66 protein-coding genes are annotated in these 55,368 nt (G+C 40.7%); 33 read left to right on the top strand and 33 right to left on the bottom strand.

Translation table 11 applies throughout. From position 1 onward, the window contains the following. Window positions 1–227: 227 nt before the first annotated feature. The gene (locus FWE37_00330) at window positions 228–1,727 is read left to right on the top strand and encodes an ABC transporter substrate-binding protein (GenBank protein ID MCL2519436.1); all 1,500 of its coding nucleotides are present in this window, start codon (window positions 228–230) and stop codon (window positions 1,725–1,727) included. Between the two features lie 81 nt (window positions 1,728–1,808). On the opposite strand, the gene FWE37_00325 is transcribed toward FWE37_00330, so the two are convergent. The 3 genes from FWE37_00325 to FWE37_00315 form a co-directional block, all read right to left on the bottom strand. Beyond that, window positions 1,809–2,267 (bottom strand): hypothetical protein, encoded by a 459-nt coding sequence (locus FWE37_00325; GenBank protein ID MCL2519435.1) that lies wholly within the window; start codon window positions 2,265–2,267, stop codon window positions 1,809–1,811. Further along, entirely contained in the window at window positions 2,260–2,592 is a 333-nt protein-coding gene (locus FWE37_00320) for a histidine triad nucleotide-binding protein (protein ID MCL2519434.1), read from the bottom strand. The genes FWE37_00325 and FWE37_00320 overlap by 8 nt, the downstream gene beginning before the upstream one ends. 68 nt (window positions 2,593–2,660) lie before the next feature. Further along, window positions 2,661–2,951, bottom strand: a complete 291-nt coding sequence (locus FWE37_00315) for a metalloregulator ArsR/SmtB family transcription factor (GenBank protein ID MCL2519433.1) — start codon at window positions 2,949–2,951, stop codon at window positions 2,661–2,663. A gap of 273 nt (window positions 2,952–3,224) precedes the next feature. On the opposite strand from FWE37_00315, the gene FWE37_00310 reads away from it, so the two are divergent. Further along, window positions 3,225–4,085 carry a flagellin gene (locus FWE37_00310; GenBank protein MCL2519432.1) on the top strand — a complete coding sequence of 287 codons (861 nt, stop codon included), beginning with the start codon at window positions 3,225–3,227 and terminating at the stop codon, window positions 4,083–4,085. 69 nt (window positions 4,086–4,154) lie between these two features. Here FWE37_00310 and FWE37_00305 read toward each other — a convergent pair whose 3' ends face one another. Genes FWE37_00305 through FWE37_00295 form a run of 3 tightly spaced genes read right to left on the bottom strand, consistent with a single transcriptional unit; the run spans window position 4,155 to window position 6,122 of the window. Next, window positions 4,155–4,481, bottom strand: a complete 327-nt coding sequence (locus tag FWE37_00305) for a cupin domain-containing protein (GenBank protein ID MCL2519431.1) — start codon at window positions 4,479–4,481, stop codon at window positions 4,155–4,157. Between the two features lie 34 nt (window positions 4,482–4,515). Further along, window positions 4,516–4,977, bottom strand: a complete 462-nt coding sequence (locus FWE37_00300; protein MCL2519430.1) for a peptidylprolyl isomerase — start codon at window positions 4,975–4,977, stop codon at window positions 4,516–4,518. Then, complete coding sequence (locus FWE37_00295) at window positions 4,974–6,122, bottom strand: AI-2E family transporter (protein ID MCL2519429.1); 1,149 nt, start codon at window positions 6,120–6,122, stop codon at window positions 4,974–4,976. The genes FWE37_00300 and FWE37_00295 overlap by 4 nt, the downstream gene beginning before the upstream one ends. Before the next feature lie 228 nt (window positions 6,123–6,350). Between FWE37_00295 and FWE37_00290 the strand changes: the two genes are divergently transcribed. Both FWE37_00290 and FWE37_00285 read left to right on the top strand, forming a co-directional pair. Further along, window positions 6,351–6,992, top strand: a complete 642-nt coding sequence (locus FWE37_00290; protein MCL2519428.1) for a hypothetical protein — start codon at window positions 6,351–6,353, stop codon at window positions 6,990–6,992. 80 nt (window positions 6,993–7,072) lie between these two features. Then, complete coding sequence (locus tag FWE37_00285) at window positions 7,073–7,870, top strand: 4Fe-4S binding protein (protein MCL2519427.1); 798 nt, start codon at window positions 7,073–7,075, stop codon at window positions 7,868–7,870. 5 nt (window positions 7,871–7,875) lie between these two features. On the opposite strand, the gene FWE37_00280 is transcribed toward FWE37_00285, so the two are convergent. The 4 genes from FWE37_00280 to FWE37_00265 form a co-directional block, all read right to left on the bottom strand. Continuing rightward, window positions 7,876–8,112 (bottom strand): hypothetical protein, encoded by a 237-nt coding sequence (locus FWE37_00280; protein MCL2519426.1) that lies wholly within the window; start codon window positions 8,110–8,112, stop codon window positions 7,876–7,878. A gap of 106 nt (window positions 8,113–8,218) precedes the next feature. Continuing rightward, entirely contained in the window at window positions 8,219–9,784 is a 1,566-nt protein-coding gene (gene hcp, locus FWE37_00275) for a hydroxylamine reductase (GenBank protein MCL2519425.1), read from the bottom strand. Window positions 9,785–9,846: 62 nt separating this feature from the next. Then, the gene (locus tag FWE37_00270; protein ID MCL2519424.1) at window positions 9,847–10,926 is read right to left on the bottom strand and encodes a CapA family protein; all 1,080 of its coding nucleotides are present in this window, start codon (window positions 10,924–10,926) and stop codon (window positions 9,847–9,849) included. Between the two features lie 73 nt (window positions 10,927–10,999). After that, window positions 11,000–11,608 carry a hypothetical protein gene (locus FWE37_00265; protein ID MCL2519423.1) on the bottom strand — a complete coding sequence of 203 codons (609 nt, stop codon included), beginning with the start codon at window positions 11,606–11,608 and terminating at the stop codon, window positions 11,000–11,002. Window positions 11,609–11,906: 298 nt separating this feature from the next. On the opposite strand from FWE37_00265, the gene FWE37_00260 reads away from it, so the two are divergent. The 8 genes from FWE37_00260 (at window position 11,907) to FWE37_00225 (ending at window position 20,272) form a co-directional block, all read left to right on the top strand. Then, a complete protein-coding gene (locus FWE37_00260; GenBank protein MCL2519422.1) occupies window positions 11,907–13,163 on the top strand; it encodes a Glu/Leu/Phe/Val dehydrogenase in 1,257 nt (418 codons plus the stop codon). 82 nt (window positions 13,164–13,245) lie between these two features. Beyond that, complete coding sequence (locus FWE37_00255) at window positions 13,246–14,520, top strand: SLC13 family permease (protein ID MCL2519421.1); 1,275 nt, start codon at window positions 13,246–13,248, stop codon at window positions 14,518–14,520. 45 nt (window positions 14,521–14,565) lie between these two features. Beyond that, the gene (locus tag FWE37_00250; protein MCL2519420.1) at window positions 14,566–14,919 is read left to right on the top strand and encodes a four helix bundle protein; all 354 of its coding nucleotides are present in this window, start codon (window positions 14,566–14,568) and stop codon (window positions 14,917–14,919) included. A 46-nt stretch (window positions 14,920–14,965) separates the two neighbouring features. Further along, window positions 14,966–16,705 carry a 2-oxoacid:acceptor oxidoreductase subunit alpha gene (locus FWE37_00245; GenBank protein ID MCL2519419.1) on the top strand — a complete coding sequence of 580 codons (1,740 nt, stop codon included), beginning with the start codon at window positions 14,966–14,968 and terminating at the stop codon, window positions 16,703–16,705. Then, entirely contained in the window at window positions 16,706–17,572 is an 867-nt protein-coding gene (locus FWE37_00240; protein MCL2519418.1) for a 2-oxoacid:ferredoxin oxidoreductase subunit beta, read from the top strand. Between the two features lie 92 nt (window positions 17,573–17,664). Next, window positions 17,665–18,834, top strand: a complete 1,170-nt coding sequence (gene sucC / locus FWE37_00235) for an ADP-forming succinate--CoA ligase subunit beta (protein ID MCL2519417.1) — start codon at window positions 17,665–17,667, stop codon at window positions 18,832–18,834. Continuing rightward, window positions 18,834–19,736 (top strand): succinate--CoA ligase subunit alpha, encoded by a 903-nt coding sequence (sucD, locus tag FWE37_00230; GenBank protein MCL2519416.1) that lies wholly within the window; start codon window positions 18,834–18,836, stop codon window positions 19,734–19,736. The genes sucC and sucD overlap by 1 nt, the downstream gene beginning before the upstream one ends. Before the next feature lie 95 nt (window positions 19,737–19,831). Further along, a complete protein-coding gene (locus FWE37_00225; protein MCL2519415.1) occupies window positions 19,832–20,272 on the top strand; it encodes a DUF192 domain-containing protein in 441 nt (146 codons plus the stop codon). Between the two features lie 57 nt (window positions 20,273–20,329). Here the strand turns inward: FWE37_00225 and FWE37_00220 are convergent, their stop codons facing one another. From FWE37_00220 to deoC, 3 genes are all read right to left on the bottom strand, one after another. Next, window positions 20,330–21,316 carry a peptidoglycan bridge formation glycyltransferase FemA/FemB family protein gene (locus FWE37_00220; protein ID MCL2519414.1) on the bottom strand — a complete coding sequence of 329 codons (987 nt, stop codon included), beginning with the start codon at window positions 21,314–21,316 and terminating at the stop codon, window positions 20,330–20,332. A 75-nt stretch (window positions 21,317–21,391) separates the two neighbouring features. Then, window positions 21,392–21,664 carry a hypothetical protein gene (locus FWE37_00215; protein MCL2519413.1) on the bottom strand — a complete coding sequence of 91 codons (273 nt, stop codon included), beginning with the start codon at window positions 21,662–21,664 and terminating at the stop codon, window positions 21,392–21,394. 2 nt (window positions 21,665–21,666) lie between these two features. Continuing rightward, a complete protein-coding gene (gene deoC / locus FWE37_00210) occupies window positions 21,667–22,335 on the bottom strand; it encodes a deoxyribose-phosphate aldolase (protein ID MCL2519412.1) in 669 nt (222 codons plus the stop codon). Between the two features lie 240 nt (window positions 22,336–22,575). Here deoC and FWE37_00205 point away from each other — a divergent pair, with 240 nt between their 5' ends. Beyond that, window positions 22,576–22,758: an immune inhibitor A gene (locus tag FWE37_00205; GenBank protein MCL2519411.1), complete on the top strand. Its 183-nt coding sequence runs from the start codon at window positions 22,576–22,578 to the stop codon at window positions 22,756–22,758. Window positions 22,759–23,064: 306 nt separating this feature from the next. Here the strand turns inward: FWE37_00205 and FWE37_00200 are convergent, their stop codons facing one another. The 3 genes from FWE37_00200 to FWE37_00190 form a co-directional block, all read right to left on the bottom strand. Beyond that, a complete protein-coding gene (locus FWE37_00200) occupies window positions 23,065–23,394 on the bottom strand; it encodes a HigA family addiction module antitoxin (protein MCL2519410.1) in 330 nt (109 codons plus the stop codon). 71 nt (window positions 23,395–23,465) lie between these two features. Then, window positions 23,466–23,747, bottom strand: a complete 282-nt coding sequence (locus tag FWE37_00195; protein MCL2519409.1) for a type II toxin-antitoxin system RelE/ParE family toxin — start codon at window positions 23,745–23,747, stop codon at window positions 23,466–23,468. A gap of 82 nt (window positions 23,748–23,829) precedes the next feature. Further along, on the bottom strand, window positions 23,830–24,351 hold the full coding sequence (locus FWE37_00190) for a hypothetical protein (protein MCL2519408.1): 522 nt from the start codon (window positions 24,349–24,351) through the stop codon (window positions 23,830–23,832). A 530-nt stretch (window positions 24,352–24,881) separates the two neighbouring features. Between FWE37_00190 and rpsB the strand changes: the two genes are divergently transcribed. From rpsB to FWE37_00145, 9 genes are all read left to right on the top strand, one after another. Beyond that, a complete protein-coding gene (gene rpsB / locus FWE37_00185; GenBank protein MCL2519407.1) occupies window positions 24,882–25,685 on the top strand; it encodes a 30S ribosomal protein S2 in 804 nt (267 codons plus the stop codon). Continuing rightward, window positions 25,685–26,521, top strand: coding sequence for a translation elongation factor Ts (gene tsf, locus FWE37_00180; GenBank protein ID MCL2519406.1), 837 nt, complete (start codon window positions 25,685–25,687; stop codon window positions 26,519–26,521). Before rpsB ends, tsf begins: the two co-directional genes overlap by 1 nt. A gap of 114 nt (window positions 26,522–26,635) precedes the next feature. Then, complete coding sequence (locus FWE37_00175; GenBank protein MCL2519405.1) at window positions 26,636–27,256, top strand: hypothetical protein; 621 nt, start codon at window positions 26,636–26,638, stop codon at window positions 27,254–27,256. A 53-nt stretch (window positions 27,257–27,309) separates the two neighbouring features. Continuing rightward, window positions 27,310–27,783 (top strand): GAF domain-containing protein, encoded by a 474-nt coding sequence (locus FWE37_00170; protein ID MCL2519404.1) that lies wholly within the window; start codon window positions 27,310–27,312, stop codon window positions 27,781–27,783. A 267-nt stretch (window positions 27,784–28,050) separates the two neighbouring features. Then, a complete protein-coding gene (locus FWE37_00165) occupies window positions 28,051–28,401 on the top strand; it encodes a NirD/YgiW/YdeI family stress tolerance protein (GenBank protein MCL2519403.1) in 351 nt (116 codons plus the stop codon). 213 nt (window positions 28,402–28,614) lie between these two features. After that, window positions 28,615–29,283, top strand: a complete 669-nt coding sequence (locus FWE37_00160) for a hypothetical protein (protein ID MCL2519402.1) — start codon at window positions 28,615–28,617, stop codon at window positions 29,281–29,283. Window positions 29,284–29,293: 10 nt separating this feature from the next. Then, complete coding sequence (locus tag FWE37_00155; protein ID MCL2519401.1) at window positions 29,294–30,736, top strand: DNA recombination protein RmuC; 1,443 nt, start codon at window positions 29,294–29,296, stop codon at window positions 30,734–30,736. 101 nt (window positions 30,737–30,837) lie between these two features. Then, window positions 30,838–32,517 (top strand): M3 family oligoendopeptidase, encoded by a 1,680-nt coding sequence (locus FWE37_00150; protein MCL2519400.1) that lies wholly within the window; start codon window positions 30,838–30,840, stop codon window positions 32,515–32,517. 8 nt (window positions 32,518–32,525) lie between these two features. Beyond that, window positions 32,526–32,957: a hypothetical protein gene (locus tag FWE37_00145; GenBank protein MCL2519399.1), complete on the top strand. Its 432-nt coding sequence runs from the start codon at window positions 32,526–32,528 to the stop codon at window positions 32,955–32,957. Window positions 32,958–33,006: 49 nt separating this feature from the next. Here FWE37_00145 and FWE37_00140 read toward each other — a convergent pair whose 3' ends face one another. Genes FWE37_00140 through FWE37_00130 form a run of 3 tightly spaced genes read right to left on the bottom strand, consistent with a single transcriptional unit; the run spans window position 33,007 to window position 34,648 of the window. After that, window positions 33,007–33,297 carry a hypothetical protein gene (locus FWE37_00140; GenBank protein ID MCL2519398.1) on the bottom strand — a complete coding sequence of 97 codons (291 nt, stop codon included), beginning with the start codon at window positions 33,295–33,297 and terminating at the stop codon, window positions 33,007–33,009. 51 nt (window positions 33,298–33,348) lie between these two features. Then, window positions 33,349–34,200: a 4-(cytidine 5'-diphospho)-2-C-methyl-D-erythritol kinase gene (gene ispE / locus FWE37_00135; GenBank protein MCL2519397.1), complete on the bottom strand. Its 852-nt coding sequence runs from the start codon at window positions 34,198–34,200 to the stop codon at window positions 33,349–33,351. Between the two features lie 22 nt (window positions 34,201–34,222). After that, a complete protein-coding gene (locus FWE37_00130; protein ID MCL2519396.1) occupies window positions 34,223–34,648 on the bottom strand; it encodes a hypothetical protein in 426 nt (141 codons plus the stop codon). A gap of 189 nt (window positions 34,649–34,837) precedes the next feature. Here FWE37_00130 and FWE37_00125 point away from each other — a divergent pair, with 189 nt between their 5' ends. From FWE37_00125 to FWE37_00100, 6 genes are all read left to right on the top strand, one after another. Further along, the gene (locus FWE37_00125; GenBank protein ID MCL2519395.1) at window positions 34,838–35,896 is read left to right on the top strand and encodes a hypothetical protein; all 1,059 of its coding nucleotides are present in this window, start codon (window positions 34,838–34,840) and stop codon (window positions 35,894–35,896) included. Window positions 35,897–35,917: 21 nt separating this feature from the next. After that, window positions 35,918–38,626: a transcription elongation factor GreA gene (greA, locus tag FWE37_00120; GenBank protein MCL2519394.1), complete on the top strand. Its 2,709-nt coding sequence runs from the start codon at window positions 35,918–35,920 to the stop codon at window positions 38,624–38,626. Window positions 38,627–38,701: 75 nt separating this feature from the next. Beyond that, window positions 38,702–39,949: an NAD(P)-dependent oxidoreductase gene (locus tag FWE37_00115; protein ID MCL2519393.1), complete on the top strand. Its 1,248-nt coding sequence runs from the start codon at window positions 38,702–38,704 to the stop codon at window positions 39,947–39,949. Window positions 39,950–39,955: 6 nt separating this feature from the next. After that, entirely contained in the window at window positions 39,956–40,951 is a 996-nt protein-coding gene (locus FWE37_00110) for a Dam family site-specific DNA-(adenine-N6)-methyltransferase (protein ID MCL2519392.1), read from the top strand. A 92-nt stretch (window positions 40,952–41,043) separates the two neighbouring features. Continuing rightward, window positions 41,044–41,670 carry a hypothetical protein gene (locus FWE37_00105; GenBank protein ID MCL2519391.1) on the top strand — a complete coding sequence of 209 codons (627 nt, stop codon included), beginning with the start codon at window positions 41,044–41,046 and terminating at the stop codon, window positions 41,668–41,670. Between the two features lie 125 nt (window positions 41,671–41,795). After that, window positions 41,796–42,167 (top strand): site-specific DNA-methyltransferase, encoded by a 372-nt coding sequence (locus FWE37_00100; protein MCL2519390.1) that lies wholly within the window; start codon window positions 41,796–41,798, stop codon window positions 42,165–42,167. A gap of 118 nt (window positions 42,168–42,285) precedes the next feature. Here FWE37_00100 and mltG read toward each other — a convergent pair whose 3' ends face one another. From mltG to FWE37_00085, 3 genes are read right to left on the bottom strand one after another with little or no spacing between them, the layout of a single operon-like run. Further along, window positions 42,286–43,338: an endolytic transglycosylase MltG gene (gene mltG / locus FWE37_00095; protein ID MCL2519389.1), complete on the bottom strand. Its 1,053-nt coding sequence runs from the start codon at window positions 43,336–43,338 to the stop codon at window positions 42,286–42,288. Window positions 43,339–43,340: 2 nt separating this feature from the next. Beyond that, window positions 43,341–43,508, bottom strand: coding sequence for a hypothetical protein (locus tag FWE37_00090; protein MCL2519388.1), 168 nt, complete (start codon window positions 43,506–43,508; stop codon window positions 43,341–43,343). Window positions 43,509–43,519: 11 nt separating this feature from the next. Next, entirely contained in the window at window positions 43,520–43,963 is a 444-nt protein-coding gene (locus FWE37_00085; GenBank protein MCL2519387.1) for a YkgJ family cysteine cluster protein, read from the bottom strand. 183 nt (window positions 43,964–44,146) lie between these two features. Between FWE37_00085 and FWE37_00080 the strand changes: the two genes are divergently transcribed. After that, entirely contained in the window at window positions 44,147–44,479 is a 333-nt protein-coding gene (locus tag FWE37_00080; protein ID MCL2519386.1) for a hypothetical protein, read from the top strand. Between the two features lie 55 nt (window positions 44,480–44,534). On the opposite strand, the gene FWE37_00075 is transcribed toward FWE37_00080, so the two are convergent. Next, entirely contained in the window at window positions 44,535–44,861 is a 327-nt protein-coding gene (locus tag FWE37_00075) for a cupin domain-containing protein (protein ID MCL2519385.1), read from the bottom strand. Between the two features lies 1 nt (window position 44,862). Further along, the gene (locus tag FWE37_00070; protein MCL2519384.1) at window positions 44,863–45,051 is read right to left on the bottom strand and encodes a hypothetical protein; all 189 of its coding nucleotides are present in this window, start codon (window positions 45,049–45,051) and stop codon (window positions 44,863–44,865) included. Between the two features lie 149 nt (window positions 45,052–45,200). Between FWE37_00070 and FWE37_00065 the strand changes: the two genes are divergently transcribed. Continuing rightward, window positions 45,201–45,347, top strand: a complete 147-nt coding sequence (locus tag FWE37_00065) for a hypothetical protein (protein MCL2519383.1) — start codon at window positions 45,201–45,203, stop codon at window positions 45,345–45,347. Here the strand turns inward: FWE37_00065 and coaD are convergent. After that, window positions 45,342–45,833, bottom strand: a complete 492-nt coding sequence (gene coaD / locus FWE37_00060; GenBank protein ID MCL2519382.1) for a pantetheine-phosphate adenylyltransferase — start codon at window positions 45,831–45,833, stop codon at window positions 45,342–45,344. The genes FWE37_00065 and coaD overlap by 6 nt on opposite strands. 94 nt (window positions 45,834–45,927) lie before the next feature. On the opposite strand from coaD, the gene FWE37_00055 reads away from it, so the two are divergent. Both FWE37_00055 and FWE37_00050 read left to right on the top strand, forming a co-directional pair. Next, on the top strand, window positions 45,928–46,101 hold the full coding sequence (locus FWE37_00055; GenBank protein ID MCL2519381.1) for a hypothetical protein: 174 nt from the start codon (window positions 45,928–45,930) through the stop codon (window positions 46,099–46,101). Continuing rightward, the gene (locus tag FWE37_00050; protein ID MCL2519380.1) at window positions 46,098–46,478 is read left to right on the top strand and encodes a Fic family protein; all 381 of its coding nucleotides are present in this window, start codon (window positions 46,098–46,100) and stop codon (window positions 46,476–46,478) included. The genes FWE37_00055 and FWE37_00050 overlap by 4 nt, the downstream gene beginning before the upstream one ends. Window positions 46,479–46,585: 107 nt before the next feature. On the opposite strand, the gene FWE37_00045 is transcribed toward FWE37_00050, so the two are convergent. Continuing rightward, a complete protein-coding gene (locus tag FWE37_00045; GenBank protein MCL2519379.1) occupies window positions 46,586–47,872 on the bottom strand; it encodes a hypothetical protein in 1,287 nt (428 codons plus the stop codon). A gap of 380 nt (window positions 47,873–48,252) precedes the next feature. Next, the gene (locus FWE37_00040) at window positions 48,253–49,023 is read right to left on the bottom strand and encodes a TatD family hydrolase (protein MCL2519378.1); all 771 of its coding nucleotides are present in this window, start codon (window positions 49,021–49,023) and stop codon (window positions 48,253–48,255) included. Window positions 49,024–49,147: 124 nt separating this feature from the next. On the opposite strand from FWE37_00040, the gene dnaJ reads away from it, so the two are divergent. After that, the gene (gene dnaJ, locus FWE37_00035; protein ID MCL2519377.1) at window positions 49,148–50,272 is read left to right on the top strand and encodes a molecular chaperone DnaJ; all 1,125 of its coding nucleotides are present in this window, start codon (window positions 49,148–49,150) and stop codon (window positions 50,270–50,272) included. A gap of 26 nt (window positions 50,273–50,298) precedes the next feature. On the opposite strand, the gene FWE37_00030 is transcribed toward dnaJ, so the two are convergent. The 6 genes from FWE37_00030 to FWE37_00005 all read right to left on the bottom strand — a co-directional run. Next, window positions 50,299–50,958, bottom strand: a complete 660-nt coding sequence (locus FWE37_00030; protein ID MCL2519376.1) for a hypothetical protein — start codon at window positions 50,956–50,958, stop codon at window positions 50,299–50,301. Then, the gene (locus tag FWE37_00025; protein MCL2519375.1) at window positions 50,951–52,075 is read right to left on the bottom strand and encodes a chemotaxis response regulator protein-glutamate methylesterase; all 1,125 of its coding nucleotides are present in this window, start codon (window positions 52,073–52,075) and stop codon (window positions 50,951–50,953) included. The genes FWE37_00030 and FWE37_00025 overlap by 8 nt, the downstream gene beginning before the upstream one ends. Before the next feature lie 64 nt (window positions 52,076–52,139). Next, complete coding sequence (locus FWE37_00020) at window positions 52,140–52,955, bottom strand: protein-glutamate O-methyltransferase CheR (protein ID MCL2519374.1); 816 nt, start codon at window positions 52,953–52,955, stop codon at window positions 52,140–52,142. Between the two features lie 29 nt (window positions 52,956–52,984). Next, window positions 52,985–53,920 carry a ParB/RepB/Spo0J family partition protein gene (locus FWE37_00015; protein ID MCL2519373.1) on the bottom strand — a complete coding sequence of 312 codons (936 nt, stop codon included), beginning with the start codon at window positions 53,918–53,920 and terminating at the stop codon, window positions 52,985–52,987. A 19-nt stretch (window positions 53,921–53,939) separates the two neighbouring features. Further along, complete coding sequence (locus FWE37_00010) at window positions 53,940–54,854, bottom strand: site-specific DNA-methyltransferase (protein MCL2519372.1); 915 nt, start codon at window positions 54,852–54,854, stop codon at window positions 53,940–53,942. Next, window positions 54,842–55,368 (bottom strand): hypothetical protein (locus FWE37_00005; GenBank protein MCL2519371.1); only part of this gene is annotated, 527 nt, incomplete at its 5' end. The genes FWE37_00010 and FWE37_00005, both read right to left, overlap by 13 nt.

The raw sequence follows: 55,368 nt of genomic DNA, 5'->3' as shown, positions 1-55,368 counted from the left end.
GTAGGTGTAAATAAGGAAACAAGATGTACAGCTTGTTTCTTTATTGCCGTAGGCGCGGGTCTAATACCCCAACCCTTTAGGGTGTAACCGCTCAACTTTATTTATTGATATTTCAGTGATAAATGTATTATAAAGTGATTAAACTCTCTTGACAACCCTATCTTCATAAAGTAAACTAAGATATTCACTAATAAGTTCATATAGTTTGTTTAACAATGGGGGAAAATATGAAAAAAATAGTTTTATTATTCACTTTATTATTTGTGGTTTTGTCCTGCAATAATAACTCTAACATAGTTACCTTTGTGGTGGCCGATGCAGGTCCTTTTGTCTTTAATTTACAGGGCGATATGGCCCTATACGAAGGGTTAGCCCGTTTTGATACGGCGGGTAACATTGTTCCTGCCATAGCTAAAAGCTGGCAAATTAATGAAGATAACACGGCTGTAACCTTTAACCTGCGCCCCAACATCACCTTTAGTGATGGCCGGCCCATCAATATGCAAGCTATTATCGCTAATTTTTTACAGCCAATAACAACGGATAGTTATACCACTATTATCTTTAATAACATTTTAAGCTTTGAAATTCTTAACGATTTAACCTTTCGTGTTAATTTTAAATCTCCCCAGTTTTTTATAGAAGATATACTTCCTTTCCTTTTTATCTTGCCTATGCACGTTATTCAGCAGCACGGCGATAGCTGGGCGCTTCCTGCTAAACAGGTGAGCAGCGGCCCTTTTATCTTGCAAAGCCAAAGGGGTAACCAAATGGTTATGCTGGCCAACCCCCATTATTGGGATAGGGAGAATGTCTTTATAGACCGTTTAATAGTCCTTTCTATCCCCGATAACCCTGCCGATACCAACTATAGCCTTTTTAATGCCTTTTATACAGGCAGAGCCGATTGGGTAGCAACAGGGCCGCATATACCGCGCACCATTTCGGCCCAAGCCTTTGCTAACCGCCACACACAGATTGCCCCCGTTTTAAATACCTATTTTGTAGCCATTAACCATCATGGGCCGTTAAGTGATGTACGTTTACGGCAAGCCTTAGCTTTAGCCATTAACCGTAACAATTTAAGCCATATATTACATGGCTCTCGGCCTATTGTGCAGGGAATTGTGCCTCTGGCAATACCCGGCTATCAGCACTTAGGGACTTGGGCAACGGCAAATCTCTTTGACCCTATTTTAGCCAGAGAGCTATTGGCCGAAGCCGGCTTTGCCGGCGGTGAAGGGCTAACCCTTACCTTAATGAGGTTAAATGCCGGCGGCGTGCCGCCGATTGGCGATACCCTGGCCGAAAGCTGGCGCAATGAATTGAGCATTGATGTAAACATTATTGATATATCACCTTATCAATACCTAGAAGAACAAATCAACAATGGCCACCTTCTTATAGCTAATTATTCCTTTCATATTCCAGACCCATTACTTTTTTTGTCGGGCTACCATAGTCATTTTAATATCTTTGGTTATAGTAACCTTAACTTTGATAACTTATTAGAGCTGGCCGGCTTTGCCTCTACCTTAGAAGAATATATGGCCTTAGCAAGATTAGCCGAAGAAATACTTATTGTGCAAGACCAAGCCTTAATCCCACTCTTTGATATACCTACCCGGGCACATTTAATTAACCTTGAAAAATGGGACGGCTGGCAGGCCAACCAGCGCGGCTCCAGAACCATTAACACTTGGGTGGGGATACGGCCCATTAATTGAAAATTAAAAAGTAAAAATTGAAAGAAGTATTTTTTTATTTTTCAATTTGGCTGCTGGCCAGCAGGTGTACATGCAAATAATCTACCGTTTGTCGGTAGTCAGCGGTGTTTTTTTAGCTTCACCTAACTCACGAAAGGCCGAACACATAACAAAAGCAATCGGCGCCATGATAAAGGAAATTACGGTGCCTACACCCGTTATGAGTGCCATAAAAACCCAAGCGTACGCGTATATATATTCTAAAATACTTATTTTACGTCCTTCTTCTTTTTTAATTAAGACAGAAAAAATAAAAGGCAATCTAAGTATAAAATATAATGCTAATAAAAATAAAGCAAAAGCTCCTACTCCGCCTAGCCCGGCTTCGGCAAATACTCTATAATAGAGAGCAATGCTGTCTTCGCTTACCTCTAAAGAGGTATCTAGTACAAATCTTAAATCGCGTATCCAAAAAATTATTAAGCCTATAAGTAGTTGTACAACAAAAATTTGCTTGCGTTTTTTTATGCACCAGTTGGCAAATCTTATTATTTTAGCCAAATTCTTTTAAATTACCCGCTAAAATATGCATGTGCAAATAATCTACCGTTTGGCCGCCGCCTTCACCGCTATTAATAATTACACGGTAGCCTAACGCTTCTAGTCCCAGCTGTTTAGCCGCTAAAGCGGCACTTTTAAAGCAGCGGCCAATGTCTTCATCGCTCCAAGTGGCTAAATCGGGCAGCCATTTGGCTTTTTGTTTAGGTATTACTAAAATATGCATGGCAGCTTGCGGGTTAATATCGTTGATGGCTATAACGTTCTCGTCTTCATAAACTTTGGTGGCCGGTATTTCGCCGCTTAATATACGTTCAAAAATGGTCATTCTTTATTATAGCCTAAAACAATGGTTTTTTCAATTTCGCTTTTTTATTTTTTCTTATTTAAAAATAATTACTGTTCGCTAGGACAATAATATTGCTTTAAAACACCAATAACCTCCGTTACGCGTAAATCGGCCAGCGAATAAGTTACATTAAGTCCCTCTTTTTGCGAGCCAAGGATACCGGCGACTTTAAGTAAATTAAGATGTTGCGACAAAGCGCTTTGCGAAATTTTAGGTACATAATCACCAATTTGGCTTACCGTCTTTGCGCCCTCTATCAGGGCGCAAAGAATAAGTAAACGGTTTTCATTGGCCAAAATTTTAAGCATATCGGCCAGCTTTTTTGCGTTTTCTTCCATATTTAGTTTATCGTCTTTTTAGGCTCTACCCCTTCTAGTTTTATTTTTTAACATAACCGCTCCTTGTTGCATTAGTATATTAGAATAAATTAATATATATCGCAATAGATAAAGCTTGTCAAGAAAAAAAAGAATAAAAGATTTTTTAGTAAAAACAAAGATAAAAAATTATTAAGGTTATTTTAAAATTATCCGAAAAATAAGACAGGTAGACAGGGAAGTTTACACAACCAGTCATCACACAAGTTATTTTTCACGGAGGATCTTTAACAAATGATTATTAACCACAACTTAAGCGCTATGTCGGCTAACCGCAACTCTAAAGTTAATCAAGGCAACCTTACCCATACCATGAACCGTATGGCCAGCGGCCTGCGTATTACCCGCGCCGGCGACGATGCTGCCGGACTAGCTATTTCGGAAAAAATGCGCGCTCAAATTAGGGGTTTAACCCAAGCTTCGCGTAACGCTGCCGATGGTGTTTCGTTTATCCAAACCACCGAAGGTTTTTTACAAGCCACTACCGATGCCCTGCAACGTATGCGCGAGCTAGCCGTACAGGCCGCTAACGGTATTAACAGCGCCGAAGACCGTATCATGATTCAGGTAGAAATTAGCCAGTTGGTAGCCGAAGTAGACCGCATTGCTAATCACGCTCAATTTAACGGCATGAATATGCTTACCGGTGATTTTTCTACCGACAGCGGTATGAACATTCCGGCCGCCAGTATGTGGCTGCACATTGGCGCCAATATGGACCAACGTACCCGCATTTATATTGGCACTATGACCGCCGAAGCCTTAGGCTTAAGCGATATTGGCACCAGCCAAATTTTAACGGTAGAAACACCCGATCAAGCTAACTCGGCTATTGGTATCCTAGACCTTGCTTTAAACAAAGTGAATAAGCAACGCGCCGATTTAGGTGCTTACCAAAACCGTATGGAAATGGCTATTAGAAGCATTGATATTGGGGCCGAAAACCTTCAAGCCAGCGAAAGCCGTATCCGCGACTTAGATATGGCCAGCGAATCGGTAAGACTTGCTACCAACCAAGTATTAGGCCAAGCTGCCGTTGCTATGCTTGCTCAGGCTAATGCTCAGGCTCAAAGTGTTTTACAGTTATTAGGCTAAACAGTTTTGGCCATCATAAATCAAAAGCCTTGCATTAAGCAAGGCTTTTTAATAGGGCAAAGATGCAGGTTAGGCTAAAAAATCTTCGCGGGCAGGCGTAAAAAAATCAACTAAAACACCGGCCGTTAAAGCCTTTACGCCATGCGGCTGGTTGGGTTCTACCAAATAACTATCACCTTTGCTAATAAGGGTAACGTCGTCATTTAAGGTAAACTCAAATTGACCGCTTACCACATAAGCTATTTGTTTATGCGGGTGGCTATGGATAGCCCCAATAGAGCCGGCCTCAAAACTTACCTCTACCAACATCATATCGTTGTTATAACTTAAAATTTTGCGCCTTACTCCTTCACCAACGGTAACAGCTTTAATATGCTCGCTTACAGTAATTGACATAAAATTTTCCTCCCTGTAATTTAATTATTTATTTTTAATTAATAACGGCGCCTTGTTCAATTTCCTCGGCGGTCGCTTCGCGTACCTCTGTGAGCTCGATAAAAAAATTAAGGGCTTTACCGGCATAAGGGTGGTTGGCATCTAAGGTAACCTCACTGTCGGTAATTTTACTGATACGCCAGATTAAATCTTCATCACTATCTTCATCGGCAGTAAACTCCATACCTACCGCTATATCTTCGCTTTCAAACTCGCTAAGGGGCACAGTTATAATATAATCTTCGTTGTAGTCGCCAAAAGCTTCGGCGGCGCTAAGTTTAAGCTCGGTTTTAAAGCCGGCCTCTTGGCCGTCTAACGCCTGCTCGATAGCCGGTAGGGCGGCTCCTATCCCTTGTATATAACTGCTGGGGCTGCCATCACTGCTCTCCAGCTCGTTGCCTAAACTATCTCTTATTAAAAAGTTAAAACTTATTACTCTTTCACGCCCTGCTTTCATAGCTGCTCCTTATCTGGGTTAATAGAAGGTCCCGGTAAAAGGTTATTATCTTCGTTATAGGGGTTTTCTTTTAAAAATATCTCAAGGCTGGCAAAAAACAGGGTGAGCAGCATTGGCCCCAGCACGATACCATTAAGGCCAAACAGCTGGATACCACCCAGCAGCGAAAATAAAATGAGTAAAGGGTGAATATTAACACGGTTGCCTAATACCCACGGTTTATAAAACATATCGATACTGCTAATAAATAAAGCGCAGCTGCCCGAAAAAATTAAAAATCCTAAAATATTGCCGGTTTGTATAAGCTGCAAAATGGCCAAAGGCACCCAAACGGCGGTAGCCCCCAGCATAGGGATAAAACTAATAACAAAAACTAAAGCGCTTAAAACTAACGTAGCCCTAATCCCGGCGACCGAAAAAATAATATAAGCCACGATAGCTTGCCCAAGCGCCGTGATAAAAAACCCCAGCAAAATGGCTTTACCGGCTTCGGCAAAACGGTTAATAAAAATTTGCGAGTAACTGCGTTCTATCGGTATGGCCCTAATTAATAAATTTAATAAATTTGGCCCTTCGGACAAGTAAAAATAAAGGCTTACCATCATAAATAAAAACCCCAATAAAAACCCGCCTAAGCCGCTGCCTACCGCCAATACCGAGTTAGAGATATGGCTGGGGATATTATTCAAAAACGATAAGATAAAACCCCTAATATCGAGGCGGCTAATATCAAAAGGTAAGTTAAACGAGGCCAGCCAAAGCTCCAGCTCGTCAAAGCTGGCGAAACGCGGGTCGCCTTCGATAAAATAAATTAAATTATTTATTTGCTCTATCATTTGCCGCGAAAACTCAACCACCAATACGGCCAGCGGAATAAAAACAATAAAGAGCGAAGCAAAGGTAAAGAGTAAAGCAAAAAACCGTTGCTTAAGCTTAATTTTTTGCCAAAAGTTAAGCTTAAAAAAAGGGTGTTTAAAATTAAAAGGCTTATTAATAATTTTGTTGTAGATAGGGCTAATCATTAAATAAAACATACCGGCCCACAATAAAGCCGATACATAGGGTGAAAAAATACGTAATACCACTAAAAATAATAAGCTAAATAAAATTAAAAAGAAAATTTTTTGCGGGTTATTTTTACTCATTAATAAGGTATAGCATAAATTTTAGTTAATGACCAGTACAAAAAACGGCGGGCCGCAGTTGATAGGTGAAAAGTGAGAATTAAAAAGCTTTCAGTTCTCAGTTCTTAACTCTCACCTATTATCTGCCGATAAGCTAATTAGCCTTTGACTTTTTGTTTAAGATAAACTATAATTAAGCTATACTTTTGAGCCCAATTATAAATTATTTTAAGATATAGTGGAGATAATATGAAAAAACTATTAGCGCTAATGCTTTTGTTTAGCTTTTCGTTTACGGCTATTGCCCAAGTAAATAGTAATATGACTATGAAAGAGCGGGCCCTAATGCTTTTGGCTACCAACCCCGACCGCCTTGTGCGCTTGGGCTTAATCTTTGAGATTGAGAGCGGCGAAATTGCTCTAGATGACGATGTTATTAGGGTATTGGCCTTTATGGCCGGTGACGGCACCCTTAACCGTACCTTTGGTACTATAGACGGCCGGGTTAATGCCGATATTCGTATGCGTGCCGTAGCTTTATTAGGTGTGGCCGGCGGCGATTTAGCCCGCGAAGCTATCCTTAACGCTTTAGATGCCGAGACTGATTCGCAGGCTAAAAATACCGCTATGGTAGCGTTAGCCAATATGGGCGGCCATAGCAACGATATTTTAACTTTACGTATTTTAAATAGTGCCATCAGGCGCGATATGGCTACCAACCAAAGCAGCCTTACCGCCATTTTATATATTGATGCCGTTGACGCTTTAATGTCGCGCACCGAAATTGATGAAGAAACCCTTATTACCGTTTTGTTAATTGCTAACGGTAACGGTTATAGCAGCAATGCCCGCACTCGGGCCGAGCAGTTTATCCGCTCGTTGTGGCGTTAATTATAAAAGTTGTCCTGTTTTGCAGGCGATACTAACTATTAATACATCTTGTTTAAGCCCTCGTGATGAGGGCTATAAGCATGTACGAGGCAAAAATGAAACGCGATATTATCCTTATTAACGAAGATTTATGCACCGGCTGCGGTTTTTGTGCCAGCAGCTGCCACGAAGGGGCTTTAACCATTATTGATGGTAAAGCCCGCTTAATTGGCGATTTACTTTGTGATGGCTTAGGGGCTTGTCTGGCCGCTTGCCCAACTTATGCCTTAACTATTGAGCGGCGCGAAGCCGAACCTTACAATGAGGCTAAAGTAATGGCCACCTTAGTTACCAAAGGTGAGGCCGTTATTAAAGCCCACCTGCTTCATTTGCTAGACCATAAACAAACACAGTTTTACAACGAAGGTATTCAATATTTAAAGGATAACGGGTTGGCAATCCCTGCCGGCTTTACGGAAAAAATTGTCGCCGTCCCGCAAGTGAGCCAGCTTCAATCGGCCGAAACTAGCGTAAGCCATTTAAAACAGTGGCCTATCCAGCTGCATTTGGTATCGCCTTTAGCCCCTCACTTTAAAGGCAGCCATTTACTGCTGGCTGCCGATTGTGTACCTTTCGCTTATCCTAACTTTCATAGTAAGTTTTTAGCAGATAAAACTTTAGCTATTGCTTGCCCTAAACTTGATGACAGCGAAGGTTACCTTGAAAAGCTGGTAGCTTTTATTAACGAAGCAGGTGTTACCGCCATAACGGTATTAACGATGGAAGTCCCTTGCTGCGGCGGGTTATGGTATTTAGCCCAAGAGGCCGTTACCGCCGCCGGCCTTAAGGTAGAGCTAAAGCGCAAAATTATTAATCTTGACGGTACCTTAAGGGAGTAGCCTTATTATCGTCTCTTTTTAGAGCTGCTTACTAATAAGCCCATTATGACCACTGCTAAAATAATGGGCCAAATACTAAAGGTAAAAAAGAGCAAGCTTACCACTATCGCAACAATAGCTACAACGATAATAAGCGGCCAAAGAAAAATAATTAACCAAAAAGTTACATTAAAAATAAACCGTAACAACCAAACGGCAATAACGAAGCCTGTAATGATAAAAAATAAAAAAAATATTTCCATAGTGATACTATAAAATAAATTTACGTTTTTAACAATATCCGGGCTGCAAATTAAGCGCTTAAATTAGGCTAATCCCTGCATTGCCCCAAGGGATTAGCGGTTTAATTTAACTAAGCATAGTACTCACATCGTTTGCGGCGGTAGAGATAGTACCAATTTTAAAATTATCTCCTAAAAGTTTAAGCACATTAGGGCTGACAAAAGCCGGTAAAGTTGGCCCTAAATGGATATTTGTAATCCCGTTAGCCAGCAAAGCCAGCAGCACCGCTACGGCTTTTTGCTCGTACCAAGCAATATTAAAGACGATAGGTAAATCGTTGATATTATTTACTTTAAAAACTTCCTGCAATTTAAGGGCCACAACTAACCAGCTGTAACTATCGTTGCATTGGCCGGCATCGAGTACACGCGGAATGCCATTAATATCGCCTAAATTTAATTTATTATAACGGTATTTTGCACAGCCGGAAGTTAAAATAATCACATCTTTAGGTAAATCGGCGGCAAAATCGGTGTAATAAGCCCGGCTGTTATGGCGGCCATCGCAGCCGCTCATCACCACAAATTTTTTAATGGCCCCTTCTTTAATGGCGGCGACAAGTTTATCGGCTACCGCTATAACTTGGTTATGGGCAAACCCGCCGATGATGTAGCCGCTTTCAATTTGCGTAGGCGGCGGTAAAGTTTTAGCTAAGGCAATGAGAGCGCTAAAATCTTTTTCACCCCGGCTATCGGCAGTAATATGCGTGCAGCCCGGATAACCGACTGCTCCGGTAGTAAAAATTTTAGCTTCGTTACCTTTAACGGCTGCCGGTACTAAACAGTTGCTGGTAAACAAAACAGGGCCGTTAAATTGGTTAAACTCTTCGTGCTGTTTAAACCACGCATTACCGTAATTACCTACTAAATGCTTATATCTACTAAGTTTAGGGTAATAATGCGCCGGCAGCATTTCGCTGTGGGTGTAAATATCCAGCCCTTCGTTTTCGGTTTGGCTAAGCAGTTGTTCTAAATCTTTTAAATCGTGGCCGCTCACCAAAATGGCCGGCCGGGTGCCTACCCCAATATTTACCTGTGTAGGCTGCGGCTGGCCATAACTGGTGGTATTAGCTTTATCCAGTAAAGCCATTGCCTTACCGGCTAAGCGGCCAACGGCTAAGGTGGCGGCGGTTAAGTCGTTAATGGTAAGCGTATCGTTTAATAAATTGGCTAAATTTTCGTAGAAGGCGCTGTAAAGTTCGGCCTCTTCGTAGCCTAGTACGGCGGCGTGATGCAGGTAAGCGGCAGTTCCCTTTAGGCCATAAGTCATTAGCTCGCGCCAACTGCGAATATCTTCATCGCCGGTGGCCAGCACCCCGGCCAGATGGTTATCGTTATTACCGCCAAATTGGGCAATAAGCTGCTGGGCTTTAGCATGATAGTTATTAATAGCCTGTAAATTAAAGTTGGCATTGGTAATGGTAGCAAATAAAGCTTCTGCCATAAAATAACCTATAGTTAAGGGGACGTCTTTATTTTGCTGTTGTTGGCTACAGGCGGCTTGCCCCAATTTTTTTAAGGTTAAAATTAAGTCGTCTTGGGCTACGGCTACTTCGTTAAGTTTGCCGCAAGCCCCCATTTTAGCGCTGCACCCTTTATTGTTAATAGTTTCTTGACACTGAAAACAAAACATAACATTCCTCCCTTGTTATTAAAATGAATAATTAAAGGCTATTTAGCAACAACCTTTTAGCGTTACGATGTTGCTTTAAGTAAATAATCAAGGTGCTCGCGGCGGCGGATAAAATAATTAAGCCAAGCCTCACTCATATCGGTAAAAATACTATTGGGTTCGTCTAATAAAATAATGACCATACCGTGCTGCGGGTGGCGGTAGTTACTAATAGGGATAAGCCGAACGCTTAAAGTTAGCTCGCCTTGGTCAAAACCAATATATACTTGGTAAAGGGCGCTATCGCCGGTAAAGGCCCACTCGCGGGTGTAATTACCGCTGGTTAAGCCCCACGTTTGGCCGCTTATCAGGTTACCGCTGCTGTTAATAATGAGCTTGCCGTTATGGTATTGGTAGGGCTGCAAAACATGCGGGTGATGGCCCCAAATAATATCGACACCGGCTTTATCGATAAGCTCTTTAAAAAAATTATTTTTACGTTCTTCAATCGTGCGCACATATTCTTCGCCGCCATGATACGAAAAAATAACGACATCGTGGTTGTGGCGCGCCTCTTGTAAGACAGTGATTAAACGTTCGCGTTCATCGGCCCTAGTAAGAGAGATGATATTGATATGCTCTTGCCCCTCGCTGCTGCCGCTTTGCGGCAAGTTAATAAACTGCGTAAAAGCGATAAAAGCTAACCTAATACCATTTTTATTTAAAGTAGTTACCTGCCACGGGGTGTTAGCCCCGCGCAAGCCCGAATAAGCAATTTGCGGGTGCTGTTCGTGCAGCTGCTGCCAAGCCGTCATTGTGGCTAAAACCCCCGCCCGGCCATGGTCTAACGAATGGTTATTAGCTAAACTAAAAACATTAAAACCGGCCTTAATAGCCCTTTCGGCGTACTCTCTGTGCACATTAAAGAAAGGGTAAGTTTGCGGCCTAACGGCCTCGTAAATAGGTGTTTCAAAATTAGCGAAGTTAAAATCGCTGGCCTGTAAAATATTTGTAATAGCTTTGTAAACGTAATAGCCGTTATCTCTAAAAATATTAACATCGTGGGCCATAATATCGCCGGCAAAAGTAAGCGTAAGGGTTTGGCCATTAATTATGGGTAAGCTAAATGCTAACAATATTATCATTAACCCGGCTTTTAACATAAAAGCAGTATAGCATTTATGGCTATTAGCCACAAGGGCTAGGGAATAATTAATAACTGGAAGATAAAAGTTTTTAAGTTTTCGTTACTAATGTTTCCGTTAAATACTCTCTTAAATCATCAGGCATCTCGCTTACCATCTGCCGTATGTCGCCGGCTAAATCTACAGCCACCGGTTCGGCCGGCTGCTTATCTTTACTCTCCGGCCTATCTTGATGATGGTTCTTATCCTCCGGCTTAGTTTTAGCAGAGCTTGGGGCGGGTTTAGCTTTGTTATTCACTTTGACCGGGGGTAACTTCATTTCGTCCTCATCATTATCGCCCTCATCATCGGCTTCTTCTTTGGCTAAGTAATCAAACAAAAATCTTAAAGCTTTGCCATGCCTATTATTGTAGGCTTCTTCTAATAAAGTATAAGCTAACGCTAAATACCCATCTTGTTCCTCTACCGGCCTTAAATGAGTGTTCATGGCTATTTTTAAAGCTTTATCAAATTTTTTAGCAGTCTCTTCATCTTTAAGTAAGTAATCAATAATGTGTTTTAAACTTTTCCAGTCGCCTCTTAAGGCGCGGTCTAAAAAGATGTGGCTGGTTAAAAAGTAGCCATCATTTTCTTTACCGGCTGGAAAGGTGGGATAGTTTTGCATAATAATTTTTACGGCGTAATTTAATTGATTGGGCATAGTTAATCTCCTTAGTACACAACTTTCGGAGCTATAAAACTACACTTTAAAATTAATAATTAAAAAGTAAGAATTAATCATTGGAAGTTCTTAGTTTTTAATTATTAGTCCCCAGTTTTCGATTAAAAAAAAATTTTTCAACTTGACAAAGCTCTATAGTATGCTAAACTAATTAAAGTTCATAACAAAATACATAATTATTGCATTATTTATGCGTTTGGTTTTAAGGTGTGCAACTAAATGTAGCTAATGTATTTAGCTTTGTTTAAGTTATTGAAATACAAGGAGAAAGTTGAAGATGAGTGCGTATAACCCTTACAATGATGTGCTGGCTGCTATTAAAGCGGCGGCCGAAAAGCTTGAACTGGAAGAGAGCGATTATATTACTACGATGTATCCCGAGCGCGAGCTAAAAGTATCGTTCCCGGTGCGTATGGATAATGGTAAGGTTAAAGTTTTTGAGGGTTATCGCGTGCAGCATTCCACCTTACGCGGGCCGGCTAAGGGCGGTATTCGCTTTCACCCCGCTACCGATGACAACGAAGTAAAAGCCTTAGCGGCATGGATGACTTTTAAATGCGCCGTTGTGGGTATACCCTATGGCGGCGGTAAAGGCGGGGTTACCGTAGAACCCAGCGAGCTTTCGTTAGGCGAGCTGGAGCGTTTAACGCGTGGGTTTACGGCAATGATAGCCCCTATTATTGGCCCCGAGCGCGATATTCCTGCCCCCGATGTTAATACCAACGGTCAAATTATGGGCTGGCTGGTTAGCACCTATAATTTATTAAAGGGTTATAATGCGCCGGGAGTAACTACCGGTAAACCGGTGCATATTGGCGGCTCGCTGGGACGGGTCGAGGCCACCGGGCACGGCGTGATGATTGCCGCCCGCGAGCTGCTTAAAAAACTTAATATACCTATCAAAAACTTAGATGTTGTGGTGCAAGGCATGGGCAATGTGGGCAGCATTGGGGCTAAGCTTTTGCACGAGCTGGGGGCTAATATTATTGCCGTAAGTGATGTTTCGGGAGCCATTTACCACAAAAAAGGGCTGGATATGGCCGATGTGCTAAACTACCTAAGCACCAAAGGTAATTTGATTAAAGATTATGATAAACGTAAAGTAGAGCATATTACCAATCAAGAGCTGTTGTTGTTAAGTACCGATATGCTTGTTCCTTGCGCTCTCGAAAATCAAATTAATATCGGCAATGTAAATGATATTAAAGCTAAATATATTGTTGAGGGAGCCAACGGCCCTACCACCGCCGAAGCCGATAAAATTTTGGCCGATAGGGGTATTTTAGTGGTGCCCGATGTACTGGCTAATGCCGGCGGGGTAACGGTATCGTATTTTGAATGGGTACAAAACTTGCAATCATTTTACTGGAGCGCCGAAGAAGTAAACGACAAATTGGAATACATTATGTGTAAAGCCTTTGAAGAAGTTTACGCTATGCATAAAGATAAAAAGGTTACTTTGCGTGAAAGCGCTTATATGTTAGCCCTTAAAAAATTAGTTGATGCCCGTAAAACGATGGGCTACCCCTTTTAATTAAGAATTAAGAACTAAAAAGTAAGCATGGAAAGCTTTTAATTCTTAATTTTTACTTTTTAATTTACCTGAAGGATATAATATGAGTACCGTTACCATCACCTTACTTTTTTTATTATTTGCCGTAGTTATGTTTGTGCTGGAGAAAATTCCGCTGGCGGTAACGGCAATGCTGGTTTGCGTAGGTTTGGTGGTTACAGGGGTGCTTACGCCGGCGGCAGCCTTTGCGGGCTTTGTCAGCTCGCCGGTTATTTTATTTGTGGGTATGTTTGTGGTGGGCGGCGCCTTGTTTGAAACCGGTATGGCCAGCCAAATTGGCGGGGTTATTACTAAATTAAAGTTTATTAAAGGCGAAAAAGGGCTTATTGTTGTTGTTATGCTTTTGGGCGCCTCGTTATCGGTGTTTTTATCTAATACCGGTACGGCGGCAATACTTATCCCCATCTTGGTGGGAGTGGCGGCTAAAAAAAAAGTTGCTCGCTCTAAGTTATTAATCCCTATGGTTTATGCCGTAGCATTGGGTTCTAATACCTCTTTAATTGCTACGCCGGGTAATATGATAGCCCATAGCGCTTTAGTAACGGCCACCGGCAGTGGGTTCGGGTTTTTTGAGCTTACTAAAATAGGGCTGCCAATGATAGCATTAGGTATTATTTATTTTACCACCATTGGTTATAAATTGTTGCCTAACCATGCCACGACCGATGGGGCTTTTAGCGGGCAAGCCGATTATAGCACGGTGCCGGCTTATAAACGTTATTTAGCTTTAGCTATTATGCTTTTTACCGTTTTTTTAATGATTATAGGCCAATACATTGGGCTGGCTATCAATATAGCCAGTACCATTGGGGCTATATTGATGGTGCTTACCAAAGTTATTAACGAAAAGCAAGCCTATAAAGCCATCGATTTAAAAGTGGTTTTTTTGTTTGGCGGTACTTTGGCCTTGGCGGCGGCTATGCAGGCCAGCGGGGCCGATAGAGTCATTGCCACTGCGGTAATTAGCTTATTAGGTGGCGAAAATGCGGCTCCTTTTGCTTTGCTGGCGGCTATTTTGCTTATTACCGGCGGGCTGGCGCAATTTATGTCTATCACCGCTAGTGTGGCTTTAATGGTGCCGATTAGTCTTTCTGTTGCCCAAACAATGGGCGCCGACCCGCGCGCTCTTATGGCCGCTACGGTAGTGGGGGCTTCGTGCGCCTTTACCACCCCTATTGCCACCCCGCCCAACGTCATGATTGTGGGTGTAGGCGGTTATAAATTTAGCGATTTTACAAAAGTTGGTTTACCTTTGTTTATTATTTGTCTTACGGTTAGTGCGGTTTTACTACCAATTTTATTTCCATTTTTTCCATAAAATAGTTGAAAACTGAAAGCTGAAAACTGAAAGTTAGGAGATAATATGAAAGAAAGTATATTGCAAGAAAAGAGCAAGAGGTTTGCCATAAGAATTGTAAATCTTTTTAAACATTTAACTAATGAGAAAAAAGAGTTTATTATGTCAAAGCAGCTTTTAAAAAGTGGTACAAGCGTAGGGGCAAATATTATGGAGGCAGAGCACGCTCAAAGTAATTTAGATTTTATTCATAAAAATAATATTGCACTTAAAGAAGCTAATGAGGCAAAATATTGGCTTGAATTACTCTTTGAAACGGAATATTTAACCAAAGAACAATATGAAAGTATTAAAACGGATTGTGATGAATTACTTAAAATGCTTGTTTCTACAATTAAAACTCTTAAAAGTAAAACATAATTTTTAGTTTTCACCTTTCAGCTTTCAGTTATTAAAAGGAGGAAATATGTTTAAGGAAATTTCATGGAAAATTGGCGGTACGCAGGGCGAAGGTATCGAGGCCACCGGCGATTTATTTTCGACCGGCTTAAATAGGCTGGGGTATTATTTAAATGCCTTTCGTACCTTTTCATCAAGGGTTAAAGGCGGCCCCAGCACTAATAAAATTAGGGTATCGGTGGATAGGCTGTATAGCACCGCCGATGCAGTGCACATTTTGGTGGCTTTTGACCAAGAAGCTATCGATTTAAACTACCATGAGGTAGTAAAAGAGGGCATCATTTTGGCCGATGCCAAATTTGAGCCGTTGCTGCCATCGGGCTGTGGCGCTAAACTGCTGGTTATCCCTTTTACCGATATAGCTAAAAACTTAGGCACGCCGCTCATGAAAAATATGGTGGCCGTTGGCGCTAGTGCGGCTTTAATGGGACTAGACACTACTGTTTTTACCGAAATAGCCGCCGAAAAGTTTGGCCGTAAAGGTGAAGCGGTGGTTAAAAGTAATATAGAAGCCATTAAAGCCGGTAAAGCCGAAGTAGACAACAAACTGGGCAGCACTCCTTTTAAGATGGAGGCAGCTAATAAAGCCGAGCGTTTATTTATTACCGGTAACGATATTGTGGGTATGGGCTGTATTGCCGGCGGAGCGCGTTTTATGGCTAGTTACCCCATCACTCCTGCTACAGAAATTATGGAGTACCTCATTCGGCACTTGCCTAAAGTGGGCGGTGCGGTGGTGCAAACCGAAGACGAAATTAGCGCCGTTATGATGACCATTGGCGCCGGTTATGCCGGTGTGCGCAGTGTAACTAATACCTCTGGGCCCGGCTTATCGCTAAAGGCCGAAGGCATTGGCTTTGCTGCAATGATAGAGGCCCCGCTGGTGGTGGTAGATGTGCAGCGCGGCGGCCCTAGTACCGGCTTGCCAACTCGCCATGAGCAATCGGATATTATGGCCGCTATTTACAACACGCACGGCGATATTCCTAAAATTGTGCTGGCCCCCAGTACTGTGGAAGAGGCTTTTTACGATACCACTGAGGCCTTTAACTTGGCCGAAGAGTTTCAGTGCCCGGTTATTTTAATAATAGACATGCAAATGGGCAGCAGCAAACAAACCGTTGAAATGCTTAATTTAAAGAAGGTGCAAATTAGACGCGGTGCTTTACAAAGCAGTGTACCGGCCCCAGCCGACCCAACGGATTATTTTAAACGTTATTTAGTAACCGAAAGCGGCGTATCGCCGCGTGTGGTGCCGGGTATGGTTAATGGTATTCATCACTCAACGGGCGTAGAGCATAACGAAATGGGCAAACCCAGCGAAGTAGTAAGTAACCGCATAAACCAAATGGATAAGAGGCTGCGCAAATTAAAAAGCGTTAAGGTGGCCGAGCCGGTGCATATTAATGCCGTTGCTAAAGAGGCCGATGCGCTAGATGTTTTATTTGTAGGTTTTAACTCCACACGCGGAGCCATTGAAGAGACGGTAGCCAAACTTAACGGCGAAGGTGTTAAGGCAGGCCACGCCCATATTAGGTTAATCCACCCCTTCCCGGCCGAAAAAGTAGCCCCATTAGTAAAAAAAGCTAAAAAAATTATTATTGTGGAGAACAACGCTACTGCCCAGCTGGCACAGATAATGAAGCTGGAGGTAGGGCAGGCCGAAAAAATTAAAAATATTTTAAAGTACGATGGTAGCCCCTTTTTACCGGGCGAACTTTACAAAAAAAGCAAGGAGGTGCTGTAAATGGCCACAGCAAACGATTTTAAAAACGATGTAAAACCTAACTGGTGTCCGGGCTGCGGCGACTACGGAGTATTGGCTGCCATTCAAAAAGCGGCGGCAAATTGCGGGATAGAGCCGCATCAGTTGGCTTTATCTACCGGTATTGGCTGTAGCGGCCGTTTAGCCGGTTATGTACGCAGTTATGGCGTACATGGCTTGCATGGCCGTGCTTTACCGGTGGCGCAGGGCATTAAAATGGCTAACCGCGAACTTACCGTAATTGCCGCCGGCGGTGATGGTGATGGTTTTGCCATTGGTACCAACCATACCGTGCACGCTATGCGCCGTAATATAGATATGACTTATATTGTAATGGATAATCAAATTTATGGTTTAACTAAGGGGCAGATGTCGCCGCGCAGCGATATAGGGCAAATTACCAACAGCAGCCCCACCGGGTCGGTGGAAAGGCCTATCTCTTCGGTGCAGCTGGCTTTAGCCAGCGGTGCGACCTTTGTGGCCCAAAGTTTTTCGAGCGACCTTAACCAAATGACCGACATTATCGAAAAGGCCATTAACCACAAAGGTTTTTCGCTGGTGGTTATTTACAGCCCTTGTCCTACCTACAATAAAACCAACGATGTGCAGTGGTACAAAGAGCGGTTAAGTAATGTAGCTGATATTGCCGGTTACAACCCCAGCGATATAACCGCTGCCTTTAAAGCTATTACCGAAAAAGAGGGCTGGCTTACCGGTGTGCTTTATCAAAAAGAGATGGCCAGCTACCAAGAGGTGGTGAAAGGTTATGCGCCGGAGGCTTTGGTTAAGGCCGATTTAAACTTAAGCGAAGATTTGTTTTATAACACTTTGGTGAAAGAATACATATAATAGGTAATAACTAACAACTTATAGTTAATAGTTAGTTGTTTATAATTAACTTGCTTACCTTTAGTGGCAGGCATAATATAGGGATTATTTTAATGAACATACACGAACATCAAGCTAAAGAGCTACTGCGTGGCTATGGAGTAACCGTGCCAAACGGCTATGTAGCCTTTAGCGTAGACGAAGCCGTAACTGCTGCCGAAAAATTAAGCGGTACGGTTAAAGTGGTTAAGGCGCAAATTCATGCCGGCGGGCGCGGTAAAGCCGGCGGTGTTAAGGTAGCTAAAAGCCCAGACGAAGTAAAGAATTATGCCGCCGAAATTTTAGGCAAAACTTTGGTTACCCAGCAAACCGGGCCGGAAGGCAAAGAGGTTAAACGCCTGCTGATAGAAGAAGGCTGCGCTATTAAGAAAGAGTACTATGCGGGTATGGTGCTAGACCGTTCTACTAGTAAGGTGGTTTTAATGGCCAGCGAAGAGGGCGGAATGGATATTGAGGAAGTTGCCGCTAAATCGCCCGAAAAAATTTTTAAAGAATTTATCGACCCGCTGGTGGGGTTAACCGGCTTTCAGGCGCGGCGCATTGCCTTTAACATTAACATACCAACCGAGCTTATTAGCCAAACGGCCAAGCTGCTTATCAACTTATATAAGGCCTACGTTGAATTGGATTGTGCGATTGTCGAGATTAACCCGCTGGTTACCACCGAAGACGGCAAGGTTATGGCCCTAGATGCTAAAATCAACTTTGATGACAACGCCCTGTACCGCCACCCCAAGCTTACCGATAAGCGCGACCTTAACGAGGAAGACCCTAAAGAGATTGCGGCCGGCAAATTCGGCTTAAGTTATATTGCTTTAGATGGCAATATTGGCTGTATGGTGAATGGCGCCGGCCTTGCAATGGCCACGATGGATATTATTAAATTTTACGGCGGCAGCCCGGCTAACTTTTTAGATGTAGGCGGTGGGGCCACCACCGAAAAGGTATGCGAGGCTTGTAAGATTATTTTATCGGACCCTCAAGTAAAAGGCATATTTATTAATATTTTTGGCGGTATTATGAAGTGTGATACCATCGCCGAAGGGGTAGTGGCCGCCGTAAAACAATTGGCCTTAAAAGTGCCGCTGGTGGTACGCTTAGAGGGCACCAATGTGGAGAAAGGCCGCGAAATTTTAAAGCAATCGGGTTTAACTTTGCAGGCTGCTACCAGCATGGCCGATGGCGCCCAAAAGATTGTTGCTTTAGTTAAAGGAGCCGCCTAATGAGTATCTTTATTAATAAAAACACCAAAGTGCTGGTACAGGGAATAACCGGCAGCACCGCTTTATTTCATACCAAACAAATGCTGGAATATGGCAGCCAAATGGTAGGCGGCGTTACGCCGGGCAAGGGCGGCGCAACTGTAGAGGGCTTACCTGTTTTTAACACCGTAAGCGAAGCGAAAGCCAAAACCGGTGCGAACGCCAGTGTTATTTATGTACCGGCCGCCTTTGCCGCCGACGCTATCCTTGAGGCTGTGGAGGCCGAGCTGGATTTAGTAATTTGCATTACCGAGCATATCCCTATCCTTGATATGGTTAAGGTAAAACAGTACATGCAGGGCAAAAAAACGCGTTTAGTTGGCCCCAACTGCCCCGGTATTATCACCCCCGGTGAATGTAAAATTGGCATTATGCCCGGTTATATCCACACTAAGGGCCACATCGGGGTAGTATCGCGCAGTGGTACGCTTACTTACGAGGCCGTTTATCAGCTTACCACGCAAGGTATCGGCCAAAGCACCGCCGTAGGGATTGGCGGCGACCCGGTGAACGGCAGCGATTTTATCGATTGTCTAAAAGCCTTTAATGCCGACCCTGACACCTACGCCGTAATTATGATTGGCGAAATTGGCGGCAGCGCCGAAGAAGAGGCCGCCCACTGGGTAAAAGCTAATATGACCAAACCGGTAGTGGGCTTTATTGGCGGGGCAACGGCGCCGGCCGGTAAACGTATGGGCCATGCCGGGGCGATTATTAGCGGCGGCAAAGGTACGGCGGCGGAGAAAATAGCCGCTTTAGAGAGCTGCGGCATAACGGTAGCCAAAACCCCAGCGGTAATGGGCGAAACCATGATTAAAGTACTTAAAGATAAAGGGTTGTATGAAAGGTGTTTGCGTACTTAGAAAAGTAAGCAAGGATAATATTGGCTTTATGGGGTAGCCTGCTTTGGCAGTAACTACCCTTGATTTACAGCTAACTATATAGTACACTCTAAGCTATGAAAAAACTGCTTTTTACCTTATTTATATTAATAGCATTTAGCTGCGGCTCGCAAGATTTACAGCTGGTGCAGCTTACCGTTACTATTAACGATACAACCATCTTAGTGGAGGTAGCCGATACCTCCGATAGCCGCGCTTTAGGCCTAATGCACCGCCGCAGCTTGCCGGCCAATAACGGTATGCTGTTTGTTTTTCCCGATGAAGCTATCCGCAGTTTTTGGATGCATAATACCTACATACCTTTAAGTATAGCTTATATCGATAGAGACGGCCGTATTCGCTCTATCCACGATATGACGCCGCTTAGCCGTGCCACTATCCAAAGTACTCTGCCGGTAATGTATGCGCTCGAGGTTAATCAGGGCTTTTTTGAACGCCACAATATTACCGTTGGCGACAGAGTAATTATCCCGGCCGGTGTGAGAGCTGTAAATTAGTTGCAAACTTATAACTGATAGTTGAAAACTAAAAACAAGTAAAACGGATAATCCCCGCTACTTTCTTTTTTTAGCCAGCTCTTTTTTGGCTAAGCGTCCTTTTTCGGCCAATCTAAAGGCCGTATAAAGCGGCCAATTTACCGGATAATCGTAAGCGCCTAACCTGTGCACCAACTGCCCGCCAAAGCCGGTTTTAAATTGATACAGCCCAAACATTGGGTGGTTAGGGTCATCACTGGGCGGGATACCAAATAAATCGTAAGCGGTACAGCCAAAAGCTTTAGCATCGCTCATCGCTTGCCATTGTAAACCATAACTGGCCATTAAATTGCGTTTAAGATTGCTGCTGGCTCCATAAACATAAGTAGCGGTATCTTTATAAAATAAAGTAATGATACCGGCCAGTAAATCACCTTCGTGTTCGGCCAGATAAAGCCGGGCCTCAAGGCCATTTTCTTTAGCTAACTGTAAAAAAGTTTGATAGTAATTATAACTATGAATAGCTATGCCATCACGCTGAGCAGTTTCTTGATACATTGTATACCATTGCTCTATTTGGTTATTATCTTGCCTAATGGTAACCCCTTTTTTAGCGGCTAAGCCAACGTTATAGCGGGTTTTTTTATGCATATTTTTTAGTAATTCTTCGTTGCTTTGCTGTAAGTTGATAATCACGGTATCTGGCGGCTGCACCGGCATAATGGCTTTGCGTAATGGGTTGGTTAAAATAATATTATTTTCCCAAGTTAAATCGTATCTAATAATTAAAGGATTGCGGTAATATTTTTTTAATAATTTACTGAGCTCTTTTAAAAAATGGCTGTGGTTAGTCGTAATCGGCGTAAAGTTTGGTAAAGGCAGGTAGATAAAGTTAAAGAGCCGGCCAATCTGCCTGTTAAGTACTAAAAAAGAAAAATTTAAATTATCATAGGCAGCGGTAAAGGTTTTACCTTGCCAGCCAAATTTGCCTTTAAATTGCTGCCAAAAAGGTGTTTGTAAAAAATTATCGCCATCAAAATTGGGCTCTTCGTTAATGGTAAGCATAGCGTTAGCTTACCTTAAAAAAGGCTAAAGGTCAATAAATTTTTACTAATTAAAATTATCGGCGAGAGTATTTCTTTAAAACACTAAAATATCTAATATAATTACTATAATAGCGGTAACAGGTATGCTGGCCATAACCAGCAACCACCACTTTATCATACCCTTTTGTAATCTTTGAAGTTTGGGGTCCTGCGCAAATCTTTCCCGATTATCGCGGCCCTCCCAAAACATATCATAACCGCCATCTTCTCGCATGTGCTTACGGCTAAGATAAAAATATTTTATGGCTCTATAAAAAGGATAAGCTACCAGCGCTCCAAAAATTAACCACGCTATATAATGCTGCATAGTTAATATCCGCCGGCGCATTCTTCTTGCCGCATAATGGCTATGCCGTTAGAGGTCCCTAATCGTGTAGCTCCTGCCTTAACCATAGCCAAAGCATCGCTGGCCGATTTAATACCGCCGCTGGCTTTTACCTGCGCTTTATCTTTAACTACCTCTAGCATCAGTTTAACGTCTTCTATCGTAGCCCCGCCGGTGCTAAAGCCGGTAGAGGTTTTTACAAAATCGGCCCCTGCCGTAACGGCTAAATTACAGGCTTTAACCTTTTCTTCATCACTTAATAAAGAGCTTTCGATAATTACCTTAACAATGGCTTTATGTTGGTGAACGGCCTGCACCACCGCCTTAATATCTTCGTAAACGCTGCCATCGTTCCCGGCTTTAAGTTGGCCAATATCTAACACCATATCAATTTCGTTAGCTCCATCGCGGCAAGCCAGTTGGGCTTCGTAAACTTTAGCTTTAGTGGCCATCGCCCCCAGAGGAAACCCAACAACGGCACAGCTTTTTACCCCGCTGCCTTTGAGTTGTTCGGCCACTAAGCTGGTGTAGTTACCGTTGGTGCACACACTGGCAAAGTTATATTGTTTAGCTTCGTTACATAAATTAATAACTTGCTGCGGGGTGGCATCGGCCTTTAATAAAGTGTGGTCTATGTATTTATTTAACTGCATTACTTGCTCCTTAATTGCTAAGCTAACCACAATATAACACTATTGCCGGCAATAAGCTACTTTAAAATAATAAAACCATCTTTGTCAAGAGATTATGGGGTAACGGAAAAGTTATTGACAAATATTAGAGCCGCAATTATACTTAACAAATGGAAGTGTGGCTAGAGAAATATGCAGATAGGAAGCATTAAAATGAGTGATATCCCGTTAAGAGAAGAATTACAGGGCTACTTAGCCTCTATGCCGGAGAGTAAGCTAAAGGCGCTTAAGCCGCTTATGCTCAAGCTTATGAAACCTAAAAAGACAAAACTTAATATTAAGCCGGCTAATACAAAAGCAAAGCTTTTGAGTGGGCGAGAACAAGCTATTCATAATGAAAAAATGAAAGGCTGGCCACACAATTTTGTAAAGTTTGAAGATTAAAAATGAGAAATAAAGAACCTGCCGATTAAGCGGGCTTTAAAAAGTGGCTGAGAATTATGAGGGCTTTGAAAGCTTGATGCAGGTTGCCTTAGAGATGGTGATGAAGAGACCGTTAAGTTAAATTATTTATTTTATATTCTGGCTAAATTTTGTTAGAAATATCGCGCAATTTTGACTGCAATAAAAAACTTTATAGTATTATGAAGTCAAGGGTATTGACATCTCCTTGACTAATATCTTATTGCGTAGCAGAGGGTCTAATACCCCGCCCTTCAGGGCGGGGTATTACAGCGGTTTGTAAAAACTTTATTCATCTAATACCGGTATTTTGCTGGTAGTAGAGGTATGTTCAATAGGAATAATTTGCTTTATTTTATCATCTAACTCACGTAGAGCCATCGTCATATCATATCTATTTTGAATGCGTAAAAAAAAGCCTTGTGATAAGCCAAAATAATGGCTTAAACGTAAATCGGTATCGGCGCTCATGCGCCGTAAGCCGTGTACAATACTATGTATACGATTAGGTGGTACCATAATGGCCTTAGCTAAAGCGTTCATCGATAACCCAAATGGCTCCATAAACTCTTCCTGTAAAATTAGGCCAATATGGTCGAGTTTAATACGTTCTGCCATCTTTTATACCTCCGCTTAAGTTATATTATATATTATGTAATGCGTAAAGTCAAGGCTTTATAAATAAACGTTTAATGGTAATCCACAATTTCGACATTTTGGGCCTCGTTGTTAATCCATTCAAAACAAAGGCGGTATTTATCATTTATTCTTATACTATACTGCCCGCTACGATTTCCTAGTAATTTTTCTAAACGGTTAGATGGTGGCACACGCAAATCTTCGAGGATTTCGGCGGCATCCAGCATATCAAGTTTACGTCTGGCGCGGCTTTGTATTTCAGCTGGGAATTTTTTAGCTATATTTCCATCATAAATTTGTTTGGTAGAAGGGCAGTTGAAAGATTTTATCATGTAGTGATGGTAACATAACTTAAAGGTAAATAAAAGCCCGCTTTGGTTGGGCGAGCTTTGAAAGGTTGAGGCAGGTTACTATTTAGTAAACACAGTGAAAGAGTGTTGCTTGACTAATGTTATGAACAATTACAGTTTCATCGGCACGATAATCTTCGTAGGTAACCCGAATGCCCATATTACTTAAAATCTGCTCAAAATTTCTTCTTTGTTCAACAGTTAAATCCCTTACAGAGACATCAACTGCTCTACCAGTAACATGGTCCAATCCACGACTTGGGTTCATAATTTCTCTCTGCCACCAATTCAACCAGTTTTGATTAGCAAGAACTTGCGCATAACTTGGTAATGAAGAAAGTCCACTAAAAGAAAGAAAATCCCTTTTAATATTAGGATACATACTGGCATTTCTAGGGCTTAAAATAAGCTCTAATTGCCTTTGCCATGGCCTATTTTCACTTGTTATACGAACACTGGCAGGTACATTAAGGTTATATTCTCTAAATATCCTTATTGCCTCATTTACGCGCGAAGCGGTTGTTTGCGCATTTGCCGAAGTAACTATTAAAAGCATTAAAATAGTCATTGTAATTTTTATCTTCATAAATAAACTCCTTAAGTAAATTATTTGTTGCTAAATGTAAATATAGTACCATCTTGCATAATGGAAACTCTATCATCTGAAAAGTTTCTTAAATCGGTAAGGTAAAAGTTTCCAGAAATATTATTCCCCTTTGGAATAGTAATATTTTCGGTGCCGTATCTAAATTATCCTCCTTTAAGTCTATATTATCATCATTCCTTAAAGCAGTCAACTACTTATAATGCTTTTTTACTTTTAAATAAAATAATAACTTATGAGTGCTGTAGGGCGTAAAAAGCGTTATAAGTAGTTGACTGTTTTAGGTTGGCGCCTTTATGTGCCAGCTATTTTTGCGCTCAATTTGTTAATTAACACTCTTGCAATTAATTGTTTTTTGGGTTAAACTTCTTTGCAGAGAACTAAAACTCTCGGGCATAGTTATGCCCAAAATTTTCCATCGTATTTAACAAAGGTTAAATACGATGAGACTAAACCCGCCACCTTTTTGGGAATAAAAAGGTTATAAACTGTAAGCGGGGCAAGGAGCTATCATGGCTGTAGTAACCATGAAAAATTTGCTTGAAAGTGGCGTCCACTTTGGCCACCAAGTAAAACGTTGGGACCCACGTATGAAGAAGTACATCTTCGCCGAACGCAACGGGGTGCATATCATCGATTTACAAAAAACCATCGTGAGCATTAAAGATGCCTACGAAGCAGTGCGTAAAGAGGTTAGCCGCGGCAAAACCGTGCTCTTTGTGGGCACCAAAAAGCAAGCGCAAGAGGCCGTTAAAAAAGAAGCCGAACGCTGCGGTATGTTTTATATTAATAACCGCTGGCTGGGCGGTATGCTTAGCAACTTTAGCACCATTAAAAAAAGTTTGCAGCGTCTTAAAAAATTGGAGAAGATGGAAGTTGACGGCACTTTTAGTATGCTTACTAAAAAAGAAGTAACCAAGCTCCAAAAAGAAAAAGCTAAGCTGGAAAAAAACTTAGGTGGCATTAAAGATATGAAAGAGCTGCCCGGTATCATCTTTGTAATTGATACCCGTAAAGAGGCCATCGCTATTGCCGAAGCTAACCGTATGAAAATCCCGGTAGTGGCGGTGGTAGACACCAACAGTAATCCCGGCGGTGTAACTTATCCTATTCCCGGCAACGATGACGCTATCCGTGCCATCACTTTATTTACTCAAACCATCGCTAATGCCGTGCTGGAGGCCGATAACGAAATTGGCTTACAAGTAATTGAAAGCCTTGATGAAGAAGGCGGCCTTGATGAAGCGGTAATTAATAAAGACCGCGAAGATTACGCCGAAAAATATGCCGTAAGCAATATGGAGGAAGACGAATAATGGCTGCTATAACTCCGCAAATGGTTAAAGAACTGCGCGAAAAAACAATGGCCGGTATGACCGACTGTAAAAAAGCTTTACAAGATGCCGACGGCGACTTTGCTAAAGCCGAAAAAATTTTAAAAGAAAAAGGTTTAGCTAACGCTGCCAAACGTGCCGACCGTGCCAGTAACGAAGGTAAAGTTTTTAGTTTGGTGCAAGGTGATAAATTGGTTATCCTCGAGCTGGCCTGCGAAACCGATTTTGTCTCTAAAAATGAACGTTTTATTGCACTTGGCAACAAGCTATGCCAAATTATCCTAGAAAAAAATTTAGCCGCCGTAACCGATGAGCTAAAAACGTTGGTAGACGAAGAAGTTATTGTTTTAAAGGAACGGTTTGAAATTAAACGTTTTGAGACGGTAAACCTTGATAATAATACGATACACGCTTATTACTCGCACAACGATGGTATGATTGGTGTGGTGGTGCTTGGTAAAACCGGCAAACACGATGACAGTGTTAAAGCTTACCTGCGTGATGTAGCGATGCATGTAGCGGCAATGAGCCCGCTTTATTTAAACCGCGATAGCGTGGACGCAGCTTATTTAGCCGAAATTAGCGAAATTATTACCAAAAAGGCCGAAGAAGATGTTAAAGGCAAGCCCGAAAATATTGCCAAAAATATTATTAAAGGCAAAATTGATAAACAACTGGCCGAAATTATTTTGTTTGAGCAAAGTTTTGTCAAAGAACCGGCTTTAACCATTGCCAAAAAAACCGCCGAAGTAGCTAAAGTTACCGATAGCGGTTTAGAGATTACCCGCTATATTGCTTACCGTGTAGGCGGAGCATAATTAGTGCATAAATAAAAGATATTATTAATACCCCTTCGCTGGCGAAGGGGTGGCGCGTAGCGACGAGGTAATGGAGACATTACCTCGTTTTGTTAAAAGGTAAGAATATTAAATTTGTTAAAAATAAATAGAATTAAAATATACCGCTTCGGCTTATCCATCTTAGGGGCCATAATTATTGGCTTGGGCATTGGATTGGCCGCCGGCAGCGGCTATGGTGCCGATGCCATGGGCTTTTTGTACGAAGGCGTCAGCCTGCACCTGCCTCTAAACTTTGGTCAAAGTGCATTGGCGGTTATGTTAGTGATGACGGCCATTGTATTTATTATAGACAAAAAGCAGCTGGGGTTATCCACTATTATTAACCCCTTTTTTACGGCCTTATTTACTGAAATGGCCTTTAAATTTGCGCCTGCAAGTAATCTTGCCCTTATAAATTTTCTCCTTATGTTAGTTGGCTTAACTTTAATTGGCGCTGGGGCCGCTTTAGTGGCTTTAAGTTACAGCGGCAAGGATAGTTATACGGCCTTAGTTTTTGCTTTATATGGCCGCTTTAAAAAGCTTGGTTTGGCACGGGCGCGTATGCTGTGCGAGGCTATTTTTTATGCAGTAGCTTTATTATTGGGTACCGGTTTTAAGATAGGGCCTTTTATGGGGGTAATTATTATTGGCCCTATTTTGCGTTTAGTTTATATTAAGGCAGATAAATTACCTTTTTTACTGATTTCCCGGTGATTAATTAAAAGTTTTGCCTTGCTCTCTGTGGTGATGTATGTTATAGTTTAAAAATGAGTAATCTAAAATTACAGCAAGCCATTGCTTTGTTAGATGGTGAGCCGGCCTTAACTATCGCCGGCTTAGCCAATGTAAGCAGTTTTATTTATCATAACTTTGATAATTTAAATTGGGCCGGTTTTTATTTATGGACCGGCGAAAAATTGGTGCTCGGCCCTTTTAACGGGCAGGTAGCTTGCACCGTTATTGCTTATGGCAAAGGAGTTTGCGGCGGCGCTTTAGCCCAAAAGCAAACTTTGGTGGTACCTAACGTGCATGATTTTGAGGGCCACATTGCTTGTGATAGTCGCAGCCAAAGCGAAATTGTGGTGCCGCTTTTTTTAAACGACCAACCGCTTGGGGTGCTTGATATAGATAGCCCCATTTTAAACCGCTTTAGCAGCGAAGATAAAGCTTTTTTTGAAGAGTTGGCTCAAAATTTAGTAACTATTTGCGGCAAAAATATGCTTAAACTAGTGCAAAATTAAAAGGCTTAAAAACAGCTAAATAATGAGTATATGGTAAATAAATTACCATTTGGTATTATAACATCTTGACATAATATTTTTTATAGGCTATAGTGCTATTGTTGGCTTTAGGAGATTAGCTAAAATTATAATATACCATAGATAATTGCTTTTTCGCATTATAACATCTTGACAAGGTGTTTTCTGCGGTTTATAATGTTGTAAGTGGTTTTAATATATTGGTTAAAACTAGAGATATAAAGTGTTTTTAAAATGGAGGGCTAGTTGATGAAAAAACTATTCTTATTGGGCTTAGCGCTATTGCTAAGCGGTGTTTTAAGTGCTCAGGGCTTTACCGGTCCTGCGGTAAGAACGGTTATGCAGGTAACTACCGTTCAGGTAGCGCAAGGTATGGCGCATAAAAGCCGCATTACTTTGGTTGGTAATGTTGTGCAGCAGATAGACCGCCAGCACTATATTTTCCGCGATTCGTCAGGCGAAATGACGGTAAAAATTAGCGATAAATATTGGGGCCGTTTAACTGTAGGCAGTAACGATTTGGTAGAAATTAGCGGCGAGGTAGACCGTAAACGCGATGGCCGCCTCGAAATTAAGGTGCATGTTATTAGAAGGGCCTAGTTACCGGCTTTTATAATAACTATATAATTTTTTATGGCTACCCAGTGGGGTAGCCTTTTTAATTCCTTTTTGCTAGTGGTTTTGGCGGCTAATATTTTTTGATATATGTTATAACATAGATTTTTACTATGTAAACATAGGCGAGCTGCCGGCAGGCAGTAAAAAAGATTTATGTCTCTTGACTTATAGTCATTTATAGCTTATGATTAATTAATGAAAAAAATAGTCTTATTATTTTTGCTGGTAACTTTGGCTTTTAATGCTTATGGCCAAAATAGGCATAACCGCCAAACAACAGACGAAAGGTTTTTTGGTATTTCCGAGCGTTTTAACGCCGGGTTTTGGACGCGGATAGGGCTTAATCAATATTTAACGGGCAACCCGCATGATAACTATCATCACCATAACCATAATATGGACGAGGCTGTTAATCGTTTTAACTTTGATATTGGTTTTGATATGGCTTACAGTACTTTTTTTAATGCCAGAGCCTTTCGCTTTTTTTACCATGTGGTCGATTATAACTTTTATCTGCACTGGGCCAATGAGGTGGAAATAAGCACACATGCGGTGGGTACCGGGTTGGGCGCACGTTGGCCGCTGCGTATGGGCGGGCTGCATTTTGCTCCTTTTATGAGTTACAATGTTGGTTTTTATTATGTGGGGCAAGAGGGCACGCCGCATAGTAGGGCTGCTTTTATTTTTAATAGCGATAGCGGCCTTTACCGGCGGGTAAACGCCGGGGTTATCTTCGTCTTAGGGGCTCTTTCGGTGGTTTTAGAGGGCGGACAGGCCAGCCCTTTAGTCAGGTTTAGCGATAGCGAAATGCTTTTTAAACCGTACCACTTTGTTAATTTTAAAGTTGGTTTAGAAATTAGATAATTACCTAAAGATGTTTTTATTACTAATTATTATTTTAGCAGTTTTAGCCTTAACGGTTTTGTTGTTGCCCTTAAAGATATGGCAAAGCTATAAGGCTATTAAATTTTCTAAAGCTGAACTAATCCAAAGCAACGCAGAACTTACCCAGTTAAAGGCCGATTATACGGTACAGTTCACTAAAATAGCCGTAAGTGAGGCCAAAGAAAAAGCTTTGTTGGCCGATAATTTGGCTTTAAAGGCCGAGCTTAAAGAGCTGGCCTTAACTTTAAAAACCGAAGCCACTAGTATGGCCAGCTATAAACTACACAGTGAGATAGAATTAGCTAAGGTGAAAACGCGCGAAGCCGAACTCATTAAAAAAGAACAGCAAATTAAAGAACAATTTGAAAATTTAGCCCGTCAAGTATTAGAAGATAGCGCCAATAAACTGAGCGAACATAATAAGGCAAGGTTAAGCGAAGTTATTAGCCCCTTTAAGGAAAAACTTAATGAATTTCATAAGAAAGTTGATGACGTTTATGTTAAAGAGGGGCAAGAGCGGGTTTCTTTAAAAAAAGAGATAGAGTTGCTGGCCGAACGCCACAAAGAATTAGGCAGCCAAGCCGAAAATTTGGCCAAAGCCTTAAAAGGCGATAATAAGCAGCAAGGTAACTGGGGTGAAATGCAGCTGCAAAGAATACTCGAGGTAAGCGGCTTAGATAAAAATGTTGATTATATTTTGCAGGCCGATGTCAAAAACGAGGATAATAAAACCCAGCGTCCCGATGTCATTATTAAATTGCCGGAAGATAAACATATTGTGATAGACTCTAAAGTAAATTTGCTTTATTATGAACAATATATTAACAGTAACAGTGAGCGCGACCAAGCCGATTATTTAAACCAGTTTATTAAATCGGTAAAAGAGCAAATAAATAATTTAAGCAGCAAAGATTACCACGCCAGTTACAAATTAGATGGCTATAAATTGGATAGTCCCGAGTTTACCATTATGTTTATGCCCATAGAAAGCGCTTATAGTTTAGCTATTAGTAAAGATTACAGTTTGCACGACTTTGCATGGAGTAAAAAAATTGTGTTAGTTAGTTCGCTAAATTTATTTGCTTTACTTAAAACCATTTCTTACGGGATTGCTAACTATAAAAAAACTAAAGAGAGCGAAAAAATTGCCGAATTGGGCATTAAGCTGTACGATAAATTCGCCGGCTTTGCCGAAGAAATGGTTAAAATTGAAGTTAGTTTAACTAAAGCGCAAGATGCTTATAAAGAGGCGTTTAAAAAATTAACGGAAAACCCCAAAAATATGGTTTATCAAGTAGAAAAGCTGAGAAAAACCTATCGTTTACCGGTTAAAAAAAATTTACCGGCGACTTTTACTCAGCAAGATGATAACGGTGAAGAGGACGAAGCCGCTATTGCTGCCCCCGTTATCCTTAATTTGTTTGAAGATTAATAAACATTACTCTTCTTACTCCTAAAAAGCAGCTATTTTTAAAAATAATTTGACTTACCGCATAAGCCGTGCTAAAATTAAAAATTAACAGGAGAAAAACAATGAAATTTGCCCAAATGCCTTATACAAGGCCCAACTTTGCCGAAGTTAATGCGCAGCTTTCTGTCATTTTAAAAAAATTTACGCAGGCTACCACTAAAGAAGAATGTTTTGCTGCTTATAAAGAATACGATGAATATTCCAAGCAAATTTACTCTCTGTTTCAAATTGCTTACATTAGGAATACTCTGGATACTACCGATAGCTTTTACGATAGCGAAAAAAATTATATCGATGAAGTAGGGCCAAAACTTCAGGCTGTACAACAAGATTTTACCAAGGCTATGCTGGCTTCGCCCTTTCGTGCAGCGATGGAAGCTGAATGGGGAACTTTGATGTTTGTAAACGCCGAAATGCAGCTTAAAACTTTTAGCCCCGAAATTATTGAGGGGTTGCAGGAGGAAAACAGGCTGGTAAGTGAATACGATAAACTTATTGCCTCTGCCCAAATCGATTTTGACGGTAAAAAACTTACACTGGCTCAGCTTAGGCCTTACAGTGAAAACCCCGACAGGGCTATACGTAAGGCTTCGCTTGCGGCGCAATCGGCTTGGTTTATGGAACGTGCCGAAAAATTTGACAAAATTTTTGATGATTTAGTTAAGGTGCGCACCGGTATAGCTAAAAAGCTTGGTTATAAAAATTTTACGCAGCTGGGTTACTACCGTATGCAACGCAACTGCTACGATGAAACTACGGTGGCTAAATTTCGTGAGGGTGTCGTTAAGTATATTGTACCGTTGGCGCAGCGGTTAAAGACTGAGCAGGCCGCGCGCATTGGTCTTGATAGCCTAAAGATTTATGACGACCCCTTTGAATATCCCGATGGTAACGCTAAACCGATGGGCACACCCGATGACATCTTTAAGCATGGCCAAAAGATGTACCATGAGCTTTCGTCCGAAACTGCCGAGTTTATCGATTTTATGTTGACAAACGATTTATTTGATGTCCTGACGCGGCCCGGTAAAGCTGCCGGTGGTTATTGCGCCGGTATTCCTCTTTATAAATCGCCCTTTATTTTTGCCAACTTTAATGGCACTTCGGGTGATATTGATGTGCTTACTCACGAGGCCGGTCATGCCTTTGCCGATTATTTAGCGCGCGATATTTACCCTTCGGCCCTAAAAGAATACTCGATGGAGACGGCAGAGGTTCACTCGATGAGTATGGAGTTTTTTACTTGGCCGTGGATGGAAGGATTCTTTGGCGAGCAAACCTCAAAATATTATCATAGTCACTTAAGTAGCGCTCTAACTTTTATTCCTTACGGCACAATGGTTGACGAATTTCAGCACCATATTTACGAAAGGCCTGAAATGAGCCCGAAAGAACGTAATGAACTGTGGCTAAAGTTAGAGGCCAAGTATCGCCCTTACCTTAACCTTGATGAAGTAACATTTTACACAGAGGGGCGCCGCTGGCAGAACCAGCTGCACATTTATGGTATGCCCTTTTATTATATCGATTACTGCCTAGCGCAAATTATGGCGTTATCGTTTTGGGCCGAAAACCAGCAAGATAATAAAGCAGCTTGGGCTAAATACAGGCGTTTTGTGGGCTTTGCCGGCACCAAAACTTTTGTCGATTTAATTAAAGATGCCGGTTTACCAACTCCCTTTGAGCCTGATAACTTAAAGCTGGTGGCAGAAGCTGCTGTAAAATGGCTGGATAAAAAATAGAGGACGTTATGAAACTTGATATTAAAAAAGAAGCGATAAGGCTTTTTAATGAAACGTGGGATTTATTTGATAAAGCCGAACGTAATGCCGATGACAATGCCGAAATGCTTAATAAAGCTCATGCCAGCCGGTATTTATGGGGGTTTGTTGGCCATCCGGCTAACTTTGCTCGGGGCGATTGGCTAATCTCGCGGGCCTATGCCATGTTAAAAGAGAGCGAGCTGGCTTTGCTCTATGGCCAAAAATCTTTGGAAATAGCTTTAAGTAATAATCTTGAAGCTTTAGATGTAGCCTTTGGCCACGAGGCTTGTGCCCGTGCTTACGCTTTGTTGGGTGATAACATTAATATGTTACTGCATAAGCAAAAGGGGCTGGAAGCTACTACTAAATTGGAGCAAGAAGATAAAGAGTACGCCGAAGGTATAATTAATGGCATTTAATTATTTTAAATAATTTACGTTAATTAACAAATGGGTTGTAGAGTCGCTTTTATTGGTGAACATTTATATATTTTAAAACCTTTAGCCTTTCCAAAGATAATTCTTGGAAAAATTCATCGCTATTGTTTGCATGGTAATAATGGCTAAATAGTTTGGTGTAGTTTTTGGGTGGGTTTACTTTTAAGATTGTACCCACAGAGAGCGAATCAAATAATTGGCTGCTAGGAGTGTTACCGTCAGAGATAAGCATTTCGGCATCGGGCATAAGGCGGACGATATGGTAAAACATTGGGTATTTTCCAATAACGTATTTATCGGTAATGCGAAATTTTTTAGACATATCATGAGTATAATATAAAAAAATGCTCTCTGCAACAAAAGTAAAAGTAATTTAATTTAAGCATAAGCCTAAGTAACTAATATGAGCCAGTGGGCGAATAACTGAATGAGCTGCCTTTGCTTGCTCTTTTTTATTAAAAAGAGCAAGCACACTACTGCCGCTGCCCGAAAGAGCTGTATATAACGAGCCGTAACCATTAAATATTTGTTTATAGTTATTAATGTAAGGATAGCTGTTGCTTAATATATCAAAGCTATTAAAAAGCGGGCTAAAATTTTGGTTTTGCCATGCTTCAGTTAATAACTCTTTGCTCATTTTGGCTTTATAATCTTGTGTTCTTCCTAATAGCCCAAAGCTAGGGCCGGTGGCCATACCTAAAGCGGGTTTGGCTATAACTACATAAAGCGGCTCTACCGGCTTATTTAACGGGGTAACTATCTCACCCAAACCTTCTACTAAACAAGCATTGGCCGGTTGCATAAAAAAGGGCACATCGGCCCCTAACTGAGCAGATTGCTGCAATAAAGTATAGTCATCAACTTGGTTAAAGTGTTTATTTAAGCAAAGCAGTAAACTGGCTGCATCGCTGCTACCACCGCCCAGTCCAGCTTGCATAGGAATATATTTGGTAAGTTTTACCTTAAGGTTAAAATTTAAGCCGCTTAAGTTTTGGTAAAGCCGGTAGGCTTTATAAAGTAAATCATTATTTAAAGGAAATTTTGTTTTGCTTATTAATTGATAGGTTGGTTTGGCGGTAGGCCTATTATGAATGGTAATGCTAAGCCAATCTCTTAAAGCAATTTTAAGAAAGATGGAGCGTAGGTTATGGTAACCATCTGACCGTTTGTTGAGTACCTCTAGGTGCAGATTAATTTTGGCAGGTGGGGTAAGTTGATAAGTCATATTTAATAATATCCATAAATTATTACGGCCGCAGCGGCACAACAAAACAAAACAGGCTAAAAACTAAAGTAAAGACAATAAGGTACAGCCAACGCGGCGGCAGCTGGTTGGTGTTATTTAGCTCTAGGTGAATGGTGCGGCCTATTTCAAAATCTTCCATACGCCTTAAATTGGGTACAATAATACGTTCTTCACCCTCTTGGAAAAACCCTACGCTGCGTGCAGCTAAAATTAAAGCCTCATCTCCTTGTTCTAATTGACGGTGATGTTCTATGAGAGTAGTTTGCAGCTGTATTAATTCGTTGTGATTAACGGTAAGTAAGTTGTAATCTGCGGCTAATAAATTATAGTTAGTTAAGCCAAAGTTGCCGTAAATTAAGTTTATAATTAAATAAACGGCAAGGGTAACATAAAGGCTTAAGGTAAAGGGTAAAAGTAATGCTTTCATTTTTTCTTTTAGGTAGAGAGTAAAAACAAAAATAGTTAAAATATTGTCAAAAAGCAGGGCTTCCCTACTTGCAATAAAGGGCAGTTTCCCTTTATTATGGAAGATAGCAGCCTTTGCTCTTTAATATTTTACGGCAAATGGTTTACTTATATTTAGTTTTTGTTTAAAATAAGTATGGAGTAGTAACTTATGTTAAAGGGCAAAAAAAAATTAGAAGAAGTGCCGCCTAAAGCCGATAACCGTCCTTTAAGTAATATCGACTTTTCGGCCTTACTAAATGAGCCCGCTAAAGATACCGAGCCAGAATTACCCATAGCTAAAACAGCCGGCTTAGGTGAACTTATCGATGAAAGTTACACTTTACTGCGAGCGGGTAACTTTGAACGTGTAACTTTATTAGCTAAACGAGCGGCTTTTATGGACCTTAATAGCAGCTTACCGCTGGCTATTCAAAAATGCGCCGATTTTTGGCTGGAAAAAAAGCGTCAATACAACTTTAAAGAAGCGAATGTTCGCGGCGATTTTTTAATGGAAAGCTGGCAAGCGTTTATTAAAATTGTAGTAAAGCGCTTAGATACCGATGTAGACAGAGCAATTTTTTGTATAAAAAGTTATGTTTTTGCCCAGATAGTTAGCGAATACGAGCGGCAGCTTAAATTGGCCGATAGCTTTGAGCTTTACCTTAAATTAGGGCGGGCCTATAAAATTAAAGGCGAGTATGATATGGCTATTAATGCCTACAGCGATGCGGTAGCTATGCAAAAGGTTAGTTCGCAGGCTTTAGCCGAGCTTGCCGACTGTTATGCCATTATAGATGAAGAAGATAAAGCTAAAGTTTTATTTAGAGAGGCTTTTTACCACGATGCCGGCGAGATAGATTTAGCATTGCTGGAGTCTTCGTTAATTTTAAATTTAAAAGAGCGGGTCAAAGCTTTAGGGTTAGAGAGCGAGTTTTTAAATGAATGGATGGCCGTTTATGGAGTAGTGTGGGGGGTGTTTAGGGTGGCGCGCGAGCTTAAGCCAATGGAGTACCAAAAGCTTAATCAAAATATCCACTTGCTGCGTACCGAGTATACCGAAAAAGCATCTAAAAAAGCTAAGCCGCTGTTGCTTTACCGCTTGTTTTGGTTTATCGATTATCATCGGGCCGTCCTTGATGATAAAACGATGGCCGAAGAGTACATTAAAAAAGCTTTATTAGAGATTCGTTTTATTGACGAACGTATATATAAAGATTATCGTATATAAATTAAAAACTGGAGATTTATAATGTCGGATACCTTGTTAGAGCGCATTAATGGTATTTTAACCGAAGAGATGTGGACACGCCAAGCTTTGCTTGATTGTACTGTGCAGCAATTTGAAAGCTTTGAGCTATTACTTAACGAAGCTTATACTACCGGTAAAGCGGCCGAAGTAAAGGCTTTATGTGATGAAAAAATTGGCGAAAATAAAAGCAGCGTACTGGCTATGTATCTCTCCGGGATAATAGCTTGGGAGCGAGATCAACTTGAAGATGCCGACCTTTTAACTTTAATAGCCAAATTTAGCGAAGCAAATAAATGGCTGATTGTAGAGTACATTGCTCAAAAAATGTTAAAGAGCGGTGAAAATAAGGTAGTGTTAAGGGCTTTAGCCAAAAGTTACGAAAAACAAGATAACGAGCCGGCGCGTTATCTTACCTTAGAGAGGCTTGCTAAGCTTGATTACGAAGATACCGAGCTGGTAACCGAGCTGGCCCGTTATTACGAAGCTAAAGGTAACACCGATGAGGCGGTTTCTTACTATAAAAAAGCCAGCTACCGTTATATTAACCGTAAGCTTTTTGCCGGCCTATACGAAGTATGGCAAAAATTGTTAGTTTATTGCGCCGATAGTGATGACTTATTTAACTCGCTTATTTTAAAGGCCGAAAAAACTATGGAGCCAGCTAAGGTTATAGAATTGCAAAAACTATTGCTTAACCACTACAAAGAGCAAGGGAAGTGGGATTTAGCTATAACTACCTTAAAAAAATTACTTAACTTTAACTCTAAAGATAGCGGCTCGCGTAAATTACTTATCGAATGTTACCGCGAAAAATATAAAGATAGTAAACGTTATGAAGAGTGTTTGGCTATTTCTAATTTAGCTCAAAATTGGAAGCCGGTGCAAGAGGCGATTGATAGTTTTGAAAAACATATTAAATTAGATAAAAACCGCTTTGTTTACCATCGCACTTGGGGGGTAGGCCGCATTAAAGAAATGGCCGAAGACAATGTTATTATCGATTTTGCCAAAAAGCGCGGCCATACCATGAGCTTTGAAATGGCAGTAAGTTCGTTATTAAGTTTAGACGATAACCATATTTGGGTATTAAAGGCTACCGTACCGCGTGATAAATTACGCGAACGCTTTAAGAAGAATCCGGCCTTAGCTTTAAAAGTAATTGCCGCCAGCTTTGAGGGTAAAAGCGATATGAAAAAGGTTAAAGCCGAGCTTTCGCCTACCGACAGCGAAGGCATACTCTCGAATAGCGAATGGAGCAGCTTTAGCAGTGAAGCCCGTAAGATACTTAAAACCGATAGCGAGTTTGGTAATGTGGCCAGCAAAGGGGATAGTTTTACCTTGCGTACCAGCCCGGCTTCGCTGGAAGAAAAACTCTCTAACAACTTTAAATCAGAAACTAACTTCTTTAAACGCATTATTATCCTCGAAGAGTTTTTACAGGCCGCTGAAGCCGGTAACGAATATTTTGATGATATGTTTAATTACTTTTTTAACTACTTAAAAGCTCCTATTACCAGCGAACAGGTGGTAGCCAGTTATTTATTAGTACAAAAATTATTAAAAACTACGGTGGTTAGTGTAACCTTGCCTTATAGTTTTAACGATTTGTGCAGTGATATTGACGATATTGAAGCCACCTTTGCTAAGCTGGAAAGTGTTAATTTAAAAGAAGATTTTTTACAATTAGTCTTGCGTAATTTAGATAATTGGCAAGAATTATTTATTATGTTATTGCCGCAGTACCCAAGCGCTACCATTATTAACGAATTAAAACGAGTAGGCCGTAATGAGGAAATAAAAAAAGCTTTTAGCCTTATTACAGAGCGTTATCGTTTATCTTACGAGCCGTTTTTTTGGTTAGCCGAGCATGTGCATAATAGCGAGGATAGATATGAAATTAAGCTAGAAAAAGTAGCTATCAATTTAATCCATCTGCTAGATATTACGGCGCGTAATGTAACCCAAAAGCGCGATTTAGCCGGCAGTAAACGGTATTATCGCCAGCTGCTTACTATTTTATTTAAAAACGGCCTGCTTTATACGGTGATAGAAGAAGGTGATGAAGAATTAGCCAACCGCCTTTATGGTTTATTAAGTGATGTTAATGAGATAGATGGTAACTATCTTAATGAACTTGCCAACCAAATTAAAGATAAGCACCCCAATTTAAAATTAGTTAAAACTACTATTAGGCAAAAGAGCGAAGCCGCTAAGAGCAGCAGCCGAGCGGCCGGCCCCGTTTGGGCTACCGAAAAGAGTTACTTAGAGAAATCGGCCGAGCTTAAAAACCTTACCGAAGTGGAAATTCCTAAAAACTCGGCCGAGATTGGCGAAGCCATTAAGAAGGGCGACCTTAAGGAAAATGCCGAGTATATTTTTGGTAAAGAGCGTCAAGAGCAGTTGCAGCAAGAGGTAGGCAGGTTGCAAAAAGATTTAGGTAACCTGCGTATTTTTGAAGAAGCTAATGTGGATACCAAACAGGTATCGTTTGGTACGGTGGTAACCCTGCAAATTACCGGCGGTAAAAAAAAAGAGGTGTATACCATACTTGGCCCATGGGAGAGCAATCCCGATAAAAAAATTCTTAGTTACTTAGCTCCCTTTGCCGAAAAACTGTTGGGTGCCAAAATGGGTGAAAGTTTAGCCTTTACCCTTAACGACCGTCGCTATAAATATGATGTGATTGAGATAACTAAGGCTAATTTTTAGGGCTAGAAGGCTATAAGCCGGTTGGCATCTTTTTTAAGGTAAAACTGTAATAAAAAATATTAAAGGAGGTTATTTATGGATTTTGATGTTATCGAGGAGGCAAAACGTTGTCTGCAATGTGGTAAACCGCTTTGTAAAAAGGGTTGTCCAGCCAATACGGCCATTCCAGAGGTGATTAACCTCTTACAAGACCATAAGATAGAAGAAGCGGGGAGAGTGCTTTTTGAGAATAACCCTCTTTCTATGGTGTGCGGCCTTGTTTGTAACCACGAAAAACAATGCGAAGGCAGCTGTGTTTTAGCACGTAAAGGTAATACCGTGCATTTTGGCAGTATCGAGCATTATATTTCTTCTTTTTATATTAATTTACCTGTTAAGGTTCGTCCCCAAAATACAGGGCCGCTTATTGCTATTATTGGCAGCGGCCCGGCCGGGCTAACTATTGCCATAAAATTGGCCGAAATGGGCTACAGAGTTACCATTTTTGAGGCGCATGAAAAAATTGGCGGGATTTTGCAATATGGTATTCCTTCTTTTAGGTTGCCTAAAGATATTTTAGCTTATTACCATAAGCGCTTAATAGAGATGGGGATAAAGATACGTTTTAACGTAGTGGTGGGTGTAGGTGGCTTAACCGTTGATGATTTATTTAGAGATGGTTATAAAGCTATTTTTATGGGTACAGGTGTGTGGCGGCCCATCACTTTAGGTATAGAGGGTGAAAGTTTAGGGCATGTCCATTTTGCCATTAACTATTTAAAAAATCCTGAGAGTTTTTCGCTTGGTAACCGAGTGGTAATTATTGGCGCAGGCAATTCGGCCGTTGACGTGGCGCGTACGGCGCTTAGGCAAGGCAGCCGTGAAGTGGGTCTTTATGTAAGGTCGGCCGCTAAACATCTTAAATCTACTAAGAGTGAAATAGAGCATGCTCTTACGGAGGGAGCTACCTTAAATGATTGTCATCGTCCGTTAAAGATTACCGATGAAGGTGTTATGTTTATTAAAACAGAGACTATTGAAGACGAAGAGGGTAAAGTACTGGCCGTTAATGATATTCCGGGCAGCGATTATTTGGTAAAAGCCGATTCGGTTATTATAGCTATTAGTCAGGGGCCGCGTAGTTTTATTGTGGATAGCACTAAAGGTATTGGTGTAGATAAAAAAGGCTTAGTGCAGGTAGCAGAGGGTGGGCAGACCAGCCGTGCAGGTGTTTTTGCCGCCGGCGATGTGGCTACTGGGGCCAAAACTGTGGTAGAAGCTATGCAGCAGGCCAAAATTACCGCTATGCAGATAGATGAATATGTGCGTGGGTTTAACGAGTAAGATGGAATGAGCGCGGCGCTTTTATTTGAACAACCTACTATTGCCCGTCCTGTTTTAAAGTGGGCGGGCGGTAAAGGACGGCTTTTAAAACAGTTTGAAGAGTATTACCCGTACCAATTAGAAAATGGCATGATAAATTGTTACGTAGAGCCATTTCTTGGTGGTGGGGCATTATATTTTGCTCTTTCAGTGAAGTATAAGATAAAGCAAGCTTATCTTTATGATTTAAACCAAGACCTTATTTTAACCTATAATGTTGTGCAAAAAAGAGCTAACGATTTATTAAAAATTTTAGAAGCTTATCAAAAGCGTTACGATGAAACACCTACAGAAGAAAGAAATACGCTTTTTCTCTCTATTCGCAAAGATTTTAACGAAAGCAAGCCCGAAATAGATTACAAAAATATATCGAAAGATTGGGTGTTAAGAGCTGCTCAGTTTATTTTTTTAAATAAAACTTGTTTTAATGGGTTATTTAGAGTTAATCAAAAAGGTAAATTTAATGTACCATTCGGCAAATATAAAACGGTAAAAATTTATGACCCTACTAATATTAAAGCCGTTTCTAAGTGTTTAAAAAATGCAGAGATAATTCATGCAGAGTATTTTAATTGTTATCCACATATAAATGAGCAAACTTTTGTCTATTTTGACCCACCGTACAGGCCACTATCTTCTACTTCAAGCTTTACCACCTATACGGGTTTTGAGTTTACAGATAAAAACCAATTAGAGTTAGCCAATTTTTTTAAGAAGCTGGACAAAGAACAGGGGGCTAAGCTTATGCTCTCTAACTCTGACTCAACGAACATTAACCCTAATGATAGTTTTTTTGAAGAAGCTTATAAGGGCTACAATTTTTTTAAAGTTTCTGCCAGCAGAGCTATTAACTGCAAAGCAGATGGGCGAGGAAAAATAAATGAATTACTTATTACAAATTATGAGAGGAGCGAAAGATTAACCACAAACCATGGCAAGCGATATTTGATAAATATAGCATAACCCAGCATGATTTCACTGAAAAACCTTATATTTTAAGTGCGGAAGATATTAAAAGAGCTACCGCCCATTTTACCACCACTAATGAGCGGGAGGTGCGTGTTCTTTGCAAACAAGATACACGTGAAGACCGTCCTGAAGTTTTCATCAAAAATAACCTTTTCTTACTTCCTGTAAAAAATGGGACGTATGCTATTTTACAAGGGGAAGGGTATGTAGATATACCAGAAATAACTACTGAACCTATTATTTATAAATCTAAACTGGATTTTACTTTAGAGACATCTTTAATAGGTAACTCTGAAATGCAGCACCTCGATTTTGCTTATGCTTCTAGTTTAATTCGTTCTTTTATGAATGATGATACACTGGTGCTAACTATTCGTGGCAGAAAATACAGCCCCAAATTTGATTTTGCTGTTGGAGAGTTTAATCAAAAAATTACGATAGAAAGTGTACAAACAGAGGTTGACGCTGGGTATGAAGGCAAAAACCAAGTTGTCTTAATTGAGGCAAAAAACTCAAAAACAAAAAATACGATTATAAGACAATTATATTATCCGTATAGGCAATGGCAACACCATACGGCAAAAACAGTAAGTTTACTCTTTTTTGAAAAACGTGGCGATATATACTCTATTTGGAACTATGGCTTTGATGATTTTAATAATTACAATAGTATAAAATTATTAAAAAGTGCCCAATATAAGATTATAGGTTAATTAATGTTAGAAGAATTTCGCAACAAAGTCTTTAATGAAGATGTACTAAGTGTCTTAAAAAAATTACCAGATAACAGCATCGATTTAGTCTATGGCGACCCCCGATTATAACGTAGGTATTAACTATGCTGGAAAAAAATTATAACCAAAAGTGGAATGATTATATAGATTGGTATATAACTTTAACTAAAGAGAGTATGAGGGTGTTAAAACCTGATGGCAATTTGTTTATGATGAATTACCCTAAACAGAATGCCTATTTAAGAGTTAAATACTTAGATGATAACTCTTATAATGTCAATGATTATGTTTGGGTATATAATACGAATGTAGGGCATAGCCCGCATAAATTTACTACTGCCCATCGTTCTATTTTACATGCGACAAAAGTTAAAGATAATAAATTTTATAAAAACCAAGTGGCCGTCCCCTATCAAAACCCTACAGATAAAAGAATAAAAGCCAGAATAGAGGCTGGCTATATCGGAAGACGGTAAAATAAAAGCAGAGTATCGCCTATTTAACAATAAAGAAAATAATAGTGTTGAGTTATTATTCAATTAGTATTCATGCTTAAAGGGATACTTCCGATTAGTAGAAAAGCAAAAACCCACTTTAATACTGTGGGCTAAAGGTAGCCAAAATATAAGCTTCTCTGCCTTGTAAGTGCTGGGCGTAAGTCTCCGAAAATTGGTGACTGCCGGGTATCCCGGTGGCCGCCTCGTTTACCACAAAAAAGAGGTAGTTGGTAGTAGCCGGGTTAAAGGCGGCATTAAGAGCAACTAGGCCCGGGCTGCTAATTGGTGAAGGCGGCAGGCCATGATTGCGGTAAACATTGTAAGGGTGGTCTATATCAAGGTCGACATAAAAAAGACGAGTAGGGTGCGGGCGGCCTAGTATTTCGGTTATGACGTAAACCACACTGGCGCAGCTTTCCAACCTTATGCCGCGCTCGAGGCGGTTAAAAAAAACGCTGGCCATCAAAGCAGCTTCGCCGGGTACACGGTACTCTTTTTCTACAAGGCCGGCCATATTAACACGATAGTTAAGTTCTTGCAGAGTAAGGGTATCCCACCACGGAGCTACAGTGGCAAGTTGCTGATAAAAGGTGCGAATCATCAACTCGGCAATACGTTCGGCCGGGTAAGGCTTGGGCATACGATAGGTGCTGGGAAACAAGAAACCTTGCGCCGTATCGGCTAAAATATGCCAGCGTTGCAATAATTCGGGATTGCTGGCGGCGGTGATAAAATCGGCCGGATCGGCTATAAAACCATTGTTATATAAAATATTGGCGGTTTGCCTTAAGGTGCGTCCTTCGGGAATGGTAACGCTGTAAAGAATATCGGGTACACCTTCTACTAAAAGCTGCGAGATAGCGGCGGTAGTTAAACCGGCAGGAATGGTGTAGCTACCGGCTCTAAAAAGTGATTGATTACCGGTAAAACGAGCATGGATACGAAAAAAAGTGGCGTTGCGTATTAAACCGGCACTTTGCAAATTGATGGCAATTTGACTGGCCCCAGCCCCAGCGGCTACCGTAAAATTAGCCTCGCTGTTTAAGGTTGTAGGACGGTTAAAGTTATAGGCGCTAATAGCTAAAATAGCGGCGATTGTTACGGTAAAAGCTAAACTAAAAATGACTAAACGCAGTAAAAATTTTTTCATATTTAATTATCCTTTAATAAATTTTTAAGATTGGCGCTTTCCTCAATGGTTAATAAGGGAAAGGCTAAATTACTTAGCTGGTTATGGACAGCTACTAAGGGCAAATTAAGCTTTTCTTGCTGGCAAAGCAAAGCATATAAGGTAATTACTTGCTCTTTATTAAGCTGCAAAGTAAAGGTGGTTAGTTGTTCAGGGTGATTAATGGTTCGGCCTCACGTTGTTTTAATAAAAGCTCAATTTGTTCTTTGCTATAAAACTCACCATTATCTAGCCCCTTACAGCTGCTTTTTGCTTTTTGCCATACATCGGCTTTAAGCATAGATGGCCAAAAGGGATAAAGGCGGCATTGCAGCGGTCTTGCCGCATAAACGGTACAATCTTTACTATCGGCGCTCCAAAAGATGCAGTCGTGGTTATCTTTTTCCAGCAAAGACAGCTGCACCTCATCAAAGGTATTAACGGTACGGCAATAATTGTTAAGAAAAGCGGCTTCATCAATATTAAGCTGGCCGGTTAAGTTAAATAAATCGGTTTTGCTTAAAAAAACATAACCTGCTTCGTTGCGACAGCAGTTAGAGCACGTTATGCAGCTAAAATGTAGGCCATCTTTGTAAAAATCTTCCACTTTTATATTATAAGGCTTTTTAAAAGCTTAGTCAATTAGGTTGCCTAAAGCCCGTATGTAATTAAAGCTACAAATTGGTTACAGTTGGCAGGTAAATTGTTAATTAAGCGTCAACTGGAAACAAATAACTTTTTTTATTGCTAATAAGGTTTTATCTTTGTGCCAATGGGGAGGAAGTTGTAAATGACAGCACAACAATTTTACGAAAGCTTTAGCTTGGCCTTAGAGTTAGGAATAATTGATAAGGAGAGCTTACAGAGGATTGCCTACGATTTTAAAGAGGTAAGCCACGAACTTATTGCCTGTAGTTTAAGGATAGCCAAATTTGCGGAAGTGCTTAGGCGGCCCAAAGCCAGCGATGAGTTTAAATCGATGGAGCTATCTATTAAAGCCGAAGCTTTAAAGTTAGGCGATATAGCTACCGCTACCTTAGCTGCCAGCCAAGGAGTAATTTTTAATGGGCAGCTGCCCTATCCGGTTTGGCAAGCTAAAACCAAACAGACAAGAATTATATAAAATTTAAAATAGCCGGCCGTATAAAGCGGCCGGCTTGTTAAAGAGGGTATTTTAATTATTGCAAAAAATCTTCGCGGATAGGGCTAAAAAATTCAATCAGCATACCATCGCTTAAAGCTTTGGCCCCGTGCGGTTCATTAGGCAAGGGCATAAAACTGTCGCCGGCCGTTAAGGTGTAGTTTTGGTCATTAATGGTAACTTCAAAGCTGCCTTTAGCTACATAACTTATCTGTTTGTGAGGGTGGCTATGTACCGCCACTTGATTACCGGCCGTTACGCTAACCTCTACCAGCATTATATCGTTATTGTAACTTAACACTTTACGGCTGATACCGGTATCGCCGGCTTTGCCGCTTACTTCGTTACCAAAAGTTACGCTCATTTTATACTCCTCCTAATGAAATGATTATCGTTATTAAGATAGCAAAAGCTATGATAGGGCTGCCAATAATTAAGCCTATTAAAAGGCCAAATTTGCGTATAACAAACACAATTAATATCGTTAAACCGATTATGGCCGAGATACTAAACGAGCCTAATACAATTATGGCTAATATGCGTGCTGTGTCCATATTTTACTTACGATTTATCATTATAAAAAAGATAACGCCAATTACTCCCAAGATAATCCCTATAATCATATTTTTAATCCTTTATAGTGATTGACAATAAATTAGTAAAATTTTAAACTAACTTATAACTTTTGTCAAGGAAGGCGCTAATGGCTATTTTTAATTCGCCTTTAGATAAGCTTTATGTTAAGGCCGATTATCATAACGATGAAGGGGCTTTAACTTTAATCCGCCCGGCTAAAGCCGATGATGACGAAGTTAGTACCCCTCTTTCAGTTATCGCCTATTCACTATGAGTTATTATCTACTTTAATGCGTTCTTTAACCATAGCAATAATTTCGGGCGGGGCTAAGCTGTTAATTTCGGCCCCAAATAAAGCCATCTCTTTTAAAGAAGACGAGCGTAAAACAGAATATTTAGGAATAGTGGGGATAAACATCGTTTCTACTTCGTTATTTAATTGATGGTTAATGCTGGCTATCTCAAATTCGTAGGCAAAATCGGAGAGCGGGCGCAGGCCGCGCACAATAATATTAATATTATTATGGCGGGCATAGTCTACGGTAAGGCCTTGCCAGTGGGTAACCGTTACGTTTTTATATTCGGCGCAATATTTTTGCATAAGCTCTACCCGTTCTTGAGTGGTAAAAAAGGGGGTTTTATTGGGATTTACCGAAATAACAACATCAAGCTTATCAAAAAGACGGCTGGCGCGGGCCACAATGTTAAAGTGGCCGTAAGTTGGCGGGTCGAAGTTGCCGGGAAAAAGCGCTTTAATCATTTAATGATTATAACATATTTTTATCTTAAAACCAAGTAGCTTTTTTGACAAAATTTATAAAGAGGTTTATACTATAACCATATTGGAGGATAAGATGAGCAAATTAGATGACGTACTTGAAAAAGATATTTTTTTTAAGAGTGATGAAGAGGAATATTGCTTGGAGAGCCATCAAGAAATTACTATAGCAAATGATGATGAGGTAGAAAAGGTGGCTGCCCAAATTTTAGCAAAGCATATTAAAGCCTTTGAGGAGTTGGCCAAATGATAATGCTAGAGCTTAATCAAATTAAGCGCTTGCATGAAAAGATGATGAATGCAACAGGCGGTTTAGTTGGAATTAAAGATGAATCTTTGTTAGCTTCTGCTTTGGCTGTAGCATTTCAAACAGTTGATGGTAAAGAGTTATATTCATCAAATATAGAAAAAATTGCACGTATTACTTATGGTATTGTGAGTAACCACCCCTTTTTAGATGGTAATAAACGTATGGGTACTTATATTATGCTAACTCTTTTAGAGTTAAACCATATTAAAGCAGGATTTACAGATGATGACATAATCTATATCGGCCTTGAGCTTGCCAGTGGTAAAATGAATAATAAGCAGTTACTTAAACTTATATTGGATAGGGTTAGCCGCTAAATTTTTTATGTTAATAATTTTAATGAAAACTAGCCACCTAAATAAACCAAACCCGCCTTAAGGCGGGTTTGTATAAATAAACTTAAGTAATTTTGATAGTTTACATACTAGAAACTAGCACGTACAACTAAAGCAAACCCGCCTAAACCACCGGTGGTTAAACCATATAGGTCGTTCATACCGCTAGTGAGTAAGTGGCCGCGTGCCCAAGCCATATAAACATCTACACGACCAACAGGGATATTTTGGATAGGAAAATGTATACCAAGTTCCCAAGCTAACCTATCGGCAGGAGCATTAACATCGCTATCAAACCATTCGCGGTCTACATCACCGGTGGTACCTACTAAAGCGCCAACCGAAACATAAGGTTGTAACCAGCCTAATGCGATGTATTTAAAATCTAATCCTGCTATCATAGTACCATCACGAAGGGCACCAACTCCAACGGCAGTACCGGCAGATAGCCAATCATCTTCGCTAATTAAGGCAGCAAAGTTTACGGCACTGGTAAGTACATTGGGTACACCAACGGCTACACCAGCACCAACAGCAAAACCGTTGCGGTCTTCACCGGTAGCTATATCATATTCTAAGGTTGCTTCAAAGTTAGCGCCAACACGTAGGCTTACCGGTAAATCGTTTACAGTTACACCAACACTGGCACCAGCCCTAGTGGTATTGTAGGTTAAATCGTGAATATCGGCATCTAATCTAATTATACCATAAAGGTTAGCGCTTAAAGCTACAGCACCTAAATCTAGGCCGGCAAAACCAATATCTATTAAACCAACCCATCTTCTAATAGCTTCATCATCAGTTTGTGGGTCATTAAACATTACACCACCATGGGTAAAATCGGCATCCGCAGCGCCAACACCAGCACTCATATTAAGGTTACTCATCCAGTTAATATAAAGCGGGAAAATGGCTGGATCTAGGTTAAAAGTTAAACCTAAGTTAAAGTTAATACCACCGTTAGGGTTCCATGTCCAGCCATTACCGTAATTAGTATACTGGCCAAAGTTGTAGTTGGTTAGTACACCAAAATCGCGGGTAACAGTGTCGGTACGGCCAACGGTAACGTAAAGGCTATGTCCATCTATACCGGCTAAGCCCAATACGTTAGCTTGTACATAAGCATACCTTATAAAGGCAAGTGTAAGATGAGTTTGCGAAAGACGAAGCTGTAAGTAGGCATTTACGTGCTCGTTAAAATCGAATCCCACATATAGGTGAGGAAAATGGCTAAAACCAGAGTCAATTCTATCCGGACTAATAAATGCGCGTGTACGTATTTGTCCACCAATCGATAAGCGGCTGGTTTCTTCTTCTTGAGCAAAAGCTGTATTTGCTACCACCATAAGGGCAAATACTAATAAAAACTTTTTCATTTGCTTCTCCTTAAATATAAAGAATGTTTAAAAAGCCATAAGACTTTTCTTTAGGGTAAGTGTAGCTATAGTTTTTAAAAGTGTCAATACCAAACAAGGAAAATTTGCATAAAATTTGTATAATTTTTGTATGTTTTTAAAGATTAATTGCAAAAGAATACAGTTAATTAAGCTGTGTTTTAGTAGTAATTAATATTGTGTGTATAATTTGTGCATAGTATTGTATATATAAAGGCTGTAAAGGTTAGTTTAACGGTATATTATTTGTATGCTAAATTATTACCTAATGGTTACAATAAAATTTTGCTTTTTTAATAAAGGGGCGGCAAGGGGCATAGATGGCTTACTGGCCGGTAAAAATTGTGTCCATCGTTAGGTACCTACAAAGTAACTTTATATAAACTCTCAAAATTATCTTTAATAGCAGCAGCCAGTTGGGCTAAGCTCATATTTTTTAGCTTAGCCAGTTCATCGTAAATATAACGTACATAGATAGGGCTGTTTTCCTTGCCGCGCACCGGCACTGGTGCCAGCCATGGGGCATCGGTTTCGCAAAATAATCTATCGATAGGGGTGTAGGCAGCGCTTTGGCGGCAACTTTCGCCGTTTTTAAAGGTAATAATACCGGGGAACGAGAGATAAAACCCCCTGTCCAGCCAAGCCTTAGCGGTGGCTACATCGGCGCTAAAGCAATGTACCACGCCGCCGGTTAAGCCGGCTTCATCTACCATTGCTAAAGTATCGGCGTGCGCATCGCGGATATGCAGCATAATAAGTTTATGGTTAGCTTTAGCTAACTGTAGCTGGCCGGCAAATAAATTTTGCTGTAATTTTTTATCGGTGCTATAACTATAATCCAGCCCTATTTCGCCAATGGCCACTACTTTAGGGTGGCTTAAATATTGATTAAGCGCCGGCAGTTGCTCTATTACCTGCGGGGTGGCATATTCGGGGTGCACCCCAACGGTAGCAAATAAATTTTTATGACTATTTACATAAGTTAAACGCTCGGCAATGTCTTCAAGGTTAGTGCCGGCCTCGATGGCGGCCAGCAGCCCTAAATTAAAAGCTTCATCGATATTTACCGCTACACCGGCCCCTTCTTTTTTATAATGAAAATGGTTATCTATTAAATTAAAACAAAACGACATAGTTTACTATAACTTAAAATAGTAGATTGAGCAAGGGCAACCCTTGATTTAAAGCCAAAAAAGTGTTATCTTAACTAATAGCAATTAACCAAGCAGCTTATAGCAGGTAAAAAGGACGCGCCAAATGGCAAAAAGAGATTATTACGAAGTACTAGGCATAACTAAAACAGCCACCGAAGACGAAATTAAAAAGGCCTACCGCAAACTGGCCATACAATATCACCCCGATAAAAACCCCGGCAGCAAAGAGGCCGAAGATAAATTTAAAGAGGCTACCGAAGCCTACGAGATACTCTCTACCCCCGAAAAACGTAAAGCTTACGATGCCTACGGTTTTGCTGGGGTAGAAAATGCCGGCGGCGCCGGTTTTAACCCTAATGCCTTTAGGGGCTTTGAGGACATCTTTGGGCAAGGTTTTAGGGGTTTTGAAGATATATTTGGCTCGTTTTTTGGCGGCGGGGGCCGTAGCCGCCAGCAACGGGGCCAGCCGCGTGGCGCCGATTTACGTTACGATTTAAAAATTACTTTAAAAGAGGCCAGCTTTGGCAGCCATAAAGAGATAAGTTACGAATCGCTTGCCAGCTGCGATTTATGCCACGGCAGCGGCGCTAAAGAGGGTACCAGCCGTAAAACTTGTACCACTTGTGGCGGGCGCGGCCAAGTGCAGCAATCGGCGGGCTTTTTTAGTGTTTCGCGCCCTTGCCCTACCTGCCATGGCGAAGGCACCATCGTTGAAAGTCCCTGTACAAAATGTCGCGGGCGCGGTGTGGTGAGCCAAAAGCATACTTTATCTATTAATATTCCCGCCGGTATCGATGACGGCCAGCGGCTGCGGCTAGAGGGGCGCGGTGATGCTGCTCCGCAAGGAGGTCGCAGCGGCGATTTATACGTTTACATTAAAATATTAGCTGACAAATACTTTGAGCGCAGTGGCTACGATTTATATTTGGCTATGCCCATTAACTTTAATAAGGCGGTACTCGGCGGCGATTTAATTGTGGCCACCCTTGATGACGAAAAAGTTAAAGTTAAAATACCGGCTGCCAGCCACGATGGCGAACTGCTGCGGATTAAAGGCAAAGGCGCTACGGTGATGAACAACAATAAGCGCGGCGATATGTATGTTAAGCTTAAAATTAGCATTCCTAAAAAGATAAGTGGTAAGCTAAAAGATTTATTAGTGGAATACGGCAAAGAGGTAGCCGACAGCGATACTGCTGAGCCGATTGCTTTAAAAGACCTTAAATAATTAAAAAGTGAAAATTCTTAATGATTTTAGAGTCTTGTAAAAAAGAAGGCTAAAATAAATATGATAAAAATAATATTGATGACCACAAAAAAGTAAGTAATTAGGTTGTGGCCTTTAAGCTTTTTATTAAGGCTTAGTTTAATTATTTTTTGTTCAAGATTAGCTAATTTTTTTTCTTGTTCTTTAATGGTAAGCTCTAGGGGGATTAGCCGCCCCTCTAGTTTAGTTTGTAAATAAGCAATTTGTTCATCGTGGTGTTGTACGGCCTTAATAGATTCATCTAAAAATGAAGTAGCCATATCAAAGAGGCTGCTGTCTTTAATGTTAAGTCTTTTTGCACCACTTTTTAACTCGGCGCTAAGTTTAATTAAAAATTGCGTGTTATGCAGGTTTAAGGCAATACTAGCCCGCATAATTTGGAAAAATTTGTGCAAAGCCATATTTTGCATAGCTATAATTTGATTTTGCTCTTCGCCGCTTTGGGCTAAATCTTTACTGCTGCTTTTGGCCAGCCGCTGCCAAAAGGGACGCTCCTTAATATTTTGTAGTAAGTCGCGGTTCTTTAATAAGTTTTCATCTACCTCATCAATCTCTTTAATGGCTTCAATGATGAGGCCGCTTAAACGACTAGGGTCGGCAGCTTCGGCTTTAAGTTCGGCGGCAAAGTTATCTAGCTGGTTATCCATTTAATACCTCAAGCGGGGTTAAGCGCCGGGCCCATTTATTAAGTTTTTCGGCCAGCCTGTTAAGAGGTACTACCTCGTGGATATAACCGGCCTCAATCGCAAGGCGGGGCATACCAAAAACAATGCTGCTTTTTTTATCTTGGGCTAAAGTTAGGGCTCCTAAGTTATAAAGCTGGCCTATCCCTTTAACACCGTCGTTGCCCATACCGGTCATAATTAAAGCGATAGCCTCGCCGCCATAAACTTTGGCGACACTTTCAAATAATATATCGACACTAGGACGATGGCCATTAACGGCCGGCCGGTGCGAAAGAGCTAGGCTATTAGCGCCACCACTATTTTTTTCTACCACAATATGAGCATTGCCGGGAGCAAGTAAGGCCACACCGGGCTCTATTAAGTCGCCGGCTTCGGCCTCTTTTACTTTAAGGTGGCTTAATTGATTAAGGTTACGGGCAAATTCACCGGTAAAACCTTCGGGCATGTGCTGCACCATTAAAATAGGCAGTGAAAAATTTTTAGGCAGCCCCAAAAATAATTCGCGCAAAGCAGCCGGCCCACCGGTAGAAATACCAATGCACAGCACTTTAGCCACACTGCTGCGTTTGGGGCCGCCATAAGAGGCAGTTGGTTCCGGTGTTAAATCTTTAGGTTTGCTATCGGGCTCTAAATTTAAATCGGCCTGTAAGTTGCTAAATTGTTTACGGCGCAAGTAGTCGCTGCCGTAGGCGATAAGCAGTTCGGTAAGTTTGGCTGCTACCTTATGAATATCTAAACTAATCGAGCCGGAGGGTTTGGGTAAAAAATCGGCTGCCCCAAGTGTTAAAGCCTCCATCGTAATAGCGGCCCCTTTATGAGCCAGCGAAGAAAGCACGATAACCGGCATATCAAAGGCATGTTTGTTATATTGTTTTAAAAAGCCAATGCCGTTAAGCTCGGGCATTTCTAAATCGAGGGTGATAGCATGGGGTTTGAGGGCGGCAATTTTCTCTATGGCATCGCGCCCATTAACGGCCGTGCCGGCCAAAGTTAAACGCGGGCTTTCCTGAATTATTTTACTAATTAGGTTACGCATTAAGGCCGAATCGTCAACGACTAATACCGAAATTTTACTCAATACATTATCCTTATTGAAATTAAAAAGTAATAATTAAGGATTAAAAAGCCTTGTTTCTTAATCTTTAATTGGTAAATTTACCATAGATGCACGACCAATCGGTCTTTATAAATTTAAATTTGGTATCAAGGCCAAATAAACTCTCCGAATGGCCGATAAAAAGGTAGCTATAATCGGCCATACTACGGTAAAAACGTTCTACCACTTGTTTTTGGGCTTTTTCGTCAAAGTAAATAAGTACATTACGGCAAAAAACTATATCAAAATTTTTTACACCGCTTTCGTAATTTAAGTTGTGGTAGTCAAACTTAATATGGTTTTTAAGCTCATTTTTTACGGTATAACCTTTGTCATCGGCTATAAAATATTTCTCTAATAAATTATCGGCTATATCGGCACAGCGTTCTTTGGGGTAAAACCCCCTTTCGGCCGTTAATAACGATTTTAAACTTAAGTCACTGGCTGTAACCGTAAAGTTAAAGTTAGCGGGCAGCCACTCTTTTAGGCACATAGCGTTCGTATAAGCTTCTTCGCCGGTGCTGCAACCGGCGCTCCATAACTTAATACTATTAAGCCCTTTTTCCTTTTTATGAGCGACTAAATGGGGGATAACGTAGTGCTGAAAGGTTTCGTATTGCGGAATATTCCTAAAAAACTTGGTTAAGTTAGTTGTTACGGCATCTAGTAAGGTACGCAGCTCGTTATCATCGCTACTTACTAATAAATAGTAGTCTTCGATGGTGGCATTATCTTTTAATTTAAGCCGTTCGGCTAAACGGCTTTCAAGGATTGTGCGGTTGCTGTCGCTAAAATGAATACCGCTGTTGTTATAAATAAGAGTACGGAATTTATCGTAAAAATATTCGGAGAGTACGGCCATAGGGCTACCTTATTAAAGTTTTTAGGCTTTTATCTATTTAAAATGGCTAATAGTTTGTCTAAATCAGCTTTGGTGGAGTAAAAAAATTCTAATTTACCTTGCGAGCCATTACCAATTAAGGCTACCTTTACCCCTAATTTATCGGCTAATTTTTGTTCAATCTCTAGATTATTTACAGTTTTTGCCGGCAAATGATGAGTATTTACCAATTTGTTATTCATTGTGGGCGGCGTTAAAATGGGTTTGTCTGCGGCTAGAACAAGTTCCTCTTCTGTTCCTTGTTCCTTGTCCCTTATTACCTGTTTATGACTTTTAGCGGCCAGTTCTTCGGTTTGCCGCACGCTTAAGCCTTCGCTGATAATTTTTTGGCATAGCTCTTCTTGTAATTCTTCTTTGGCGCTAAGCAAGGTGCGGGCATGGCCGGCGCTAATGGTGCCGCTATCGGCAGCTTGCTGAATAGCCGTTGGTAACTTTAGTAAACGCAGACTATTGGCTACCGCACTGCGGCTTTTACCTAAGCGGTCGGCAAGTTCTTGCTGACTAAGGTTAAGTAATTTAATAAGCTCACGGTAAGCTAAAGCTTCTTCGATAGGTTTTAAATCGTCGCGCTGGATATTTTCGATTAAAGCTATCTCCAGCTTTTCTTCTGTGTTAAAATTTTTAATGATAGCCGGTATTTGGCTTAAGCCCGCTAGTTTAGCGGCCCGGTAGCGGCGCTCACCGGCGATAATAATATAACCATTACCTTCTTTTTCTAGGAGTAAGGGCTGCAAAATTCCCTTTTGGGTGATAGAGGTTGCCAATTCCGTAAGTTTATCTTCATCAAAGTGTTTGCGCGGCTGCAAGGGGTTAGGCTTAATTAAATTGATGGCTACTTCGCTGGGGGTAGCGGGTTTATCGTTATTAATAGCGGGGATACCGCCGAGCAGGGCATCGAGGCCGCCGCCCATTTTGGGTTTAGACATGGTAACCTATTTTACTGCATTACGAAAAATTTAGCAAGCTTTGTTCGGCTTTAATTTTATGGGTTCTAGGAGTAATTTCCTTTGTAAACTGCTCAAAAGCTTCCGGGTTATTTTTTAAAAACCATTTCCCATGATTTTTAATGTATTCATCACGAATAGTAGGGTCGTTTAAATCGTTAGGTAATCTTAACATTCGCTCGTCCATGCTATCAAAGCCGGTAAAGGGTTCTTTTAATCTTGCTTTGGTCATTTCTACATAATCACTATTTATCTCAATGCCTATGCCGTGTCTATTTAATTGCTGGCAAACTCGTAAGGTCGTGCCGCTACCACAAAAGGGGTCAAGTATCTTATCGTTTTCATTAGACGAAGCTAACACCATGCGTTCAAATAAAGCTTCGGGCTTTTGGGTAGGATGGTTTTGCCGGCCATTTTCACAATAATGAATATGCGAAAATTCCCAAACATTACCGGGATTAGCCCCGCGCATATTATTAACACTACGGTAATATTTTTGCGGCACTCTAATGTTATCTAAATTAAAAATGAATTTTTCGCTTTTAGTAAACATCAGTATATCATCATGGCGCGGGCTAAAGCCTTTGGTCTTACCAATACCTTGCGTGTAATACCAAGTTATCCATGAATTGAAATGCATACTAAGCTCTTGCTCAAGTATCTGGTAAAGATACGATATGTAACGTACTCCCATAAAAACATAAAGAGTACCGGAGGGCTTTAGTAACCTGTATGCCTCTTTAAGCCAAGCGCGAGTAAATTTTAAATATTGGTTATGCTCTAAATTGTCCTTATTATTACCATAATCTTTGGATAAATTATATGGTGGGTCGGTTACAATTAAATCAATACTATTACTAGGCAGCATTTGCATCGCATTAATACAATCGCCTAAAATTATTTCTATTTTATCCATTTATTTTTAATAGCCTCCCTATGCCAATCTTCTATGGTTCGTCGTGAGGAATTAAGGTATTTTTTGTCTAAAAGTTGGCAAAACTGCCAAGTTGTACGGTATTGATAATCTACATAATGAATATCTTTCACCTGAATTTGCCCAGTGCCTAAAGCAGGATTATAGTTTATATCATTATCAGAGATAAATTTTAAATCGTAAGCGTTATAACGTACAATCTCCATTATGCCGTCCATAAGCCCCATTTGTACATTACGCTCAGAATAAACTTTATGTTTTAGGGAAAGAATAATAAAGATAAAATCAGGGTCTTCTATATAAGCTGTACGAATACGGCTGAAGGAGGTAATATTAGGCCCTTTACCACTGCTTTCAATATCTTCGGCAGTGGCTTTAGTATCAACATTGGCTGTTAAAGCGGTGTTGCCTTTTTTAAATTGAAGGAGAATATCGGCCATATTTAAGCGTGAGCAGGCTTCTACATTAATTAGCTGATAACTATTATTACCATTTT

The sequence above is a fragment of the Spirochaetaceae bacterium genome, assembly GCA_009784515.1.
Classification (GTDB): Bacteria; Spirochaetota; Spirochaetia; order WRBN01; family WRBN01; genus WRBN01.
This window is presented reverse-complemented; position numbering and strand designations above follow the sequence as displayed.

Bases quoted from the DNA above. Each gene is read 5' to 3' on its own strand.
- FWE37_00330 (MCL2519436.1), top strand. From the start codon at position 228: ATGAAAAAAATAGTTTTATTATTCACTTTATTATTTGTGGTTTTGTCC.
- FWE37_00320 (MCL2519434.1), bottom strand. From the start codon at position 2,592: ATGACCATTTTTGAACGTATATTAAGCGGCGAAATACCGGCCACCAAA.
- FWE37_00315 (MCL2519433.1), bottom strand. From the start codon at position 2,951: ATGGAAGAAAACGCAAAAAAGCTGGCCGATATGCTTAAAATTTTGGCC.
- FWE37_00310 (MCL2519432.1), top strand. From the start codon at position 3,225: ATGATTATTAACCACAACTTAAGCGCTATGTCGGCTAACCGCAACTCT.
- FWE37_00305 (MCL2519431.1), bottom strand. From the start codon at position 4,481: ATGTCAATTACTGTAAGCGAGCATATTAAAGCTGTTACCGTTGGTGAA.
- FWE37_00300 (MCL2519430.1), bottom strand. From the start codon at position 4,977: ATGAAAGCAGGGCGTGAAAGAGTAATAAGTTTTAACTTTTTAATAAGA.
- FWE37_00295 (MCL2519429.1), bottom strand. From the start codon at position 6,122: ATGAGTAAAAATAACCCGCAAAAAATTTTCTTTTTAATTTTATTTAGC.
- FWE37_00290 (MCL2519428.1), top strand. From the start codon at position 6,351: ATGAAAAAACTATTAGCGCTAATGCTTTTGTTTAGCTTTTCGTTTACG.
- FWE37_00285 (MCL2519427.1), top strand. From the start codon at position 7,073: ATGTACGAGGCAAAAATGAAACGCGATATTATCCTTATTAACGAAGAT.
- FWE37_00280 (MCL2519426.1), bottom strand. From the start codon at position 8,112: ATGGAAATATTTTTTTTATTTTTTATCATTACAGGCTTCGTTATTGCC.
- hcp (MCL2519425.1), bottom strand. From the start codon at position 9,784: ATGTTTTGTTTTCAGTGTCAAGAAACTATTAACAATAAAGGGTGCAGC.
- FWE37_00270 (MCL2519424.1), bottom strand. From the start codon at position 10,926: ATGTTAAAAGCCGGGTTAATGATAATATTGTTAGCATTTAGCTTACCC.
- FWE37_00265 (MCL2519423.1), bottom strand. From the start codon at position 11,608: ATGCCCAATCAATTAAATTACGCCGTAAAAATTATTATGCAAAACTAT.
- FWE37_00260 (MCL2519422.1), top strand. From the start codon at position 11,907: ATGAGTGCGTATAACCCTTACAATGATGTGCTGGCTGCTATTAAAGCG.
- FWE37_00255 (MCL2519421.1), top strand. From the start codon at position 13,246: ATGAGTACCGTTACCATCACCTTACTTTTTTTATTATTTGCCGTAGTT.
- FWE37_00250 (MCL2519420.1), top strand. From the start codon at position 14,566: ATGAAAGAAAGTATATTGCAAGAAAAGAGCAAGAGGTTTGCCATAAGA.
- FWE37_00245 (MCL2519419.1), top strand. From the start codon at position 14,966: ATGTTTAAGGAAATTTCATGGAAAATTGGCGGTACGCAGGGCGAAGGT.
- FWE37_00240 (MCL2519418.1), top strand. From the start codon at position 16,706: ATGGCCACAGCAAACGATTTTAAAAACGATGTAAAACCTAACTGGTGT.
- sucC (MCL2519417.1), top strand. From the start codon at position 17,665: ATGAACATACACGAACATCAAGCTAAAGAGCTACTGCGTGGCTATGGA.
- sucD (MCL2519416.1), top strand. From the start codon at position 18,834: ATGAGTATCTTTATTAATAAAAACACCAAAGTGCTGGTACAGGGAATA.
- FWE37_00225 (MCL2519415.1), top strand. From the start codon at position 19,832: ATGAAAAAACTGCTTTTTACCTTATTTATATTAATAGCATTTAGCTGC.
- FWE37_00220 (MCL2519414.1), bottom strand. From the start codon at position 21,316: ATGCTTACCATTAACGAAGAGCCCAATTTTGATGGCGATAATTTTTTA.
- FWE37_00215 (MCL2519413.1), bottom strand. From the start codon at position 21,664: ATGCAGCATTATATAGCGTGGTTAATTTTTGGAGCGCTGGTAGCTTAT.
- deoC (MCL2519412.1), bottom strand. From the start codon at position 22,335: ATGCAGTTAAATAAATACATAGACCACACTTTATTAAAGGCCGATGCC.
- FWE37_00205 (MCL2519411.1), top strand. From the start codon at position 22,576: ATGCCGGAGAGTAAGCTAAAGGCGCTTAAGCCGCTTATGCTCAAGCTT.
- FWE37_00200 (MCL2519410.1), bottom strand. From the start codon at position 23,394: ATGGCAGAACGTATTAAACTCGACCATATTGGCCTAATTTTACAGGAA.
- FWE37_00195 (MCL2519409.1), bottom strand. From the start codon at position 23,747: ATGATAAAATCTTTCAACTGCCCTTCTACCAAACAAATTTATGATGGA.
- FWE37_00190 (MCL2519408.1), bottom strand. From the start codon at position 24,351: ATGAAGATAAAAATTACAATGACTATTTTAATGCTTTTAATAGTTACT.
- rpsB (MCL2519407.1), top strand. From the start codon at position 24,882: ATGGCTGTAGTAACCATGAAAAATTTGCTTGAAAGTGGCGTCCACTTT.
- tsf (MCL2519406.1), top strand. From the start codon at position 25,685: ATGGCTGCTATAACTCCGCAAATGGTTAAAGAACTGCGCGAAAAAACA.
- FWE37_00170 (MCL2519404.1), top strand. From the start codon at position 27,310: ATGAGTAATCTAAAATTACAGCAAGCCATTGCTTTGTTAGATGGTGAG.
- FWE37_00165 (MCL2519403.1), top strand. From the start codon at position 28,051: ATGAAAAAACTATTCTTATTGGGCTTAGCGCTATTGCTAAGCGGTGTT.
- FWE37_00160 (MCL2519402.1), top strand. From the start codon at position 28,615: ATGAAAAAAATAGTCTTATTATTTTTGCTGGTAACTTTGGCTTTTAAT.
- FWE37_00155 (MCL2519401.1), top strand. From the start codon at position 29,294: ATGTTTTTATTACTAATTATTATTTTAGCAGTTTTAGCCTTAACGGTT.
- FWE37_00150 (MCL2519400.1), top strand. From the start codon at position 30,838: ATGAAATTTGCCCAAATGCCTTATACAAGGCCCAACTTTGCCGAAGTT.
- FWE37_00145 (MCL2519399.1), top strand. From the start codon at position 32,526: ATGAAACTTGATATTAAAAAAGAAGCGATAAGGCTTTTTAATGAAACG.
- FWE37_00140 (MCL2519398.1), bottom strand. From the start codon at position 33,297: ATGTCTAAAAAATTTCGCATTACCGATAAATACGTTATTGGAAAATAC.
- ispE (MCL2519397.1), bottom strand. From the start codon at position 34,200: ATGACTTATCAACTTACCCCACCTGCCAAAATTAATCTGCACCTAGAG.
- FWE37_00130 (MCL2519396.1), bottom strand. From the start codon at position 34,648: ATGAAAGCATTACTTTTACCCTTTACCTTAAGCCTTTATGTTACCCTT.
- FWE37_00125 (MCL2519395.1), top strand. From the start codon at position 34,838: ATGTTAAAGGGCAAAAAAAAATTAGAAGAAGTGCCGCCTAAAGCCGAT.
- greA (MCL2519394.1), top strand. From the start codon at position 35,918: ATGTCGGATACCTTGTTAGAGCGCATTAATGGTATTTTAACCGAAGAG.
- FWE37_00115 (MCL2519393.1), top strand. From the start codon at position 38,702: ATGGATTTTGATGTTATCGAGGAGGCAAAACGTTGTCTGCAATGTGGT.
- FWE37_00110 (MCL2519392.1), top strand. From the start codon at position 39,956: ATGAGCGCGGCGCTTTTATTTGAACAACCTACTATTGCCCGTCCTGTT.
- FWE37_00100 (MCL2519390.1), top strand. From the start codon at position 41,796: ATGCTGGAAAAAAATTATAACCAAAAGTGGAATGATTATATAGATTGG.
- mltG (MCL2519389.1), bottom strand. From the start codon at position 43,338: ATGAAAAAATTTTTACTGCGTTTAGTCATTTTTAGTTTAGCTTTTACC.
- FWE37_00080 (MCL2519386.1), top strand. From the start codon at position 44,147: ATGACAGCACAACAATTTTACGAAAGCTTTAGCTTGGCCTTAGAGTTA.
- FWE37_00075 (MCL2519385.1), bottom strand. From the start codon at position 44,861: ATGAGCGTAACTTTTGGTAACGAAGTAAGCGGCAAAGCCGGCGATACC.
- FWE37_00070 (MCL2519384.1), bottom strand. From the start codon at position 45,051: ATGGACACAGCACGCATATTAGCCATAATTGTATTAGGCTCGTTTAGT.
- FWE37_00065 (MCL2519383.1), top strand. From the start codon at position 45,201: ATGGCTATTTTTAATTCGCCTTTAGATAAGCTTTATGTTAAGGCCGAT.
- coaD (MCL2519382.1), bottom strand. From the start codon at position 45,833: ATGATTAAAGCGCTTTTTCCCGGCAACTTCGACCCGCCAACTTACGGC.
- FWE37_00055 (MCL2519381.1), top strand. From the start codon at position 45,928: ATGAGCAAATTAGATGACGTACTTGAAAAAGATATTTTTTTTAAGAGT.
- FWE37_00050 (MCL2519380.1), top strand. From the start codon at position 46,098: ATGATAATGCTAGAGCTTAATCAAATTAAGCGCTTGCATGAAAAGATG.
- FWE37_00045 (MCL2519379.1), bottom strand. From the start codon at position 47,872: ATGAAAAAGTTTTTATTAGTATTTGCCCTTATGGTGGTAGCAAATACA.
- FWE37_00040 (MCL2519378.1), bottom strand. From the start codon at position 49,023: ATGTCGTTTTGTTTTAATTTAATAGATAACCATTTTCATTATAAAAAA.
- dnaJ (MCL2519377.1), top strand. From the start codon at position 49,148: ATGGCAAAAAGAGATTATTACGAAGTACTAGGCATAACTAAAACAGCC.
- FWE37_00030 (MCL2519376.1), bottom strand. From the start codon at position 50,958: ATGGATAACCAGCTAGATAACTTTGCCGCCGAACTTAAAGCCGAAGCT.
- FWE37_00020 (MCL2519374.1), bottom strand. From the start codon at position 52,955: ATGGCCGTACTCTCCGAATATTTTTACGATAAATTCCGTACTCTTATT.
- FWE37_00015 (MCL2519373.1), bottom strand. From the start codon at position 53,920: ATGTCTAAACCCAAAATGGGCGGCGGCCTCGATGCCCTGCTCGGCGGT.
- FWE37_00010 (MCL2519372.1), bottom strand. From the start codon at position 54,854: ATGGATAAAATAGAAATAATTTTAGGCGATTGTATTAATGCGATGCAA.